51 protein-coding genes (2 of these 51 cut by a window edge) are annotated in these 57,671 nt (G+C 67.4%); 17 read left to right on the forward strand and 34 right to left on the reverse strand.

Going from position 1 to position 57,671, the window contains the following annotated elements; translation table 11 throughout:
* From ybeY to hrcA, 6 genes are all read right to left on the reverse strand, one after another.
* Positions 1-360, reverse strand: partial view of an rRNA maturation RNase YbeY gene (ybeY, locus tag A5724_RS32450; RefSeq protein WP_067812357.1) — the 5' portion only. Its footprint begins 177 nt before the window's first position; only the first 360 of its 537 coding nucleotides appear in the window; its start codon is at positions 358-360; its stop codon lies off the left edge, out of view.
* A 4-nt stretch (positions 361-364) separates the two neighbouring features.
* Positions 365-1,402, reverse strand: a complete 1,038-nt coding sequence (locus A5724_RS32455) for a PhoH family protein (RefSeq protein ID WP_067812231.1) — start codon at positions 1,400-1,402, stop codon at positions 365-367.
* A 91-nt stretch (positions 1,403-1,493) separates the two neighbouring features.
* On the reverse strand, positions 1,494-2,066 hold the full coding sequence (locus A5724_RS32460; RefSeq protein ID WP_067812359.1) for a YdcF family protein: 573 nt from the start codon (positions 2,064-2,066) through the stop codon (positions 1,494-1,496).
* Positions 2,063-2,803: a 16S rRNA (uracil(1498)-N(3))-methyltransferase gene (locus A5724_RS32465; protein WP_067812234.1), complete on the reverse strand. Its 741-nt coding sequence runs from the start codon at positions 2,801-2,803 to the stop codon at positions 2,063-2,065. Before A5724_RS32465 ends, A5724_RS32460 begins: the two co-directional genes overlap by 4 nt.
* Before the next feature lie 6 nt (positions 2,804-2,809).
* Complete coding sequence (gene dnaJ / locus A5724_RS32470) at positions 2,810-3,952, reverse strand: molecular chaperone DnaJ (protein ID WP_067812237.1); 1,143 nt, start codon at positions 3,950-3,952, stop codon at positions 2,810-2,812.
* A 22-nt stretch (positions 3,953-3,974) separates the two neighbouring features.
* Positions 3,975-5,006 carry a heat-inducible transcriptional repressor HrcA gene (gene hrcA / locus A5724_RS32475; RefSeq protein WP_067812239.1) on the reverse strand — a complete coding sequence of 344 codons (1,032 nt, stop codon included), beginning with the start codon at positions 5,004-5,006 and terminating at the stop codon, positions 3,975-3,977.
* A gap of 160 nt (positions 5,007-5,166) precedes the next feature.
* On the opposite strand from hrcA, the gene A5724_RS32480 reads away from it, so the two are divergent.
* Complete coding sequence (locus A5724_RS32480) at positions 5,167-5,481, forward strand: type II toxin-antitoxin system VapB family antitoxin (RefSeq protein WP_067812361.1); 315 nt, start codon at positions 5,167-5,169, stop codon at positions 5,479-5,481.
* Here A5724_RS32480 and A5724_RS32485 read toward each other — a convergent pair.
* From A5724_RS32485 to A5724_RS32525, 9 genes are all read right to left on the reverse strand, one after another.
* On the reverse strand, positions 5,431-6,096 hold the full coding sequence (locus A5724_RS32485; RefSeq protein ID WP_067812364.1) for a DUF998 domain-containing protein: 666 nt from the start codon (positions 6,094-6,096) through the stop codon (positions 5,431-5,433). The two genes, A5724_RS32480 and A5724_RS32485, sit on opposite strands and share 51 nt — an antisense overlap.
* Before the next feature lie 88 nt (positions 6,097-6,184).
* The gene (locus tag A5724_RS32490; protein WP_067812242.1) at positions 6,185-6,397 is read right to left on the reverse strand and encodes an MbtH family protein; all 213 of its coding nucleotides are present in this window, start codon (positions 6,395-6,397) and stop codon (positions 6,185-6,187) included.
* Positions 6,375-7,661: an NADPH-dependent L-lysine N(6)-monooxygenase MbtG gene (mbtG, locus tag A5724_RS32495; RefSeq protein ID WP_067812245.1), complete on the reverse strand. Its 1,287-nt coding sequence runs from the start codon at positions 7,659-7,661 to the stop codon at positions 6,375-6,377. Before mbtG ends, A5724_RS32490 begins: the two co-directional genes overlap by 23 nt.
* Positions 7,658-11,929 carry a non-ribosomal peptide synthetase gene (locus A5724_RS32500; RefSeq protein ID WP_067812366.1) on the reverse strand — a complete coding sequence of 1,424 codons (4,272 nt, stop codon included), beginning with the start codon at positions 11,927-11,929 and terminating at the stop codon, positions 7,658-7,660. Before A5724_RS32500 ends, mbtG begins: the two co-directional genes overlap by 4 nt.
* A 20-nt stretch (positions 11,930-11,949) precedes the next feature.
* Positions 11,950-16,992 carry a non-ribosomal peptide synthetase gene (locus tag A5724_RS32505; RefSeq protein ID WP_067812247.1) on the reverse strand — a complete coding sequence of 1,681 codons (5,043 nt, stop codon included), beginning with the start codon at positions 16,990-16,992 and terminating at the stop codon, positions 11,950-11,952.
* Positions 16,985-19,864 carry a mycobactin polyketide synthase MbtD gene (gene mbtD, locus A5724_RS32510; protein ID WP_067812249.1) on the reverse strand — a complete coding sequence of 960 codons (2,880 nt, stop codon included), beginning with the start codon at positions 19,862-19,864 and terminating at the stop codon, positions 16,985-16,987. Before mbtD ends, A5724_RS32505 begins: the two co-directional genes overlap by 8 nt.
* Positions 19,864-21,174 (reverse strand): polyketide synthase, encoded by a 1,311-nt coding sequence (locus A5724_RS32515; RefSeq protein WP_067812251.1) that lies wholly within the window; start codon positions 21,172-21,174, stop codon positions 19,864-19,866. Before A5724_RS32515 ends, mbtD begins: the two co-directional genes overlap by 1 nt.
* On the reverse strand, positions 21,167-21,913 hold the full coding sequence (locus A5724_RS32520) for a thioesterase II family protein (RefSeq protein WP_067812254.1): 747 nt from the start codon (positions 21,911-21,913) through the stop codon (positions 21,167-21,169). Before A5724_RS32520 ends, A5724_RS32515 begins: the two co-directional genes overlap by 8 nt.
* The gene (locus A5724_RS32525) at positions 21,910-25,386 is read right to left on the reverse strand and encodes a non-ribosomal peptide synthetase (protein WP_067812256.1); all 3,477 of its coding nucleotides are present in this window, start codon (positions 25,384-25,386) and stop codon (positions 21,910-21,912) included. Before A5724_RS32525 ends, A5724_RS32520 begins: the two co-directional genes overlap by 4 nt.
* A gap of 58 nt (positions 25,387-25,444) precedes the next feature.
* Here A5724_RS32525 and A5724_RS32530 point away from each other — a divergent pair, with 58 nt between their 5' ends.
* Positions 25,445-27,040, forward strand: a complete 1,596-nt coding sequence (locus tag A5724_RS32530) for a (2,3-dihydroxybenzoyl)adenylate synthase (protein WP_067812258.1) — start codon at positions 25,445-25,447, stop codon at positions 27,038-27,040.
* Between the two features lie 176 nt (positions 27,041-27,216).
* On the opposite strand, the gene A5724_RS32535 is transcribed toward A5724_RS32530, so the two are convergent.
* Positions 27,217-28,041 (reverse strand): family 16 glycosylhydrolase, encoded by an 825-nt coding sequence (locus A5724_RS32535; RefSeq protein ID WP_067812369.1) that lies wholly within the window; start codon positions 28,039-28,041, stop codon positions 27,217-27,219.
* Between the two features lie 64 nt (positions 28,042-28,105).
* Between A5724_RS32535 and A5724_RS32540 the strand changes: the two genes are divergently transcribed.
* The gene (locus tag A5724_RS32540; protein WP_067812260.1) at positions 28,106-29,482 is read left to right on the forward strand and encodes an MFS transporter; all 1,377 of its coding nucleotides are present in this window, start codon (positions 28,106-28,108) and stop codon (positions 29,480-29,482) included.
* Here the strand turns inward: A5724_RS32540 and A5724_RS32545 are convergent.
* From A5724_RS32545 to A5724_RS32555, 3 genes are read right to left on the reverse strand one after another with little or no spacing between them, the layout of a single operon-like run.
* On the reverse strand, positions 29,466-30,335 hold the full coding sequence (locus A5724_RS32545) for a PhzF family phenazine biosynthesis protein (protein WP_067812263.1): 870 nt from the start codon (positions 30,333-30,335) through the stop codon (positions 29,466-29,468). The two genes, A5724_RS32540 and A5724_RS32545, sit on opposite strands and share 17 nt — an antisense overlap.
* A gap of 13 nt (positions 30,336-30,348) precedes the next feature.
* The gene (locus A5724_RS32550; RefSeq protein WP_067812266.1) at positions 30,349-32,877 is read right to left on the reverse strand and encodes an RNA helicase; all 2,529 of its coding nucleotides are present in this window, start codon (positions 32,875-32,877) and stop codon (positions 30,349-30,351) included.
* A 6-nt stretch (positions 32,878-32,883) separates the two neighbouring features.
* Positions 32,884-33,267, reverse strand: coding sequence for a nuclear transport factor 2 family protein (locus tag A5724_RS32555; protein WP_067812268.1), 384 nt, complete (start codon positions 33,265-33,267; stop codon positions 32,884-32,886).
* 47 nt (positions 33,268-33,314) lie between these two features.
* Between A5724_RS32555 and A5724_RS32560 the strand changes: the two genes are divergently transcribed.
* Complete coding sequence (locus tag A5724_RS32560) at positions 33,315-34,175, forward strand: LLM class F420-dependent oxidoreductase (RefSeq protein ID WP_067812371.1); 861 nt, start codon at positions 33,315-33,317, stop codon at positions 34,173-34,175.
* Between the two features lie 165 nt (positions 34,176-34,340).
* Complete coding sequence (locus A5724_RS32565) at positions 34,341-34,553, forward strand: hypothetical protein (protein WP_067812270.1); 213 nt, start codon at positions 34,341-34,343, stop codon at positions 34,551-34,553.
* 66 nt (positions 34,554-34,619) lie between these two features.
* On the opposite strand, the gene A5724_RS32570 is transcribed toward A5724_RS32565, so the two are convergent.
* The gene (locus A5724_RS32570; RefSeq protein ID WP_067812272.1) at positions 34,620-35,963 is read right to left on the reverse strand and encodes a salicylate synthase; all 1,344 of its coding nucleotides are present in this window, start codon (positions 35,961-35,963) and stop codon (positions 34,620-34,622) included.
* A complete protein-coding gene (locus tag A5724_RS32575) occupies positions 35,960-36,193 on the reverse strand; it encodes a hypothetical protein (protein WP_067812275.1) in 234 nt (77 codons plus the stop codon). Before A5724_RS32575 ends, A5724_RS32570 begins: the two co-directional genes overlap by 4 nt.
* A gap of 174 nt (positions 36,194-36,367) precedes the next feature.
* Between A5724_RS32575 and A5724_RS32580 the strand changes: the two genes are divergently transcribed.
* On the forward strand, positions 36,368-36,613 hold the full coding sequence (locus A5724_RS32580) for a hypothetical protein (RefSeq protein ID WP_067812276.1): 246 nt from the start codon (positions 36,368-36,370) through the stop codon (positions 36,611-36,613).
* Positions 36,614-36,618: 5 nt separating this feature from the next.
* Here A5724_RS32580 and A5724_RS32585 read toward each other — a convergent pair whose 3' ends face one another.
* The 3 genes from A5724_RS32585 to hemW form a co-directional block, all read right to left on the reverse strand.
* A complete protein-coding gene (locus A5724_RS32585; RefSeq protein ID WP_067812278.1) occupies positions 36,619-37,323 on the reverse strand; it encodes a hypothetical protein in 705 nt (234 codons plus the stop codon).
* Positions 37,320-37,835, reverse strand: a complete 516-nt coding sequence (locus A5724_RS32590) for a sigma-70 family RNA polymerase sigma factor (RefSeq protein ID WP_067812281.1) — start codon at positions 37,833-37,835, stop codon at positions 37,320-37,322. The genes A5724_RS32585 and A5724_RS32590 overlap by 4 nt, the downstream gene beginning before the upstream one ends.
* A 317-nt stretch (positions 37,836-38,152) precedes the next feature.
* The gene (gene hemW, locus A5724_RS32595; protein WP_067812283.1) at positions 38,153-39,325 is read right to left on the reverse strand and encodes a radical SAM family heme chaperone HemW; all 1,173 of its coding nucleotides are present in this window, start codon (positions 39,323-39,325) and stop codon (positions 38,153-38,155) included.
* A gap of 212 nt (positions 39,326-39,537) precedes the next feature.
* Between hemW and A5724_RS35275 the strand changes: the two genes are divergently transcribed.
* The 5 genes from A5724_RS35275 to A5724_RS32615 all read left to right on the forward strand — a co-directional run bounded on the left by A5724_RS35275 (position 39,538) and on the right by A5724_RS32615 (position 43,809).
* Positions 39,538-39,630 (forward strand): Ms4527A family Cys-rich leader peptide, encoded by a 93-nt coding sequence (locus tag A5724_RS35275; protein WP_369830694.1) that lies wholly within the window; start codon positions 39,538-39,540, stop codon positions 39,628-39,630.
* 106 nt (positions 39,631-39,736) lie between these two features.
* Entirely contained in the window at positions 39,737-41,407 is a 1,671-nt protein-coding gene (locus A5724_RS32600; protein WP_067812290.1) for a nitrite/sulfite reductase, read from the forward strand.
* Complete coding sequence (locus A5724_RS32605) at positions 41,404-42,108, forward strand: phosphoadenylyl-sulfate reductase (RefSeq protein WP_067812292.1); 705 nt, start codon at positions 41,404-41,406, stop codon at positions 42,106-42,108. Before A5724_RS32600 ends, A5724_RS32605 begins: the two co-directional genes overlap by 4 nt.
* Entirely contained in the window at positions 42,105-42,809 is a 705-nt protein-coding gene (locus tag A5724_RS32610; RefSeq protein ID WP_156752554.1) for a sirohydrochlorin chelatase, read from the forward strand. Before A5724_RS32605 ends, A5724_RS32610 begins: the two co-directional genes overlap by 4 nt.
* Before the next feature lie 4 nt (positions 42,810-42,813).
* Positions 42,814-43,809 carry a YncE family protein gene (locus A5724_RS32615; RefSeq protein WP_067812302.1) on the forward strand — a complete coding sequence of 332 codons (996 nt, stop codon included), beginning with the start codon at positions 42,814-42,816 and terminating at the stop codon, positions 43,807-43,809.
* Between the two features lie 50 nt (positions 43,810-43,859).
* Here A5724_RS32615 and A5724_RS32620 read toward each other — a convergent pair whose 3' ends face one another.
* From A5724_RS32620 to A5724_RS32640, 6 genes are all read right to left on the reverse strand, one after another.
* Positions 43,860-44,918: a sulfate/molybdate ABC transporter ATP-binding protein gene (locus tag A5724_RS32620; RefSeq protein WP_067812304.1), complete on the reverse strand. Its 1,059-nt coding sequence runs from the start codon at positions 44,916-44,918 to the stop codon at positions 43,860-43,862.
* A gap of 13 nt (positions 44,919-44,931) precedes the next feature.
* On the reverse strand, positions 44,932-45,750 hold the full coding sequence (gene cysW, locus A5724_RS32625; RefSeq protein ID WP_067812306.1) for a sulfate ABC transporter permease subunit CysW: 819 nt from the start codon (positions 45,748-45,750) through the stop codon (positions 44,932-44,934).
* Positions 45,747-46,631 carry a sulfate ABC transporter permease subunit CysT gene (gene cysT / locus A5724_RS32630; protein WP_067812308.1) on the reverse strand — a complete coding sequence of 295 codons (885 nt, stop codon included), beginning with the start codon at positions 46,629-46,631 and terminating at the stop codon, positions 45,747-45,749. The genes cysW and cysT overlap by 4 nt, the downstream gene beginning before the upstream one ends.
* Positions 46,628-47,656 carry a sulfate ABC transporter substrate-binding protein gene (locus A5724_RS32635; protein ID WP_067812311.1) on the reverse strand — a complete coding sequence of 343 codons (1,029 nt, stop codon included), beginning with the start codon at positions 47,654-47,656 and terminating at the stop codon, positions 46,628-46,630. Before A5724_RS32635 ends, cysT begins: the two co-directional genes overlap by 4 nt.
* 117 nt (positions 47,657-47,773) lie before the next feature.
* Complete coding sequence (locus A5724_RS35280) at positions 47,774-47,866, reverse strand: Ms4533A family Cys-rich leader peptide (RefSeq protein WP_369830695.1); 93 nt, start codon at positions 47,864-47,866, stop codon at positions 47,774-47,776.
* A 133-nt stretch (positions 47,867-47,999) separates the two neighbouring features.
* On the reverse strand, positions 48,000-48,194 hold the full coding sequence (locus A5724_RS32640; protein WP_067812313.1) for a hypothetical protein: 195 nt from the start codon (positions 48,192-48,194) through the stop codon (positions 48,000-48,002).
* 32 nt (positions 48,195-48,226) lie between these two features.
* Here A5724_RS32640 and A5724_RS32645 point away from each other — a divergent pair, with 32 nt between their 5' ends.
* From A5724_RS32645 to A5724_RS34995, 6 genes are all read left to right on the forward strand, one after another.
* Positions 48,227-49,444: an FAD-dependent oxidoreductase gene (locus A5724_RS32645; RefSeq protein WP_067812315.1), complete on the forward strand. Its 1,218-nt coding sequence runs from the start codon at positions 48,227-48,229 to the stop codon at positions 49,442-49,444.
* Between the two features lie 68 nt (positions 49,445-49,512).
* The gene (locus A5724_RS32650) at positions 49,513-51,537 is read left to right on the forward strand and encodes a glycoside hydrolase family 15 protein (RefSeq protein WP_067812318.1); all 2,025 of its coding nucleotides are present in this window, start codon (positions 49,513-49,515) and stop codon (positions 51,535-51,537) included.
* Between the two features lie 95 nt (positions 51,538-51,632).
* Positions 51,633-51,896 (forward strand): ANTAR domain-containing protein, encoded by a 264-nt coding sequence (locus tag A5724_RS32655; RefSeq protein ID WP_067812374.1) that lies wholly within the window; start codon positions 51,633-51,635, stop codon positions 51,894-51,896.
* Positions 51,896-52,657: a DUF1684 domain-containing protein gene (locus A5724_RS32660; protein WP_067812320.1), complete on the forward strand. Its 762-nt coding sequence runs from the start codon at positions 51,896-51,898 to the stop codon at positions 52,655-52,657. The genes A5724_RS32655 and A5724_RS32660 overlap by 1 nt, the downstream gene beginning before the upstream one ends.
* Before the next feature lie 5 nt (positions 52,658-52,662).
* Positions 52,663-53,409, forward strand: a complete 747-nt coding sequence (locus tag A5724_RS34990; protein ID WP_255397328.1) for an NAD(P)-dependent oxidoreductase — start codon at positions 52,663-52,665, stop codon at positions 53,407-53,409.
* Complete coding sequence (locus A5724_RS34995) at positions 53,406-53,630, forward strand: NAD(P)-dependent oxidoreductase (RefSeq protein WP_255397329.1); 225 nt, start codon at positions 53,406-53,408, stop codon at positions 53,628-53,630. The genes A5724_RS34990 and A5724_RS34995 overlap by 4 nt, the downstream gene beginning before the upstream one ends.
* A gap of 7 nt (positions 53,631-53,637) precedes the next feature.
* Here A5724_RS34995 and A5724_RS32670 read toward each other — a convergent pair whose 3' ends face one another.
* The 4 genes in view from A5724_RS32670 to A5724_RS32685 are tightly spaced (at most 28 nt apart) and all read right to left on the reverse strand, a layout consistent with a single transcriptional unit that may run on beyond the window.
* Positions 53,638-54,234 (reverse strand): HD domain-containing protein, encoded by a 597-nt coding sequence (locus tag A5724_RS32670; protein WP_067812323.1) that lies wholly within the window; start codon positions 54,232-54,234, stop codon positions 53,638-53,640.
* Positions 54,235-54,262: 28 nt separating this feature from the next.
* Positions 54,263-56,122, reverse strand: coding sequence for an adenylyl-sulfate kinase (cysC, locus tag A5724_RS32675; protein WP_067812326.1), 1,860 nt, complete (start codon positions 56,120-56,122; stop codon positions 54,263-54,265).
* The gene (cysD, locus tag A5724_RS32680) at positions 56,122-57,048 is read right to left on the reverse strand and encodes a sulfate adenylyltransferase subunit CysD (protein ID WP_067812328.1); all 927 of its coding nucleotides are present in this window, start codon (positions 57,046-57,048) and stop codon (positions 56,122-56,124) included. Before cysD ends, cysC begins: the two co-directional genes overlap by 1 nt.
* Positions 57,048-57,671, reverse strand: the 3' portion of a protein-coding gene (locus tag A5724_RS32685) for an acyl-CoA dehydrogenase family protein (protein WP_067812330.1). 591 nt of this gene lie beyond the right edge of the window; the window shows 624 of its 1,215 coding nt (coding positions 592-1,215); its start codon lies beyond the right edge, outside the window; it ends in the stop codon at positions 57,048-57,050. Before A5724_RS32685 ends, cysD begins: the two co-directional genes overlap by 1 nt.

The raw sequence follows: 57,671 nt of genomic DNA on the forward strand, positions 1-57,671 counted from the left end.
GACGCCGTGCACGGTCAGCAGCGCAAGCTCCTGGCCGAGTGTGTGACCGGCCGTGGCGGCCTGCTGCGCCGCGAACTCCGGGCACAGCACGATGTCACCGAGCATCGACGGACCTGGCTCAGGGGCGTCGGGCCTGCCGCCCGGTTCGAGCTCGTCCATCGGGAAGCTCATCACGTCGGTGGGGCCTGGCAGGTCCATCCAGCGCATGTGCAGATCGGCCATCGCGGCGGTGTCGAGCAGCACCATCGACAACTCTGCGGCGGGGTTGACCTTCATCTTGCGGATGACGAACCGTGCGACGCTGATCAGTTCCTCTTCGGAGACGTCGATGCCCGACTCGTTGGACACCTCGATGGTCACACGCTCACCTTCGCGGTCTTGCGGCACCGGAAGCGCGCCGCTGGGCCCGGTTCATCAGTGCGGGCTCTTCGGATTTGGCGTAGGCGTCGACGATGTCGGACACCAGTCGGTGTCGTACCACGTCGGCACTGGTGAGCTCAGAGAAGTGGATGTCGTCGATATTGTCGAGAATCCGCATCGCCGCATGCAGACCCGAGGCGGCACCGCCGGGCAGGTCGACCTGCGTGATGTCGCCCGTCACAACAATTTTCGAGTTGAAGCCAAGCCGGGTCAGGAACATCTTCATCTGCTCGCCGGTGGTGTTCTGCGCCTCGTCGAGGATGATGAACGCATCGGAGAGCGTCCGGCCACGCATGTACGCCAGCGGTGCGACCTCGATGATCCCGGCGTTCATCAACTTCGGGATCGATTCTGGATCCATCATGTCGTACAGCGCGTCGTACAGCGGGCGCAGATACGGATCGATCTTCTCGCTCAACGTGCCCGGCAGGAAGCCGAGTCGCTCGCCTGCCTCCACCGCGGGGCGGGTGAGGATGATCCGGTTCACCTGTTTGGTCTGTAAAGCGTTGACCGCCTTGGCCATTGCCAGATACGTCTTACCGGTGCCCGCGGGGCCGATGCCGAACACGATGGTGTGGTTGTCGATCGCGTCGACGTATCGCTTCTGGTTCAACGTCTTCGGCCGGATCGTCTTGCCGCGCCGCGAGAGGATGTCGAGTGTCAGGACCTCGGCAGGTGACTCGTCACCGGTGCCGGTCAGCATCGCGACACTGTGTCGGACCGCGTCGGGTGTCAGTCGTTGACCGCTGGCGACAATCGCGACCAGTTCGGAGATCACCCGCTCAGCGAGCGCCACATCGGCCGGTTCACCGGACAGGGTCAGGGCGTTGCCGCGCGCGTGGATGTCGGCGGAGAGGATGTTTTCGAGTGCGCGCAGATTCTCGTCGGCGGAACCCAGCAGGCCCACAACGAGGTCGGGCGGAACATTGATGCTGCTGCGAACGGGCGAGTCCGAGTCAGCGTTCGTCTCGCGGGGCGTCACGTGGGGTTTTCTGCCTGCTTTCTTGGTCGTGGCCGTTCAGGTTCGCTCTCGGATACCCAGTTTACCGTCCGCTCCCAACCCGCCCCAACCGTTAACCAGCGCAGACCGCACGGACGTAGCGGTAGCCGTCGTAGGCCAGCAACACCGCGTGCAGTGGCCCCCACTCGAACGGCAGGTAGTCGCGGGCTCGGACCAGCCTTTTCGCCGCGTCCGGCGACTGGTCGGCCAGGATCGCCCTGGCGCGCAGCGCGTGAAAGGTGTTCGACGCGATCTTGATCGCCGGGCTGTCGGCAAAGAACGGCATCGCGTTCGCGATGTTCTCCTCCGTCGTCGTCGACCGGTTTTCGATCACGATGTTTCCGGGTGGCAGATGCAGGACCCGCACCGCGTAGTCGGCCATCATCTGCGCCTCGGGAACCTGCGTGCGCACGGCGCCGCCGCAGAACACGAACCGAGCGACGCTCGGATCGGTGGAACGCACCGCGATCCGGACCCGCCAGCGGTGCAGTGGCACCAGCGGGCACCCCAGCACCAGGACCGTTTCGCCGACCTCGACGTGACCGGCATCGGTGCCGACCGTGGGCAGCAACGCCCGCGAGGCGGCCCAGGTCGCGAACTCGACCGCACCCAGCACGGCGGCCACCACCGCGACGGCCCACTTCACGTCCGCCACCGCGCGGTCAGGACGCCGAGCGCCCCCAATGCCACCGCCGCTGCGGTCGAGGTCCGCAACACCGTCGGGCCCAACCGGACCGCTGTCGCGCCGGCGCCGGAGAGCACCGCGATCTCGTCGTCGCTGACGCCGCCCTCCGGACCGACCACAAGCCACAACGAATCCGCTTGCGCCAGCGGCACTTCGGTGAGCTTGACGGTCGCACTCTCGTGTAACACCAGCACGGTGGCGGTGCTGTCGGCCGCCTGTGCGGCCAGTTGCACCGTCGACACCACACCATTGACCGGCGGAATGTACGGGCGCCGCGATTGCCGCGCCGCCGACCGCGCGACGGCGTCCCACCGGCGCAGGCCTTTGTCGATCTTCGCCGTGGATTCCCACCGCGCCACGCAACGCTGCGCCTGCCACGCGACGAACGCGTCGGCACCGGCCTCGGTGGCCAACTCGATCGCGAGTTCGGAACGGTCCGACTTGGGCAGCGCCTGCACCACGGTGACGGCAGGCGATGCGGGCTCCACCGTCGTCCGGTCGAGCACTTTCGCGGTCAGGCGGCCCTTGGCGACCTCCTCGACGACGCAGTGCGCCATGGTGCCTACGCCGTCGCCGAGGTCGAGTTCCTCCCCGGTCCGGATGCGCCGGACGTTGGCCGCATGAAAGCCCTCTTCACCGTCGACGACCGCGAGCTCACCGATCGAGGGCAGCGCATCGACGTAAAACAGCGTGCGCACCAAAGATCAACGGCCGGTAAAGGTTTCGCGCAACCTGCTGAAGAAGCCGCTGCCCGTCGCGGCGCTCTGGGTCGACCGTACTTCGGTGACGTCGCGGGTGCGCTTCTCCTTGAGCTTCTGCAGCAGTTCGATGTCCTCGTGGTCGAGTCGCGTCGGCACGACCACCTCGATGTGGGCGTGCAAGTCGCCGCGCACTCCTGAGCGCAGATGCGGCATGCCGTGGCCCCGCAACGTCGTCACCGAACCGGACTGCGTACCCGCCGGGATGGTCAGTTCGGTCGGACCGTCGATGATCGCGTCGATGGTGACCGTGGTGCCCAGTGCCGCGTCGACCATCGGCACCGAGACGGTGCAGTGCAGGTCGTCGCCGTCGCGGACGAACACCTCATGCGGCTTCTCGTGTACCTCGACGTAGAGGTCACCCGCGGGGCCACCGCCGGGACCGACCTCACCCTGGGCCGCGAGACGAACCCGCATCCCATCGCCGACGCCTGCCGGGATCTTGACGCTGATCTCGCGACGCGCCCGCACCCGGCCGTCGCCGCCACAGCGGTGACACGGATCGGGGATGACCTCGCCGACGCCGCCGCACACCGGGCACGGCCGCGACGTCATCACCTGACCAAGCAGCGAGCGCTGCACCGTCTGGATTTCGCCACGCCCGCCGCAGGTGTCGCAGGCGACCGGCTTGGAATCGCCGTTGGTGCCCTTGCCCTGGCACAGATCGCACAGCACCGCGGTGTCCACCGTCACCTGTTTGGTCACGCCGGTGGCGCATTCCTCCAGGTCCAGTCGTATCCGCAGCAGCGAGTCCGAACCGGGCCGCACCCGGCCGATCGGGCCGCGCGACGTGGTTCCGCCGCCGAAGAAGGCCTCGAACACGTCCCCGAGCCCGCCGAAGCCGGCGAAGCCGTTGCCCGCGGCGGCCGCGTTCTCCAGCGGGTCGCCGCCCAGATCGACGATGCGCCGCTTCTCCGGGTCGCTCAGCACCTCGTAGGCGACGCTGATCTCCTTGAACCGGGCCTGGGCCTCTTCGTCGGGGTTGACGTCGGGATGCAGTTCACGGGCGAGCTTCCGATAGGCGCGTTTGACCTCCGAATCGCTCGCCCCCCTGCTCACTCCGAGCAGCCCGTAGTAATCGCGTGCCACGCCAACCCTTTCCAATGCCGAATTACCGGCTACCCAAGACTTCGCCTATATAGAGAGCAACCGCAGCGACATTAGCGATAGTTCCCGGGTAGTCCATCCGCGTGGGTCCCAGTACGCCCATGCCGCCGTATACCTTGCCCGAACTGCCGTACGCGGTGGAAACCACCGAGGTGCCCGCCATCTGTTCGGCCTCGGTCTCGTGCCCGATCCGCACGGTGACCTTGCCGGCTTCCTGCTGGGCCGCCAGCAGTCGCAGCACCACGACCTGCTCCTCCAGCGCCTCCATCACCGAACGCAGCGAGCCGCCGAAGTCCGCGGTGTTCTGCGCCAGGTTGGCGGTGCCGCCGAGCACCAGACGTTCCTCGCTGTGCTCGACCAGCGTCTCCACCAGCACGGTCGCCGCCCTGCCCACCGCATCGGCCAGGCCGCCGCCCCCATTCAGATGCGAGGCTAGATCAGAAACCGCGATCGATGCGGCCGCCAGCGGTTTACCCTCCATGGCCTGGCCGAGCCGGTCGCGCAGCTGGGACAGCTCGTGCTCATCGATGGCGTCGCCGAGTTCGACGATGCGCTGGTCGATGCGGCCCGAGTCGGTGATCACCACCAGCAGCAGCCGGGCCGGGGTCAACGCGACCACCTCGAGGCGTCGCACACTCGACGTGGTCAGCGTCGGGTATTGCACGATGGCCACCTGGCGGGTCAGCTGCGCCAGCAGCCGCACCGCGCGGCGCAGCACGTCGTCGAGGTCGACGCCGGATTCCAGGAATGTCAGGATCGCGCGCCGCTCGGAGGACGACAGCGGTTTGACGTCGTCGAGCCGGTCGACGAACTCGCGATACCCCTTCTCGGTGGGCACCCGGCCCGAACTAGTGTGCGGTTGGGTGATGTAGCCCTCGGCTTCCAGCACCGCCATGTCGTTGCGGACAGTGGCGCTGGACACCCCGAGGTTGTGCCGTTCCACGAGCGTCTTCGACCCGATCGGCTCCTTGGTGGCGACAAAGTCGGCGACGATGGCGCGCAACACCTCGAAGCGGCGGTCGTCGGCGCTACCCAATTGGTCACCTCCCCGTCAACGAACACAAGCATGCAGTCAGTACCCATTTTACGGGCATCAACTGGGCGGATACCGCGCGAGCAGGTGTTCGCGTGGCGGATAGGTGGTTTACGACTACCCTTTGCCCTGTGACCCCGACGACGCCCGAGAGATCATGTCGATGATCTTCAAGGGAGTGCGCGAGGGCAAACCGTATCCGGACCATGGCCTGTCCCAACGGCAATGGGCGCAGATACCGCCGCGGCAGCTTCGCCTCGACGAGTTGGTCACCACCACAACTGTGCTGGCGCTGGATAGGCTCCTGTCCGAGGATTCGACGTTCTACGGCGACCTGTTTCCGCACGCGGTGCGGTGGAAGGGCATCGTCTACCTGGAGGACGGCCTGCACCGCGCGGTGCGGGCGGCGCTGCGGAACAGGACCGTGCTACACGCTCGCGTGTTCGACATGGACGTCCCGCTTGCGCAGCAGACCTAGCGCCACCGCGCCGCTGAACACCTGCCACGCCAGGATCGAATAGACCGGTATGCGCTCGACGATGCCGACGGGTGCGTACCGGTAGGTCCACACGTTGTAATTGGCCAGCATCAGAAACGCGAATACGCCCGTTGCGGCGATCAGCAGCGACACCAGGCGGTACCACCAGCGGGCGTCCACAGCGCGGGCGACGATTCCCGATCCCGCGACGATCGCGAAGTTGCCCGCGACGAACACCAGCAGGGCGCCGGTCATGTGCAACTGCATGCCGTCGCCCTTGGCCAGCGGCGAACCGCCGTGCACGGTGGCGACCAGGAAGTAACCGATGGTGGCGGCGGTGGTGAACAATCCGAAGAACACGCCGCGCCGTCCCGACGCGCGCGTCAGCAGGACCGCGCCGACCAGCAGCAGCGCGCCCTGCAGATAGAAGGCGCCGTTCATCAACCACGCGAACCGGCCCCAGGCCGGGACGCCGAGCACGCTGATGTAGTGGTGCACGTAGCTGTAGTGGCCTTTGACGTTGGCCGCGGCGAGTTTCTCGACCGCCAGGTACACGACGGCGGCGACAATCCAGACGACGGCGCCGACCTTCACGAGCCGCGCGCGGTTGGTCACGGCACCACGGTAGGCCACCGTCACGCCGAAACGGCATTCCAGCACGCCTCCACTCGAACTTTGCGTGCACAGATGCAGTCTCGGCGAGTCAGGCGCCCATGGCCTCGCGCAGACTTCGCGGCCGGATGTCGGTCCAGTGGTCTTCGACGTAGGCCAGACACTCCGCGCGGGTGGCATCACCGAACACGACGCGCCAGCCGTCTGGGACGGCGACGAACGTGGGCCACAGGCTGTGCTGGTCCTCGTCGTTGACCAACACGAAGAAGGTGCCGTTGTCGTCATCGAATGGGTTGGTGCTCATCGCTTCTCCTGATCGACGGTGCCGGCGAGCTGTGATCCGCGCCGAGGATGCGGTCGGACAGCAGCCCGAGGCAGCTGAGATTCGGGAATCCGGGGCCCTGAGTCAGCCCGGACAGCCCGGGTAGGAACAGTTTCGGTGTGACGCCGTCGACGGCCAGGTCACCGCCGATGGCCTCCTGCAATGCGTCACCGGTCAGCGGGCCGCCGAGCCCGAGCTCCAGCAGATCCAGCGCGTCCTGGCCGAGCAGCGGCACGAACCACAGCCCGTCGGCCCCGGAACCGTCGATCACCAGATCGAATCCGTGCACGGTCTCCAGTGCTTCGGCCCCGCGATTCGTGCTCAGCGTCAACCGAATTCGCTCGTCGCGCGGCACCGCGTGGGCGACACGACCGCGCAGGTGCCGAATCCGGTCGTCGGCGAGCAGCGCGTCCTGCACCCGTGCCGAAAACACGCCGCGGTCGGTGCGCGCCAAGGCATCCCGCCGCTCCGCCAGCGTCAGGCTCGCCCAATGTGTGGGGTCCGAGTACAGCGTGTTCTCGAAGAACCCTTCCCCGCGGGTGAACAGCGTCACCTGCGGCGAGATGACGGTGATGGTCGAAACCCGGTGCCGGAAAAGCTCGTTCAGCATCGATGCGGCGGTCTCGCCGCCGCCGATCACCGCGACCCGCTCCGCGGTCAGCACTTCGTGCTGCGCGGCCCGCTTCCAGAACTGCGCGATCGACAGCACCCGCGGATGCCCCGGCAGGATCGACCGTTCGGCCTGACCTGGTCCGGTGATCATGACGGCGTCGGCGGACACGGTCCGCTCGGGGGTGTGCAGCGCCCACCGGCGGCCGTCGAGCGTGATCCGGCGTACGTCACCGGCGACGATGGTCATGTCGACGTTGTCGGCGACCCAGCGTAGGTATTGGCTCCACTTGCGGTGTGCCGGCGCGGGTCTGCCGCGGTCCACCCATTCGGCGAACTGCCCGGTGCTGATCAGATACGACTGCCAACTGTGCCGGACCATCCGCTCGTCGAGTTCGGCGTTGCGGCCCGCCACCAACGAGGAGCGGTACGGGAACCCGACGTCCTTCTCGGGGCTGGTGCCCAGTCGGTGCTGTCCGTCGGTCCACCCGCCGTCCGATTGCCAGTTGGCCGCGACGCCAGTGCGTTCGACGGCGACGACGTCGGGCACCTCGACGCCCATCGCCCGCAGTTCGGCGGCCTTCGCGGCGACCGCGACGGCTTTCGCGCCTGCGCCGACGATGGCGAGTGTACTCATGGCGCAACCTCTTTCAACGCGTCCAGCCACATCGCCTGCAGCGTGGCGATGTCATCGGCGGACAGGATGTCGGGCAGCGTGCGCCACTGCGTCGCCAACACCGGCGTGTCGGCGTCGCCGACGATCGCGGCGATGATGGTCAACTCGTAGCGCACGGCGACTTCGGGTTCCGGCAGCGTCGACACCCCGGCGAGCAGTTCCCGGTCCAGCCGCATTCCGTCGCGGCCGCCGCCGAAGTGCAAGCGGCCCAGGAAATTCAGCAGCAGCTGCGGTTCTGCGTGGGCCCGCAGCCGCTGGGCGGTGTCGGGTCGCAGATAGCGCAGCAGACCGTAGTCGATTCCGTCGCCGGGGATGTCGTCGAACACTGTCGGCGCGGGTAGGCGCAGCGGGTAGACCGCGCTCAGCAGTCCGACGGTGTCCGACGTATCGGCGTCGGCGGTGACAGCGTCCGCCCTGCCGTGCGTCTCGATGGCCAACAGCGGAACGGGGTTGGGCTGACCGCGGTGTCGCCGCCAGTTTTGCACCATGCGGGCCGCGGCCGATGCCAGCAGGTGGGTGATCGGTTTCGCTGCGTTGAGCAGGCGGGCGCTCACCTCCTTATCGGTGACGCACATCGTGACCGTGACGTCGCCGACGCGGTCAGTGTCCGGGCGGACCCGTCGTGCACCGAGGTCGGGGTCCTCGCCTGCGAGTTGGGCCAGCCAGTAGTCGCAGCTGTCAAGGGCCGCCGCCCGTTCGGTGAGCAGTTGTGACCAGCGCCGGTGGCTGGTGTGTTCGCGCACCGGCGTGGGGGCTCGACCGTCGGCCAGCGCGCGCCACCCGGCGTCGAGTTCACCGAGGACGATCCGCCACGATGCGGAGTCCATGGCCAACACGTGCACCGTCAGCACCAGCACGCCCGCCTCGCGCAGCCAGACGGCGCCGAACATGACGCCGTTTTCGGGATCGATGCGCTCGACCGTCTTCCTCGCCTGCTCAGCGACCGCCGCGGTCGGATCGCCTACGCCTGTCACCTCGACGATGTCGACGGTGACGGGGTGGTCGACCAGCGTCATCGCATCGCGGTCCAGTCGGCTCCGCAACACGGTGTGGCCGTCAACGATGTTCTGTAGCACCTTTTTCAGCTGTTCGCCGGTGATGCCGTCCGGCAGCCGGATCGCTTCGGTCTGCGCGAGCCGCCGCGGGTCGCCGTACTCGTAGAGCCAGCGCGCATTGGACAGCAGCGTGATCGGACCGCCGCCGTCATCGGCAGCACCGATGCTCACCGATTCACTGTCCACCGCCGAGGCGAGTTCGCGAATCGTGCCGCACTCGAGCAGCAGCCGCGCCCGCAGCGGGATGCCGCGTTGGCGCGCCGCCTGCACCACCGAGAGCGCGACGATGCTGTCCATGCCCTGGCGGACCAGGTCGGCGGTCACGTCGAGGTGATCGGTTTCCAGTACTTCGGCCATCAATTCGGCCAGCGCGGCCTCCGTCGGGGTTTCCGGTCGGGCTGCGGGCTCGTCGACGGCGGCAGGCAACGCCGCGAGCGCGGCCTCGTCCACCTTGCCGTGTGTGGTCAGCGGCATCTCGTCGAGGACGACGATGTGGTGCGGAACCATGTAGTGCGGCAACCGTTTCGACAGCATGGCGCGAAGGCCGGCCAGATCGGGTGCCGGGTCGGCGACGACGTATGCGGTGAGCCTTGGCGCGCGGCCGTGCATGGTCACGGCAACGTGGGCGTGACGCACCGCGGGGTCGGTGTGCAGCACCGCCGAGATCTCGGCGGGTTCGACGCGGAAACCGCGGATCTTGACCTGCGCGTCGGAGCGACCGAGGAATTGCAGCGCCCGATCGTGGCCGCGGCGCACCACATCCCCGGTCCGGTACATCCGCTCCCCCGGCACGAACGGGTCCGCGACGAACCGGCCCGCCGTCTCAGCGGAGCGGCCGAGGTAGCCGCGGGTCAACTGGCCGCCCGCCAGGTACAGTTCGCCTGCCGCGCCGACGGGCACCGGCCGCAACCAGGAGTCGAGCACGTACGCCCGGCTCGGTGCGGTGGGCCTGCCGATGGTGGGCGCCTCGTGATCGGCGATCGCAGCGACCACCGCCTCCACGGTGGATTCGGTTGGGCCGTAACAGTTGTAGGCCGCCATGCCGGTGCGGGCGCATTCGTCGCGGATCGAGGTCCACGCCGGGATTCCTACGGCCTCACCGCCGAGGGCGAGCACGGCGAGCGGAACGGTGGTCAGCAACCCCACCGCGTGCAACTGGGCGAACATCGACGGCGTGGTGTCGATCATGTCGATGCCATAGCGGGCGATCGTCTCGACCAGCGTCTCGGCGTCGCGTTGCGTGTCGTCGTCGACCAGGTGGACGGTGTGCCCGTCGAGCAGGGCGGCCAGCGGCTGCCACGCGGCGTCGAACGTGAAGGACCACGCGTGCGCCACCCGAAGCGGCCGACGCAGCCGGGTTGCTGCTGGCTGCAACACGTTTCGGGCGTGGTCGGCCGCGTACGCCAGCAGCGCCTGATGGGTACCGACTACGCCCTTCGGCGTCCCGGTGGTGCCCGAGGTGAAGACGACGTAGGCGGCCTGCCCCGGATCGACGGTGGCGGCCGCGAAGTCGGTCGAGTGCGCCGTGTCGAAATCGTCGTCGATGACGACCGACGCGCCGGTCTGGGAGATGATGCCGTCGATGCGCTCGGCGGGCATCCCCGGGTCCAACGGAACGATCACGCCGCCGGCCTTCAGCACACCCAGCATCGCGACCACATATTCCGGGCTTCGGGTCAGGGTGATCGCCACCGGTGTCTCTGCCCGTACGCCCTTGGCGACCAGCGCGGCGGCGACCCGGTTTGCGGCCTCGTCGAGTTGGCGGTAGCTGTACTGGCCGCCCGACCACCTCAACGCGACGGATCCGGGTCTTGCTGCGGCGATTTCGGTGAACCGGGTGTGCACGCCACCGTTGGCGGGCGCTGCCGTCGCAGGTGCCGACTCGTCGCGTTCACCGTCGAGCAGGACGCTGATGTCGCGAAGCGGGGCGTCCCAGCCGCGGAGTAGTCGCTGCGCGGTCGCGAGCAGTCGCGTGCCCAGCGACTGCGGTGTCATCAGGCCGAGCGCGCCGTCGATCACCTCGATCAGCAGGGTCAACTCACCCGCTGTGAGGTGAGCGGCGACCGTCACCGGGAAGTGCGACAGGCTTTCCAGCGCTGCGGGACGGAAGGTTGCGCCGTTGGCGGTGAACTCGCCGCCGCCGACAAGCCCGCCGGGAGGGAAGTTTTCGTACACCAGAAGGGTGTCGAACAGCTCTCCGACGCCTGCCACTGACCGCAATTCGGCGTGGCCGAGGTAGCTGTGGTGGCGCAGCAGCGCACCGTCGCGCTGCAACGCCGCGCATTGGACGCCGACCCGCTCGGCGGGGTCGAGTCGGACCCGAAGCGGCACGGTGTTGATGAATAGCCCGACCATCGTCTCGACGCCGGTCAGCTCGCCTGGCCGGCCCGACACGGTGACCCCGAAGACGACGTCGTCGCGGTCAGTAACCGCAGACAGCATTGTCGCCCAAGCGAATTGAACGACCGTATTCACCGTGACGCCGAGGGACCGCGCAGCCTCCACGAGCCGTTGCGTGTCTGCGGCGTCGAGTTTCACTTCGGTGCGGTGTGGATTGCCGACCGGTGGCTCGCCCGCGGTGAGCGCGGGTGTCATAAATGTCGGCCCGTCGAGTCCGGCGAGGTGATCGCGCCACAGCGCGCGACTGGTCTGCTGATCGCGCCGGGCCAGCCAGCCGATGTAGTCGCGGTATGGTCGCGGTGGTGGCGGCAGCGCCGCGGGGTCACCGCCGGCGCGGTACAGCGTGATCAGTTCGCCGACGAACAGCGGTAGCGACCAGCCGTCGATGATGATGTGATGCGCGACGACCACCAGACGCCAATGCGATTGCGGCACTTCGACCAGCAGGAAGCGGATCGCCGGGCCGTGTCCGAGGTCGAACGGTCGCCGCCGCTCGTCGGCGTCGAGCGCCTCCACCTCATCGGCTGTCGCGGTGATGTGCCGCCACGGCACGTCGACGCGGACGGGAACGACCTGCACCGGTCGGCTCTGGTCGGCGCGCAGGAAGCTGGCCCGCAGATTCGGGTGCCGCACCAACATGGTTGCGGCGCAGTTGCGCAACAGGTCGGCGTCAAGAGCGCCAGTGATGTCGGCGGCCATCGCGATCACGTACGGGTCGTGGTCGGACAGCGCCGCCATGGAGTAGAGCCCCTGCTGCAGCGGGCTCAGCGCCATCACGTCCTCGATGGTCGAGGTCACGGGGCACCCTCGTGCGACGACGTCCACAGGGCGGTGACGGCCGCGAGTTCGTCGGGTGAAAGACCCGACGCGGTCATCGGTTCGTGGTGGGTATCCGGTTCGGCGGGCACATCGCCCGCCTCGTCGACTGCGACAGCGAGGTCGTGCACGGCCGGATGCTCGAACACCATCCGCGCCGTCAGCGCCAGGCCCGCGCCACGCGCCCTGGCGGCCAACTGGACAGCCAGGATGCTGTCACCACCGAGTTCGAAGAAGTCGTCGGTGCGGCCGACCTCGCCGACGCTAAGCACCTCGGCGAGCATCGCGGCCAACGTCTTCTCGGTGTCGGTCTGTGCTGTGGCGGCGGCAGGTTTCGACGGCGGTGCCGATTGTTCGGTGCGACCGAGGAATTCCAGCCTGCCGTCCGCTGTCCAGCGTGCCCGCTGGCCGCTTCGGTACATCGGCGGGTCGAACGCGGGACCGGCGTAGTGCACGTCGCCGACCACCCCCACAGGTACCGGTTGGCCGTGGTCGTCGAGGACGTGGACATGAGTGACCCCGCGGCTGAATTCGGCGATGCGGCTGTTCTCGTCGGCTTCCGCGATCCGGATCTCCCGCAGCCTCTGGTCCGGATCGGCGGCAATCGCATGGAGCACCCGGCCAAGCCACCGCGTGAGGCGTTCGATTGTGCTGCGCCGGTACAACTCCGGGCGATAGATGACATGGCCTCGGTAACCGTGCTCGGTGGCGAAGAAGTTCAGCGACAGGTCGGCGTGCGCGACGTCGAACGTCGGTTCCAGCGCGGTGAACGTGGTCTTCCCGTCGACGGTGCGCCCGGTGGGCAATCCTTCCCGGACGTGGACGACGACGGAGAACAGCGGGTTGCGTGACAGCGACCGCACCGGGCTCACCGCATCGACCATCCGGTCGAACGGCAGATCCTGATGCGCGTAGGCCTGCAGCGCCATGTCGCGGGCTCGGCCGAGCACTTCGCGCACCGTCGGGTTGCCGCGAAGATCGTTGCGCAGCACCAGAATGTTGACGAAGAACCCGATCAGTTGGTCCAACTCGGATTCGGTGCGCCCTGCGACGGGCGTACCCAGCGGAATGTCGTCGCCTTCACCGGCCTTGTGCAGCAGTATCGCGACCGCGGACTGCAACAGCATGAACTCGGTGATGCCGAGTTCGCGGGTGAGGCCGGCCAGTTCGGCGCGCGTCTGCGCGCCGACGGTGAATTGGACGGACTCGCCCGCTCCGCTGGGGACTGGTGGCCGTGCGAAGTCGGGCCGCAGGCCGACGTCATGCGGTATGTCCTTCAGCTGCTGTGTCCAGTAGTCGCGTTGAGCGGCAACGGGTCCGGTGTCATCGTTCAGCAGCGCGTTCTGCCACGCCGCGTAGTCGGCGTACTGCACGGCGAGGGGCGCCAGCGCAGGCGGTTGACCCGCGCACCTGGCGTGGTAGGCGGTCAACAGGTCGGTGAACAGCACGCCCGCCGACCAGTGGTCCGCGGCGATGTGGTGCACGACGAGTGAAAGCACATGGTGCGCCGGGGTGGACAGCACCGCCGCACGCACCGGCGATTCGTGCTCGAGATCGAAGATGTGCCTGCGCTCGTCGCCGAGTTCGGATTGCAGCCACGCCTCGTCGTCGCCCTGCGCCCGCCGGACCGGCACGCCGGTGCGCGGATTGACGACTTGATGTGGCACACCGTCGATTTCGCGATAGGTGGTGCGCAGGATCTCGTGCCGGTCGACGACGTCCGACACCGCGGCCGCCAATGCGTCGACGTCGCAAGGGCCGGTCAGCCGCGCCGCGAACGGAATGTTGTTGACAGCGCTCGGGCCGTCGATGCGGTACTGGAACCAGGTCCGCAACTGCGACGCGGACATGGGGCACGGACCGTCGTGTTTGATGCCGACCAGTCGCGGCCGCGTCGCATCGGCGGGGGTGGCGTCGTCGATGCGCGACGCCAGTTGCGCCACCGTGCCGAGTTCGAACACGTCCCGCACCCCGAGGTCGACACCGCATCGCGACCGGATGGCCGCGACCAGTTTGGTGGCCAGCAGCGAATGCCCGCCGAGGTCGAAGAACGAATCGTCGGCGCCCACCCGGTCGCGGCCGAGCAGTTCGGCGAACAACTCTGCGAGCGTGCGCTCGGTACCGGCTGCGGGTTCGCGGAACTCGGTGTCGGACATGATCTGCGGTATCGGCAGCGCGTCGCGGTCGATCTTGCCGTGTGCGGTGATCGGGATCTCGTCGAGCACCACATAGCCGGCCGGCGTCATGTAGTCGGGCAGCGCGGCGGCCACTCTGGCCCTGATGCGCTCCACATCCACCGCATCGGCCGCGGGCGTCAGATACCCGACCAGGCTCTTGCCGAGGTTCGGCAGGTCGCGGACCACCACCACCGCCTGGCCGACGCTGGGATCGACCGAGATCGCGGCGGCGACTTCGCCGAGTTCGATGCGGAACCCGCGGATCTTGACTTGTTCGTCTGCGCGGCCGACGAATTCGATGTCGCCGTCGGCGTTGCGGCGTGCCAGGTCGCCCGACCGGTACAGCCGCCCGCCGCGGGTGAACGGGTCGGCGATGAACCGTTCGGCCGTCAGGCCGGGTCTGCGGTGGTAGCCGCGCGCGACATGTGTTCCGCCGATGTAGATCTCGCCGATGACGCCGACGGGAACGGGCCGCAACGCGCCGTCCAGCAGGTGGATCTGGGTGTTGATCTTGGGCTTTCCGATCGGCACGATCCGGTTGCCCTGCTTGCCCTCGACCTTGTAGCGGGATGCGTTGATCACCGTCTCGGTGGGCCCGTAGAAGTTGTGCAGCAGCGCGTCGAACGTGGCGTGGAACTTGTCCGCGGTCTCGCCGGGCAGCGCCTCCCCGCCGATCGGCACCCGCTTGAGCGTGCGCCACTGGTTCACGCCAGGCAGCGAGAGGAACAGGCCGAGCAGTGACGGCACGAAGTGCATCGAGGTGATGCCCTCGTCGTGCAGGAGTCCGGTGAGGTAGCCGATGTCACGCAGCCCGTCGGGCCGCGGTATGACGAGTCGGGCGCCGCACGCCAGCATGCCGAAGATCTCGGCGATGGACACGTCGAAACTCGACGAGGCCACCTGCAGCAACCGCTCGGATTCGTCGATGCGGTACTCGTCGCGGAACCATTCGAAGAACTCGACGACGGGCCGATGCGTCACCGGAACACCTTTGGGCAGCCCGGTCGAACCTGACGTGTAGATCAGGTATGCCGCGTTGTCCGGCCGCAGCGGACGCACCCGGTCGCTGTCGGTCGGGTTGTCGTCGCGGGCGCATGTGTCGGTGACCGGTTCGCGCAGCACCAGTTTCGGGTCGGAATCGCCGAGGATGAACCCGAGCCGGTCGTCGGGATAGGTCGGGTCGATCGGCAGGTAGACGGCGCCTGCCTTGAGGATGCCCAGTGCGGTGACGACCAGTTCCGGGGATTTGTCCAGCAGGACCGCGACGCGGTCTTCGGTGCCGATGCCCTGCCCGATCAGCCAGTGCGCGAATCGGTTTGCCGCGGTGTTGATCTCGCGGTAGCTGTAGCGGAGGCCCTCGTAGACGATCGCGACGGCGCCGGGTGTCCTGGCGGCCTGCGCCTCGACGAGCGCGGGCAGTGTGGTTGCCTGCACGTCGAACTCGTCCCCGGCGGAGACGCGGTGCAGCCAGTCGGCGTCGTCGGCGTCCATCAACGGCAGGTCGCGCAGCGGTTGGTCCGGGTCCGTGACGGCGGCGTCCAGCAGCACCGCGAAGTGGTCGAGCAGTTGACGGACAAGCGGGGCGTCGAGGATCTCGGTGAGGTGTTCAGCCTCGACCTGCGCGCCGGAGTCGTCGAACTCCACCATGAAACCCAATGGCAATTGGGTGAACTGGCCGCGCAGTTCGGCGCGTCGGCATGTCACGCCGGGCGGGCAGAACCCGCCGCCGTCGGCTTCGCGGGCGCCGAAACCGATCCTGGCCAGGCGTTCCACGCCGTGCCTGCGGTCGGGATTGAGTTCGCGGACCACCCGGTCGAGGTTGACCCGTTGGTGCGCGAAGGCGCCGACGGTGGTGTCGCGGGTGGCGTCGACCAATTCGCGGAATGTCTGGGCAGGCCGCGGGCGCATCCGCAAGGCGACCGTGTTGCCGTAGTAACCGATGCAGTGCTCGACGCCGGCGCCGCGGTTGAGCACCGGTGTGGCGACGAGAAAATCGTCGGTCTGGGTGTAGCGGTGCATGAGCGCGCCGAATGCCGCCAGCAGCACCATGTACGGGGTGGCGCCCGCTTCGCGGGCCAGTGCGGCGGTGCGCTCGACGGTGCCGGTGGGCAGCCGCAGTGTGGTGCGTTGGGAACGCCAGTCGGTGGGGACATTGGACCCGTTCGGTCCCGGAAGTTCGAGCGGTTCAGGTGGATTCGCGAGCGCCGAGCGCCAGTAGGTGAGATCGTCGTCAGCGGTGTCCGGACCGATCGCTCTTGGCGGCGTGACAGGCGGTAGATCCTCGCCGTTGTACGCCCGGGTGAGGTCGGCGAAGAAGATCTGCCATGACCCGTCATCCCAGGCGATGTGGTGGGCCGCCAGAAGCATCACGTGTTCTGCGGCCGAGGTGCGGACGACGGTGATGCGCAGCGGCGGATCGACGGTCAGGTCGAAGGGCGTGCCGAACTCGCGTTGCGCCAGCACTTCCAGGCGCAGCGCCCGGGCGTGCTCGGACAGACCGGACAGGTCGTGCTCGGCCCAGCGCGGAGTTGCCTCGTCGTGGGTCGTCAGTTGCGGCTCACCGTTCGCATCGGCGCGGTAGGTGGTACGCAACACGCTGTGCCGGCTGGCGACCGCGTTCACCGCGTCATGCAGGCGTGCTACATCGAGATCCCCGGTGAGCCGGTATGACACGCACACATTGAGCAGCGCGCCGGTGGTGTCGGCCTGCTGGACGAACCACATGCGGCGCTGTCCGTCCGACAGTTCGGTGGCCGCCAGTCCCGGCCGCTCGTCCTGGCGCAGACCGCGTTCGTGCAGCCTCCGCCGCAGTAGCTCGAACCTGATGTCCATGGTGTCAGTCACGCGAGGTGTCCACCTTCTCGTCGGTGTCGTGTGCGTCGAGGCGGGCGATCAACTCGTCGCCGGTGATGCCGCCGAGCAGCACGGCCAGCGGCACCGAGTTGCCGGTGACGCGGCGCAACCGCTTGCGCAGATCGAGGGCGAGCAGCGAGTCCACGCCGAGGTCGAGTAGCGATGCGGAGAGGTCGATCACGGCGGCGTCCCCGAGATCCAACGCCGCGGCCAGTTCGGCACGCACTCGCGCCGCGGTGTCGACGCCCGATTCCGTTGTCGCTGAGGATGGTTGCTCGTTGTGCTGGCTGTCGAAGAAGGTCCGTAGTCGATTGCGGTCGGCCGCGATGATCACTGGGTCGATCGGGTGTTCGCGCAGGCTGGCCTCGATCGCGGCGTCCGGTGCCATCGGCAGCAGACCGGAGCGTTCGATGCGGGTCACCTCGTCAGTGTCGACGATGCCCGCACCCCACAGCCCGTACTTGGCCGACACGCAGTGCCGACCGTTGGCGCGCAGTTGGCCTGCCATCACGTCGAGCATCCGGTTGGCGGCCGAATACGCGGCGTGCCCGCGGCCACCCCAGACCCCGGACACCGAGGAGCACAACAGGATTCGGGCTTCGGGCCGCATCGGCCACAGCTCGGTGATCCGGGCCAGGCCCACCACCTTGGCCGCAATCGTGTCGGTGAACGCGTCGGCGGTGACCGCATCGCCGGTGGTGAACGTCGCGGCACCCGCCGCGTGGATCACCAAGGTCGCGCCGTCGCCGCCGTGCTCGCGGGCGGCGGTGCGCACCTGATCGGCAGAGGTGATGTCACAATGCACGGCGAGCACGTCGGCTCCGTCGAATTCCGCGCCGCGGCGGCTGAGCAGCACGATGCGCCGCGCCCCTCGGGCAGCCAGGTAGCGGGCGTAGTGCATGCCGACCGCTCCACTGCCTCCGGTGATCACCACGTTGTCGAGCAGGCCGTCCTCCAGCGGCCACGGGCCGGCGGCCACGTCCTGCTCCGGCAGCATCCTGACGTAAAGCATTGGCCCCGATTCTGTCTCGCGGATCGCCGCTTCGGTGTGTTGACCGAGCAGAGCGTCCACGACGGCCGCGGTGTCGTCCCATGACGACAGATCCAGATGGCGGAACGTCTGGTCCGGATGCTCGAATCCGATGCTGCGGTGCATGGCCGCCAGCGCGGCCTGCGCGGGCAACGCCACCGGCTCGTCGGGCCGCACGTGCTCACCACCGACGGTGACCAGCCATACGTCGCGGCACGCCGGTTCGATGGCGCGGGGGTAGTCGAGCAGGCCCGCGCCGAGCAGTCCGGCGAGATCGGCGGCGGCCTGCTCGGTGTCGGGGTGGTCGAGCAGCGGCGCGACCACGATCAGCATGTCGGCCGCCCGCGGGCCGACGAGGTGGACGTCGGCACGCGCTTGGATCGCGTCGCGCAACCGCTCGCCGAGGCCGGCGCGTGGACCCGGCAGTTCGATCACCGCCACCTGCCGCACCACCACCGGCGCATCGGATCCCGGTTTAGCGGACCACTTTTCGGCTGCGATGGTCAGTCCCGGCAGCGGTGGCAACGGTTCCGGGGTGGCCCACAGATGTACGGCGTGCATCGGCGCATTGGGGAACCCGGATAGCGGTGGTTGCTGCACGTCGACAAGGCCGGCCCAGCGGTAGCCCGGGTCACTGACGGCCACCGCGGCGATGTTGGCGGACAGCACATCGATCAACGACTCGTCGCGTCGACCGGAGCCGACCGCGATAGGTTCATCGTCGCCAAGGAGGTCGCCGAGAGCGAACAGCAGCGCCGGGTGCGCCGACAACTCGACGAACGTGGTCGCGCCCTGCTCACGGGCCGCGGCCACCGCCCGGTCGAACCGCACGGTGTTGCGGAGGTTTTGGTACCAGTAGTCGGCGAATTCGGTTCCGGCGGGGACTACCGAGGCCGTCGCCGAACCGATGAACTGCACCGGGGCGTCGGCGAACGTCGCGCTCGGCAGCAAGCCGACAAGGTCGGCTCGCAGCGGTTCCAGCGCGCTGGTGTGTGCAGGGAAGCCGACGGGGATCTCGCGGGCGAAGCCGCCGGTGTCCGCCACTTCGCCGGCCACCGTGGTGATCGCATCGCGCTCCCCCGACACCACCACCGACGCGCCGGCGTTGACGACCGACAGTTCCAGCCAGCCATCGGTTTTGGCGATCAACCGCTCGGCGTCTTCCACCGGGATGCCGAGCACGGCCATGCCGTAGCGGCCGGTCAACCCGTCGACCACCTGGGCGCGGGCCGTCACGACCGCTGCCGCATCGGCGAGCGTGATCGCACCGGCCACGTAGGCCGCGGCCAGCTCGCCCAGGCTGTGGCCGACCGTGATGTCGGGTGCGATGCCGCACGACGTCCACACCGCGGCCAGCCCAGCGGCGTGCGCGAACTGTGCTGCCTGGCTCTGAATCTGCCCGAAGTCGCCCTCGGAGGTCAGATACGGCAGCGGTGATTGAGCCCCGAATGCCTCGGCGCAGCGCTCGACTTCGGCGCGGTAGACCGGCAGATGCCGGTAGGCCTGCGCGCCCATCGACGGCCACTGGCTGCCTTGACCAGGAAACACGAACACCGTTCGGGGCGCGCCGTTCTCCGACGAGCGGGCCACCAACGGGTGATCGTCGCCCGCCGCCAGCGCGCGCAGACCGTCGGCGAGTTCGGCGACGTCGCACGCCCGCACCACCGCGCGGTGGCGTCGCAGTTGCCGGGTGCGCAGCAATGTGGCCGCGACCGACGGCAAGTCGGGTGCGCGGTCGAGGTACCGAAGGATGGCCGAGGCATCCGCCGCGATCAGGTCCTCGGCGTGGGCACTCAACAGCACGGGCGTGCGCCCGTCGGGAAACGCAGTCATCACGCAGCCTGATCCTCGGCGGGCATCGACACGATCACGTGGGCATTGGTGCCGCTCATCCCGAACGCAGAGACCGCGGCAACGCGGTGGCCGTCGCGGGCAGGCCATGGTGTCAACGCGGCGGCGGGCCGCAGACCCTGACTAGCCCAGTCGATTTCGCCGCTCAGCTCGTCCAAATGCAGGCTCGCGGGGACGGCTCCGTGTTCGGCGGAGACCAGCACCTTGGCCAGTCCGAGCGCCCCCGCGGCGGCCTGCGAGTGGCCGACGTTGGACTTGACCGATCCGAGCAGCGCCCCGGCACCCGGTTTCGTCGCGCCGTATGTGGCGGCCAGCGAGTGCAGTTCGGTGCGGTCTCCGAGCGTGGTACCGGTGCCGTGACCCTCGACCATGCCGACCTCATCCGGTCGCACACCCGCGACGTCGATGGCCCGTTGGAACAACCGTGTCTGCGCGGATCCGCTCGGCGCGGTCAGGCCGGTGGTGCGGCCGTCCTGATTGACGCATGTCGCACGCACCTCGGCCAGCACCCGGCGTCCGTTGCGTAACGCCGCCGACCGACGCTGGAGCACGAACATCGCTGCGCCCTCGGCCCACACCGTGCCGCTGGCCTGTGCGCTGTACGGCCTGCAGTGACCGTCGTCGGACAATGCGTGCTGTTTGGAGAACTCGACGAAGAAGCCCGGCGAGCCCATCACGCACACACCGCCGGCCAGCGCCATATCGCAGTCACCGGACCGCAGCGCCTGCACGGCGACGTGGAAGGCGGCCAGCGCCGATGCGCACGACGAGTCGATGGTCATCGCGGGGCCCGCCAACCCGAGCGTGTAGGCGATCCGTCCGGAGATCACGCCGGGCGCGGTGCCCGTGATCAAATGCCCCGAGTGGCTGGAGAACTCGGCGAGATCCGGACCGTAACCGGTGGTCGAGGCACCGACGTAGCAGCCCACGTCGTGGCCGGCGAGATCGTCGGGATTGATGCCGCTGTTCTCGAGCGCCCGCCAAGCCACCCGCATCGCCACTCGCTGCTGCGGATCCATGGCCACCGCCTCGCGCGGCGAGATGCCGAAGAACACCGGATCGAAAGTCCCTGCCCCGGTGAGGAACCCGCCGAGGTCGTGGATGCGTTTGAAGCCGTCTCGCCGTGACCCGTCGAGCAGTTCGCGCACGGACCAGCCGCGGTCGGTCGGGAACGGGCCAAGCGCCTCGTGCTGTTGGAACAGCAACGACCAGTACGCGTCGACGGTGTCCACACCGCCCGGCGCCTCCAAAGCCATGCCGACGATGACGATCGGATCGTCGCGCTCATCCATTGACCAACTCCGCGACGGCGCCGGTGTGTTCATCCAGATAGAAGTGGCCGCCGTCGAACATCAGCAGTGTGAACGCGTTCGCCGTGTGGGTCTCCCAGCGCTGCAACATATCTCGATCGACCCGGTGGTCGTGACTGCCGCCGAGCACGTGGATGTCGGCCCGGATCCGGGTGTCGGCGTTGCACGAGTATCGGTTGAAGGCCCGGTAGTCGGCCTTGACCGCGCGCAGCAGCAGTTGGACGAAGTCCTCGTCGGCGAGCAACCGCGGATCGGTGCCGCCGAGGTCGACCATGTCGGCCAGCACCTCCCGGTCGGTGATCGGCAGCGGCGTCGACGCCGCCACGGTTGCGGGGGCCTGACTGGCCGACACCCACAGTTCGCGCACGTCGACCCCGTGGCGTTCAGCCATCCTGGCGAACTCGAACGCCACGACGGCGCCCATGCAGTGGCCGAACAGGCGTAGCGCGCCGACGCGGCGCCAGTCGCCTGCGTCGAACAAGTCCGCCGCGAGCGCCTCCACCGTGTCCGGCGCCGGGTGGGTCAGGCGGTCGGCGCGCTGTGGGTACTGCACGACGTAGGCGTCAACACCTGTGGCCGCCATGGCCGTTGCCAGCGGCCGGTACGCCGCCGCGGCACCGCCGGCGTGCGGAAAGATCACCGTGGCGCCGCCGGGCCTGCCTGCGAACCGCTTGATCCATGGCGCGAAGTTCAGTTGTGTGCGTTCGTCGATCGATGTCATGAAGCACTCGTGGTTTCGAGCGCGGACAGCACATCGGCTTCGTGCATGCCTGCGACTTCCAGATACAGTTCGGCCACGTGGGCGAGGCGGTTGCTGTCCGGTTCACGCTCGGTGAGCCGGGCGGCCAGCGCCGCGACGGTGCGGGTCGCGAAGACGTCGGCGACCATCACCGTCGGCGTGTCCAGCCAGTTCCTGATTCGCACGACTACGGCGGTCGCGAGCACCGAATCGCCGCCCAGTTCGAAGAAGTCGTCGTCGGCGGCCACCTCGGCCGCGCCCACCAAGTCGGCGACGATGGCTGCCAGCGCCGACTCCAGCGGTGTCGACGGGGCGCGACGGCCGCCTGCACCGGCGGTGACACTGTCGGCCAAGATCCGTGCGACCGCTCGGCGGTCGGTCTTACCGCCCGCCGTGTACGGGATGCGCTTCACCATCTCGATGTGGCGCGGAATCATATGCGCGGGAAGCAGTTCGGCGGCGCCGTTGCGCAGTGCCTCGACGGTCAGCGCAGCGTCGTCGACACCGACCACCGCGGCCAACATGTCGCTGACACGTTCACCGGACGCAGGCACGACCGCCGCCACCGCCGCGCGGACACCGGGCAACCGTTGCAGCGCGGCCTCGACCTCGCCCAGTTCGATGCGGTATCCGCTGACCTTGACCCGGTGATCGGCGCGACCGACGAACTCGAGGTTGCCGTCCGGCCGGTATCTGGCCAGGTCCCCGGTGCGGTACCAGGTGCGGCCGAGATAAGGGACGAACCCGTCGGCGGTCAGATCGGGACGGCCACGGTAGCCGCTGGCGATGCCGCGCCCGGTGATCCACAGTTCACCGGGCACCCAGTCGGGACAATCCGCCCCATACGAATTCACCACGCGGCAGGCGTTATTGGGGAACGGTTTGCCGTACGGCACCGCTGTCCAGTCCTCGGGTAGCGCACCCGCCTCGAACAACGTGGCGTGCACCGCGGTCTCGGTGGCGCCGCCGAGACCCGCCACCCGGACACCGGGAGCTTGGGCCTGCAGTCGGCGCACCATCGACGAACGGACCAAGTCTCCACCGGTCGGCACGGCGCGCACCGAATGCAATCGCCCGTCGCCGACCTCCACGAGCATTTCCAGCCAGCCGGGAAGGAAGTTCAGCACGGTGGCGCGGTGAGTGGCGATCTGCTGGGCCCAGTGATCGGGGTCGCGGCGGTATGCCTCGTCGACGACGACGATCGTGCCGCCCGCGGTCAACGTGCCAAACACGTCGAGGACGGAAAGGTCACACTCCAGATGTGACACGGCCAACGTGCGGTCGGCGGGCCCGATGCCGAAATGACCGTTGAGGAACTCGATGGTGTTCATCGCCGCGTCGTGGGTGACCTCGACGCCCTTGGGCTCGCCGGTCGACCCCGAGGTGAACAGCACGTAGGCCGACTCGTTGGGATCGGTTGCAGGTGGCGCGAATTCGGGTTCTCGTCGGCCGACCCGCAGTGCTTCAGGGATGGTCAGCGCGGGCAGGTTGGTCGGCGGTTGCAGATCGCCGCACACCAGCGCCATCCTGACCCCGCCGGTCGAAACGATGCGCGCGGCGCGTTCGGCGGGATGGTCGACACCGATCGGCAGATAGACCGCGCCTGCGGTGAGGATGCCGCACAGCGCGACGACCTGTTCGGCGCACTTGGGACCCATCACCGCGACGGTGTCGCCCGGTTTTATGCCAGCGACACGCAGTGCCGCCGCCACGGCGTGTACCTGTTCACACAGTTCGGCGTAGGTGAGTTGACCTGATGAGCTGATCACCGCCAACGCGTCGGGACGTGCCGCCGCCGACGCGAACAAACCGCCGTGCAGCGAATTCCCGCTGGGCGCAGCGGATTTGCCGTTGTCGGCGTCCCTGATGGCGCGTTCGGCGTCGGTGAGCAGCGGTGGGCGCTGGACCTCCCAGGCGATGTCGTCGAACGCCAATCGGCGGAGTTCGTCGATGTGCCGCTCGAACATCGCGTCGATGACGCCGGGCCGGAAGGCGTCCTCGCGAACGTCCCAGTTGACCAGAATGCCGCCGTCGAATTCGGTGACCTGGGCGTCGAGCAACACCTGCGGGCCTTGCGAGTTGATCCACACCGGCGTACCGAAACTGTCGGTCACCGAAACGGCGAACAACTCGCCGAGACCGAGCGCACTGGTGAACACGACCGGGGCCAGCACCTGCGTGCCACGGTGGCGGCTGAGGTCACGCAGCACGGATAGACCCGGGTAGCTCGCATGCGCCGCGGCGGCGCGGAAGGCGTGCTGGAGGGCCTGCGATCGGGCGGTCGCGGTCGCCGCGGCGGCGAGGTCGACATCGAGCAGGACCGAGGAGGTGAAATCCCCGACCAGGCGGTCGACGTCGGGATGCCGTTGCTCACGACCGAACATCGGCACGTTGAGCAGAAACCGCGGTTCCGCCGACCAGCCCGCCAATGCGTCGGAGAAGGACGCGGCGAGAGCCATCGCAGGCGTCACCCCGCGTCGGCGGGCCGCGGCGAACAGTGCGTCGCGGATGTCGCGGTCGAACCAGTGCCAGCGCCGGGTGGTGTGGCACGGATCTGCTTGTTCGGCAACGGGAACCATCGGCAGATGCGGCGGATCCGGCAGTTCCGGTATCCGCTTTGACCACCACTGCTTGTCGGCCTCGACCACGGCCGGCAGGGATGTCACGGCTCGCCGGTAATCGCGGTAGGTGTAGCCCAGATGCGGTAACTGCTGGCCGCGGTAGAGCGCGGCGAGGTCGGACATCAGCGTGCGGTAACTCATCGCGTCGGCGGCTTGCATGTCGAGGTCGACATGCAGTCTGGTGCGCCCGCCGGGCAGCAGCGACAGTGTGAGCTCGAAAACCTGACCGTCGAGTTGTTGATGTGACTTGGCGCGCCGGGTGGCGGTGAGTCGGTCGGTGACCTCGTCGTCGGAAAGATCGCTGAGGTCGTCGACGCTGACGGGATAGCGCCCCGTCGCGCGACCGATGCGCTGGGTGCCGTCGGGCAGGAACTGCACCCGGAGCATCGGGTGACGCTCGGCCAGCGCGGTGGCCGCTTGCGTGAGCCGCTCGTGATCGACTGCGGCGCCATCGAATTCGACATACAGGTGTCCGGCGACCCCGCCGAGGCGCTGATCGTCTTCGCGGCCCACCCACATCGCGTGCTGCATCGGCGCCAGCGGAAACGGGTCGTCCGAATCATCATGCGCCACAGCTGCTTCCGTCGGTTGGTCAGCGACCGCGGCGGCGCCGACCAGCTCGGACCAGGCGCGCACGGAAGGCTCGGCGGCCAAGGTCGCGAAGTCGATGTCGACGCCCCGCCGACGCCACCGCCCGGCCAGCGACATCATCCGGATGGAATCCAGGCCCTGAGTGATGAGGTTGCCGTCTGGGTCCACGTCATCGGGGCTGATACCGAGAAGTTCGGCGACCTCTTCACGGATGGTCTGCGAATCCGCAGCCGCAACACGCACAAGCCCTCCATATGGTTAGCCTCGCCTTAGTTTGTGGAGGCTACCCTATATTCGAGCTATGAAAAGCCCTACGTCAGCCACTGCGCACCCCACGTCGCTCGCCGGTTTCGTGCCTTTTCCGCCCGACCGCGCGGCCTCCTACCGCGCCGCGGGCCTTTGGCAGGGGCGCCCGCTGGACTCAGTGCTGCGAGACGCCGCGACGAGGTGGCCAGACCGGGTGGCCGTGATCGACGGCGACGGCAGCCACACCTATGCCGAACTCGATGACCGCGCCGACCGCGCCGCCGCCGGCTTCGCCGGTATGGGCATGGCGCCAGGCCATCGCGTCCTGCTACAACTGCCCAACTCGTGCCGATTCGCGGTGACGCTGTTCGGGCTGTTGCGGTCGGGCGCCGTCCCTGTGATGTGCCTGCCCGGGCACCGACTGGCCGAGCTGTCCCACTTCGCGGAGTTGAGCCAGGCGAGTGCCATCGTGATCGACGACACCGCACCAGGTTTCGACTACTGCGCGCCGGCCGAGGAGTTGGTGCGGACACACCCGATGACGATGGTCACCGACCTGGCCACCGAATCTTGCGCGCCCCCAACGGTTGACGTCGACACCGAGGCCCCCGCACTCCTTTTGGTGTCGGGCGGGACCACCGGCGCACCGAAGCTCATCCCCCGCACACACGACGACTACGTCTACAACTTCTCAGCGAGCGCACGACTGTGCGGGCTGACCGGCGATGACGTCTACTTGGTCGCACTTCCTGCGGCGCACAATTTCCCGCTGGCCTGTCCCGGCCTGCTCGGCGCGATGTCCGTCGGCGCCACAACGGTTTTTCTCAGCGATCCGAGCCCTGAGTCGGCGTACGCGGCGATCGCGCGGCACGGCGTGACCGCCACCGCGCTGGTGCCTGCGTTGGCCAAGTTGTGGACGCAGGCATGTGAGTGGGAACCGCAGCGGCCGACGACACTGCGGTTGCTGCAGGTCGGCGGCGCCAAACTCGGTGCCGACGACGCGGCGGCGGTTCGCGCGGCGCTGACACCGGGCCTGCAGCAGGTGTTCGGGATGGCCGAAGGCCTGCTGAACTACACCCGCCTCGACGATCCGGCCGAAATCGTGGACCGCACGCAAGGCCGACCGTTGTCCGAGCACGACGAACTGAAGGTGGTCGACGATGCAGGCGTCGAGGTGGCCGCAGGCGACGAGGGTGAACTGTTGGTGCGCGGGCCGTACACGTTGAACGGATACTTCAACGCGCCGAATGCCAACGAGCGGTCGTTCACCCCCGACGGCTTCTACCGCACCGGCGACCGCGTGCGCCGGTTCGCCGACGGCTACCTCGAAGTCACCGGCCGGATCAAGGACGTGATCGTCCGCGCCGGCGAGAACGTGTCAGCACTCGATCTGGAAGAGCACCTGCTGACCCATCCGTCGATCTGGGCCGCCGCCGCGGTGGGGATTCCCGACGAATTCCTCGGCGAAAAGATCTGCGTCGCAGTCATTTTCAATGGACCGCCGGTGACGCTGGCCCAGCTGAACACTCATCTCGAGCAGCGCGGCGTTGCGGTACATGCCCGCCCGGACGTGCTGGCGCCGATGTCGACCTTGCCCACCACCGCGGTCGGCAAGGTCGACAAGAAGGCGATCGTCCGCGAGCTTTCCTAGGACGTGATCCAATCCTCGGGCTCGCCCAACTGGCGCCGGCGTGGAAGAAGCCGTGCTCATCATTCGACGTGCTGAGGCGGATCCTCGGCCTACCCTCGCAAGGCGCGGCCTCCGATGGACCGCGTCATGGATAGGAGCGACAACCTCCGCCGACTCCGACGTTTTCCAGTGGCGGCCTACCAGACACGCACGTAGTCGACCAGCATGTCGGCCGGGTAGGTGCCCTGACCGGGATCGCCGCCGCCCGATCCGGCGACCGCGAGGTTCACGATCGGAAACAGGGTGTAGCCGGGTTCGTTGAAATGCCAGTCCGGCAGCGAATTCGCCGCCACGCTGAAATACGGCTGGGCACCATCGGTGTAGTCCTTCCAGAACCGCATTCCGGCGTCGTCCCACTGCACGCGCCAGGTGTGCCAACCGCTGTCGACGGTGATCCCCTGCGAGACGTGTTCACCGCCGTTCAACAGTGCGTGCACGGTGGTGCCCGCGGCCCAGTGGCCGTTGCCGTACCACTCCATCAGGTCGACTTCGCCGCCGTTTTGCGGATTGTTGTTGGCCAGATACCAGGCGGGCCAGCAGCCGGGGGTCAGACAATTGAGCTTGATCCGAGCCTCCCACGTGGTGCCGATGGGACCCCGGTACTTACCGAACAGTTTGCCGCTGTAGTAGGTGTTGCCGTCCTTGGCAGCGCGGAACACCAGGTTGGACTTGCCGTCGAGGAACACGTTTCGGCGGTCGTCGCGGTACTGGCCGACGTTCTCCGGCAACTCCCAGTACGTCGGGTCTTCCATGCTTTCGCGCTCCGTCGCGGTTTCCCACTTCGACGCGTCGGGTGCCGAGCCGGCGGGCCCGTCGAACTCGTCCTGGAAAAGGTAGCCACGAGGTGGCGGCGCGGAGGGTGGTGGCACCGATCTGGACGGGGCGGCACCGGCAGTTTGGGCGGGCATCGCGGCAGCCAGCGCGGCGATACCGGCCAGCGAGATCGCGTTGCGGCGATTCATGTTGGACACCCCAACAGGAAAGCCGGTCTGCCCGTCGGGCGCAAATGTCGGTTACCGTCCCCGAATGAGCGATGAGTTGACGGCACACAGCCAAACCGGTCCGACACGCGCTCCGACCAGCACCAGGCGGGCTGTGCTCAACACGGTCAGAGGCTCCGCAGGGAACCTGGTCGAGTGGTACGACGTCTACGTCTACACCGTGTTCGCCTCCTATTTCGAGGCGCAGTTCTTCGACGAGAACGACACCAACTCGACGGTGTACATCTATGCGATCTTCGCGGTCACCTTCGTGATGCGACCGATCGGATCGTGGTTCTTCGGCCGCTACGCCGACCGTCGGGGCCGCAAGGCCGCGCTGATGCTCAGCATCACGATCATGTCGGCCTGTTCGTTCTTGGTGGCTGTGATGCCGACGCGCGAGGTGCTCGGCTACTGGGCGGCGGTGATCCTGGTCATCGCCCGGCTTGTGCAGGGCTTCGCCACCGGCGGCGAGTACGGGACGTCGGCGACGTACATGTCCGAAGCGGCGACGGCGAATCGGCGTGGTTTTCTGTCGTCGTTCCAATACGTCACGCTCATCGGCGGCCACGTGCTGGCGCAGTTCACCCTTCTGATCGCACTCCACTTCCTCGATGACGACGCCCTGCACGCGTGGGGGTGGCGGATCGGCTTCTTCATCGGTGGGGTCGCCGCGCTGGTGGTGCTGTGGATTCGCCGTTCGATGGACGAATCGCTCAGCGAGTCGCATCTGGAGTCCATCCGCGAGGGCAAGGACCGGGCGGCGGGTTCGGTCAAGACGCTGTTCACCGTGCACTGGCGGCCGCTGCTGTTGGTGTTCCTCATCACCGCGGGTGGCACCATCGCGTTCTACACCTACAGCATCAACGCACCCGCAATCGTCAAGTCCACCTTCGGTTCTGACCGTTCGTTGACGGCCACCTGGGTGAACCTGATCAGCCTGATCTTCCTGATGCTGCTGCAACCCGTTGGTGGGCTCATCAGCGACCGGATCGGCCGCAAGCCGCTGCTGGTCTTCTTCGGGGCCGCAGGCGTCCTCTACACATACGTCCTGCTGACGTTTCTCCCCAAGACCGAATCGGCGATCACCGCCTTCGCGCTGGTGTGCGTCGGCTACATCATTCTCACCGGCTACACCTCGGTCAACGCGATCGTGAAGGCGGAGTTGTTCCCCGCTGAAATCCGGGCGCTGGGCGTCGGATTGGGTTATGCGGTGGCCAATTCGGTGTTCGGGGGCACCGCGCCGATGCTCTATCAGGCGGCCAAGCCCGACCACATTCCGTTGTTCATCGGCTACGTCACCGTGGTGATCGGCGTCAGCCTGTTGGTCTACATCTTCGCGTTGAAGAACAAGGGGGAAACGGTGCTGGACCGCGAGCAGGGCAGCGCGTGGGCGGTGCCCACGGTCAGGGCAGCACGTTGAGTCGGCCCGAGCCAACCATCACCACATCGCCGCCGACTCTGACCAGGACACCGCCGCCGGCGCTGCGCGCCGAAATGCTGATCCACGACGGGCGACCCATGAACCGGCCCTGATGTAACTCGGCGTCCTGACCGTCGGCGAGTAGGCCGTGCCGATGAAGGTAGGCGGCCACACAACCCGCCGCGCTGCCCGTCGCGGCGTCCTCGACGACGCCGTCGTTGTTCCAGTGCCTGCCTTCTACCGCGTCGACGTCGAGTAGATAGGCGTATTGCGCCCCGATCTCGGCCAAGGCCGCCCCTAGTCCCCGATCGGCGATGTGGGCCCCAGCGAGCGCTCCGCGGCGCAGCGGCACGATCAAATAGCGCAGACCAGTGGACACCACTTCCAGGGGTAGCCGACTGGCGAGGTCGCCGGTGGTCACTGAGAACCACGACGCCACCTGTGTGCGGGATACGTCAGCCGGTTCGCCGAGGAAGTGGGCCCGCATATCTGGTAACGCCGCATGAAAGGCGTTCGGGCCGCGGCGCTCGGTCTCGACCGTCAGCGGACCGGACGTCAGCTCCAGCGTCCAGCGTCCGCGAACGTCGTCATCGGCGTGCCGGTGATGAAGGACTGCCGCTGCGCCGATCACGGGATGGCCCGCGAAGTCGAGTTCCTCGAACAGGTCGAAGATCCGCGCCCGCCAATGACCCTGCGCCTCAGGGTGATCGAGGAAGATCGACTCGAATTGCCGAAGTTCTGCTGTGATCTGCGCCATCTGACCGGTGTCGAGGCCGCGCGTATCGGGGAAGACGCTAAGGCTGTTACCGCCATACGGCGTCGACGTGAACACATCGACGAGCTCGAACTGCATCTCGCGCCCCGATCTAGTCCAGTCGCCCGGCGTCGAGCACCCGAATGACGGCCGCGCCTTCCTCGTCTGAGGCGTCGAGGTCGACCTCGACGTCGAAACCCCAGTCGTGGTCGCCTGCCGGGTCGTCGAGGATCTGCCGCAGCCGCCACAGCCCGGGCTGCCGGTCGATGATCAGCAACGCCGGTCCTCTGGCGTCGGCCCCGGTGCCAACGTCATCGTGGTCGGCGAAGTACGCGTCGATGACGTCGTCCCACCGTTCCGACGTCCACCCGGAGTCGGCGTCCAACCGCCCGAGTTCGTCGGCGCGGCGCCGCGCGAACAACTGCACGCGTTTGAACAACGCGTTACGGACCATCGCGGTGAACGCGCGTTCGTTGCCGGTCAGTGGACGGGTCGGTACCGCGACGGGCTTTTGCAACGGCTCCTCAGGACTGGTCAGCTGCTCCCATTCGTCGAGCAGGCTCGAATCCACTTGGCGGACAAGCTCACCGAGCCACTCGACGATGTCTGCCACCTCGTCGGTGCGGGCCGCCGTCGGCACTCCGGAGCGCAACGCCTTGAACGCGTCGGAGAGATAGCGCAGCACCGCGCCCTCGGACCGGGCCAGGCCGTACACGCTGACGAACTCTCGGAACGTCAAGGCGCGCTCCCACATCTCGCGCACCACCGACTTCGGCGACAGTCGCCCGTCGGCCGCCCACGGGTTGCTCTGCAGGTAGACGTCGAAGGCGTGGCCGAGGACCTCTTCCAGCGGCTTGGGGTAGGTGACGTCGTCCAGCAGTTCGATGCGCTCGTCATACTCGATGCCGTCCGCCTTCATCTGCGCGATGGCCTCTCCCCTGGCCTTCTTCAGCTGGGCCGCCAGAATCGGGCGAGGGTCCTCCAGCGTTGCTTCGATGACCGAAACGACGTCCAGCGCAAAGGTTTCCGATACCGGATCGAGCATGTCGACGGCGGCCAACGCGAATGTCGACAGCGGTTGGTACAGCGCGAAGTCGGGCGGCAGGTCGACGGTCAGCCGGTAACGCCGCCCGTCGGGCTCGGGTTCGGCGAGCCGTTCCACGACGCCGGCCTGCAGCAGCGAGCGCGCGATGCCGACCGCCTCCCGGATGTGGGCAAGTTGGCGCTTGCGCGGTTCGTGGTTGTCGGTCAGCAGTCTGCGCATCGCGGTGAAGGGATCACCTGGTCGGTCGACGACGTCGAGGATCATCGCGGTGGACACCCGCATGTTGCTGGTCAGCGGTTCCGGGGCGGCGTCGACCAGCCGCGTCATGGTCGACTCGCTCCACGGCACCATGCCTTCGGGGGCCTTGCGGCGCACCAGCTTTCGTCGCTTCTTCGGATCGTCGGCAACCTTGGCGAACTGTTTGAGGTTCTCCACTTCGTGGTCGGGGGCCTGGACGACGACGGTACCCGCGGTGTCGTAGCCGGCCCGGCCGGCGCGGCCAGCGATCTGGTGGAACTCGCGGGCGTTCAGCAGCCGGGTGCGGGTGCCGTCGTACTTCGACAGCGCCGAAAACACGACGGTGCGGATCGGCACGTTGATGCCGACGCCGAGAGTGTCTGTGCCACAAATGACCTTGAGCAGCCCGGCCTGCGCCAGCTGTTCGACCAGTCGCCGGTACTTGGGCAACATCCCTGCGTGGTGCACGCCGATCCCGTGCCGGACCAGACGCGACAGCGTCGCCCCGAACGTGGAGGAGAACCGGAAGCCGCCGATCAACTCGGCGATCGCCTTCTTCTCTTCCTTGGTGCACACGTTGACACTCATCAGGGCCTGCGCACGCTCGAGCGCTGAGGCCTGGGTGAAATGCACGACGTAGATCGGCGCCTGTTTGGTGTCGAGCAGGTCGCTGATCGTCTCGTGCATGGGGGTGGTCGCGTAGGAGTAGAACAGCGGGACCGGTCGCTCGGCGTTGGCGACCAGCGCTGTGGGCCTGCCGGTGCGGCGGGTGAGGTCGTTGCGCAGGAACGTGACGTCGCCTAGCGTCGCCGACATCAGCAGGAATTGCGCCTTCGGCAGTTCCAGCAGCGGCACCTGCCAGGCCCAGCCGCGGTCGGGGTCACCGTAGAAGTGGAATTCGTCCATGACCACGAGGCCGATGGGGGCGTCCGCGCCTTCACGCAACGCAATGTTGGCCAGCACCTCGGCGGTGCAGGCGATGATCGGCGCTCCAGCGTTGACCGCGGCGTCGCCGGTGAGCATGCCGACGTTGGCGGCGCCGAACACGTCGCAGAGCGCGAAGAACTTCTCGCTGACCAACGCCTTGATCGGCGCGGTGTAGTAGCTGCGCCGTCCGGCCGCCAGCGCTGCGTACAGCGCGCCGGTGGCTACCAGCGACTTACCCGATCCGGTCGGCGTGGCCAGCACGACGTTCGCGCCGCTGACCAATTCGATCAGCGCTTCCTCCTGCGCCGGGTACAGCGCGGTGCCCTGCGCCTCGGCCCACGCCGCGAAGGAGGTGAACAGTTCGTCGGCGTCGCCACTGATTGCGCGCAACGCGGACAGGTCGGCGGGATCGTCGAGAAGCGGTGACGCCATGACGCGTCAGCCGCGCGGCGGCGGCTGGGAGCCGGCGTTCTCGGGGTCGACCTCGACGGCGTACGACGTGATGGCCGTGATCTCGTCTCCGTCGAATTCGTAGATGTCGCAACTGGCGACCGCGGTCATGCCGTCGGGGCGGGTGTAGCGGGCGAAGGTGTCGACGGCGACGGTGTCGGCGCCCGCCGCGACCACGTAGCGGTCGTAGCTGGTGGTGGTGCCTTCCAGGCTTGCCAGCGTCTCGCGGCAGGTGTGCCGCACCGCGTCGGCGCCCTCGAGCACCATGTACCCGACGATCGTCCAGCGCACATCCCTGGCGAGGTGCGGCAGGGCTTCGTCGAACCGATGCTCGGAGAACGCGCGGCCGACGGCGCCGGGATCGAATGCCATGTGCCGACGGTAGCGTGAGTGTCTCGGCGAACGAAAAGGATGTGCGGGTGCAGCTAGCGGGTGTCGGCGTGTGGAGTGGCCAGTTGGAATACGGTGACCCCGGGGAGGTCGCCGACGCCGCAGCCGAGTTGGAGGAGTTGGGTTACACCGCGCTGTGGGTGCCCGACATCGGCGGTCCGGTCCGCGAAGCCGTCGAGCACCTGCTCGCATCGACCACACAGGCGGTGATCGCCACCGGCATCCTGAACCTGTGGCTGCACGAGGCATCCGATGTCGCCGCCTGGTACTCATCGGTGACCGAGTCGCACGGAGAACGCATGCTGCTCGGCATCGGCTGCAGTCATGCGCCGCTGATCGACTCCACCGAGCCCGGCCGCTACCGCAAACCGCTGGCGGCGACGCGCGCGTTCCTCGACGCCATCGATGCCAGCGCGACGCCGGTGCCGATAAGCAACCGGGTGTTGGCCGCGCTGGGGCCCAAGATGCTGAAACTCTCGGCGCAACGTGCGGGCGGCGCGCATCCGTATCTGGTCACTCCCGACCACACCCGCGCAGCTCGCGAGGTCCTCGGTGACGGGCCGCTGCTGCTGCCTGAGCAGACGGTGTTGTTGACCGAAAGCCGCGACGACGCACGCGCCGTCGGAACCGATTGGCTGCGTGCGTATCTCGCGCTCCCCAACTACGCCAATAACTTGCTGCGCTCCGGCTTCACGCAGGACGACATCGACTCGGTCAGTGACCGGTTGTTCGACGCGATCATCGCCTGGGGCGATGAAGAGGCGATTGCGAAGAGGGTCGACGAGCACCGGCAGGCCGGCGCTGACCACGTCTGCATCCAGGCGCTCACCGCCGATCGGCGCGAATTCCCGCGCGAGCAGTGGCGCCGCCTGGCGCCTGCGCTGACGTAGCCGCTGCACGCCGCAGCAAAATAGGGAATCTCTCCCCATGTAGGTATTCGGGCGTTGCCCGACCGTGAATGCCCGACCGTGAATGCCATGAACACGAACCATTCACGTCGGCAAGCGGCCGAGACTGCATCGCGGCACGGCTCTACTCGAACTTCGCGTGCTGGAATGCCGTTTCGGCGGGGTGCTGGAGCCCTCACCGCCGCGGCGGCAGTCGGTGCGCTGGTCAGCGGGTGCGGTAGCTCGGACACCGAGACGGCCGAGACCGCGTTGGCGGGCAAGCAAATGCCCAACGTGGTGGCAGCGACGGCCACACCCGTGGTCCACCAGGAGGCGACGCCGCCCAGGTTGTTGACCGCGACCGCGCCCGAACGGTCATGACGGAACCGCAGGCAGTACCGGCGCCGTGTGAGCAAACGTCAAGAACGGCGCGGGCGCACCCGAGGCCTAACCGATACGTGGCACCAAGTGTGGCGCGAGCGTCGTCAGCTTCTCGCAGGTCTCCTCGAACTCGCGATCAGGTGTCGACGCCGCGATGATGCCCGCCCCGGCACGCAACCAAGTCCTGCCTTCCGCCTCGTAGGCAGAACGCAGCGCCAGCGCGGCGTCCATCCCACCGTCAGCCGAAAACATCACCACCGCGCCGGAATACAGACCGCGTGGACCCTCGTCGAGGCGCAGTATCGCGTCGACACTCTGCGCCTTGGGAATACCGGAGGCGGTGACCGCGGGGAACAGCGCCTCCAGCGCATCCATCCGGTCTTTCGACGGATGCAGCCGCGCACCGACCGTCGACCCGAGATGCTGCACGCTGCCCCGCTCCCGCACCGTCATGAAGTCCTTCACCACGGCGGTACCGGGCTCGGCGACCTCGGCGATCTCCTGCAGCGAGCTGCGCACCGAGATCGCATGCTCCACAATCTCTTTGGAGTTGGACTCGAGGTCGTCACGGGCCGCCTTGTCCTTGTCCTCACCGCGACCGAATGCCCGGGTGCCCGCCAACGGCTCGGTCACCACCACCCCGTCATGATGTACGGCGGCGACAAGCTCGGGGCTGTAGCCGAGCGCCCGCAGACCGCCGAGCCGCAACAGAAACGAGCGGGCCGGCGTGTTGTGCTTTCGGCCCACCCGGTAGCTCGCGGGGAAGTCCAGTGCGAATGGCACATCGACCCGGCGCGACAGGATCACCTTCTGATAGCGGCCGCCGACGATCTCGTCGACCGCGGTGCGCACGCGGCCCCGGTAGCCGCCCGCGTCGGTGTGCACATTGATCGGATTCGCCTGTGGCGCTGCCGGGATCCCGTCGGCCAGCAGTCGCTGCAGCACGTCGAGGTGACGCCCGTCGGGATGGTGCACCACCACCTCGGAATGCGTCACGATCACCTGCGTGCGCGGTGCGAAGATCCGCGCGAGCGGAGTACCCGCGGGCAGCTCGCGCTGCAACCCGAACTTGTAGGCGCCGAACTCGAATGCGACCCAACCGAATACCTGCTCGGCCTCCAACAGCAGCCGGTCGATCGCTTCGCCCAGTACTTCCGCCGGCCGACCGGACCAGGCTTGGCGCCGCAAGCCGTCGGCCGTCACCCTCAGTTCGTCGCTGTCCAGTTCGACGAGCACCCGCACGCCGCTGGCCAGGATCCAGCGGCCGTCGTGCTCGTAGACCAGGTAGTCCTCGTCGGCGCGCTCGGGCAGCGCGGAGGCGAGTTCGGCCACCAGATCAGCGGGTGCGATGCCCGGCGGCACGACGAACGACAGACTCTCCGAGCTTGTCTCGACGCTTACGTCAGTCACATCAGTGTCCTTCTGTACGTGGCGCTGCCAGCCATCGACGAACCCGTCGCCGAAGCGTGTTGGGCCCAGAACTCAGCGTGTTGACCGCCGCGTGTGATCGCTTCCGCGCGAGTACCGCTGTCTTCGACGGTGCCGTCGGCCGAGAGCACGGCGATGTTGTCGGCGGCGCTCTCGCTCGATTCCGCCCACGTGTCGCGCTCGGCCTCCAGCGACTGTTGCGCGGCCGTCATCACCCCTCCACTGCCGACATAGGTAAGGTTTGCCTAACCCTAGTGGGCGGACGCCGGAATGTGGGACCTACCGCCCCTGGCCGTCTACCAAAGTCGGGTAGTCCACTACCCGTGTCCCATGCGACCTGCGGCCGTACCGTTCGATCAACGGAACGGCGCAGGTGGGAGGAACCGATGATGGTCCATTCGGCCGACGACGAGGCCATTGTCGACATCGTCAAAGAGGCGATCAACAGCGGCAAGAGCACAACGCTGTATCTGACCTCGGCACAGTCCATCGCCGTGCGGTCATGGCTGTTGACCCCGGAGGCCGATTCGGCGGTCAAAAGACTCCGGCGCCACAGCGGTTTGGCCATGCTCGCCGGGCGCAACGTCAGCAGGCTTCGATCCTCTGCCCTCTGGTGCGCCGAGTCGGCGTAGCCGGCCTACCGCAGCGTCTTGATCGCCAATGGCTCGTCGGTGCCCGACACCCGAATGTCGACGGTCTTGATGTGCGACGTCGGGATGCTCGTCGCGGCCGACAAGCCGGTCGCTTCGTCGCCTGCAGGCTTCCATGAACCCACCGAGTGCTGCGCGCCGTCGTTCGTCGTCACGACGATGTCGTAGCTGCTGACGTTGCGTGACCAGTCCTTCGTGTACTGGCACGCCCAGTTCAGTTCGGTGCCCCACTTCTTCTCGGTGACAGCGAGTTCGGCGGTGAGTCCACCCCGCGGCGTCGGCTGCATCGCCTGCATCGCCACCGTCTGTGGCGGCGCGGAGTCCGGGAAGACCGTCGCGCCGACGATTCCGCCCGCGATCAACAGCGCTGCCGCTGAGGCGACTGCCGCCGCGAGCCAGGTTCGCCGGGTGCGTTGCTGCCGCTTGGCGGCCGCCTGGGCGAGCGAGGCGATGTTGTCGGGACGCTGCTCGGCAGGTGGTGCCCCGGCAAGGTCGGTCAGCGCGACCGCTTCGTCTCGGCTGAGCGCGTTGAGAATGCCCGGCATACCGGCGAACTCGGTCAGTTCGGCGGCCCGCGCCGGGTTGGCGGCCAAATAACCTTCGTAGGTCCGCCGGTCCTCCAGGCTCAGAGCGCCAAGCACATACGCGGCGTCCCATTCGGCAAGGTCGTCGTCGGATGCGAAATTAGTCACCGCACAACCCCCCTTTCCTGCAACGCGATTCGCAACGCGCGAAGCGCGTAATGAAGCCTGGACTTGACTGTTCCTTCCGGAATACCCTCTTGGCGCGCAATATCTGCCACTGTCTGGCCGAGATAGTAGGCGCGCACGATCGCGCTGCGATGCTCCGGAGACAACGACAGCAGCGCGTCGGAGAGGATCCACTTGTCGAAAGCCGGACCGATCACGTCCGGCGTTGGCTGCTCGGGCAGGAACTCGCTTTGCAGTTCGCGGGTGTAGCGCGCGCTGCGCCGGTCGTCGATGACCAGATTGCGCGCCACGGTGTACAGCCACTTGCGCACGTTCTCGGGCGGCTGCTGCAGGACTTCCGGCTTGCGCCAGAGTCGCAGCAGCGACTCCTGCACCACGTCCTCGGCGAACGGCATGTCGCCTCTGGTCAATCTCAATACGTAGCGCAGCAGCGGTTGGCCGTGCTCGTCGTGCACGGCCCGCAGCAGCGCGGCCTGCTCGGAATCCTCAGTCATGCTTCATGCCCCGCGCATCCCTTGCTCTCGGTCAGCCTTTCGTTGAGCACAACGATGCAACGCGTGTGAATCGTTCAAAGCGATTTGGAAGATTCCACAACTTCTCAAAATAGTGTCAGAGCGCGGTGGGTTCGCGGCACATACACACATGAGTTCGGTGATGCCAAGGTGACGGACCGCTCGGGTGTCCTGCCAGGAGATCGCAGACACCGTGTCCGCATGGTTGGCGGAGTTGGGCGCGCCGTGGGGGCGGGCGATTGGCCCGCTGCCCACTCCATCGGTGACTTCCTGTCCGTCGAGGTGACCGCGGTCGCCTGTTAGCTCAGCAGGGTGCGCACCACGGCGTCGGCCAGCAACCGGCCCCGGTCGGTGAGCACCAGCCGATCCCCCCGCAACCCGACCAGACCGTCGGATACCGCGGTGTCGGCGCGCGCCCGTTCGTCGTCGTCCAACACCGCCGTCGGCAGCCCGTCGCGCAGCCGCAGCCGCAGCATCACGTCCTCGATGTGCTGTGTGCCCGCGTCCAGCTGTTCGAAATCGGCCACCGGCAGCAGGCCGTCGGTCAAGGCTTGGGCATATGCGTTCGGGTGCTTGACATTCCACCAACGGGTGGCGTCGACATAGCCGTGTGCGCCAGGGCCCGCGCCCCACCACTCGCCGCCGTTCCAGTAGCCGATGTTGTGCCTGCACTCCCCGCCGGGTCTGCTCCAGTTGGATACCTCGTACCAGTCGAAGCCCGCGGCGGACAGCCGCGCGTCGAGCTGTTCGTAGCGCTGCGCCAGCACGTCGTTGTCGGGGGCCGCGATTTCGCCGCGACGCACACGACGGGCCAGCGCGGTGCCGTCCTCGACCACCAGCGCGTAGCCGGACACATGGTCGACGCCCGCGTCGATCGCCGCGTCGACCGAGCGGTGCAGATCGTCGTCGGTCTCCCCCGGTGTGCCGTAGATGAGGTCGAGGTTGACGTGGTCGAAGCCTGCGGCGCGGGCTTCACGGGCCGCGTCGAGCGCCCGACCCGGTGAGTGCACCCGGTCGAGTACCTCGAGCACGTGCGGACTCACCGACTGCATGCCGAGCGACAACCGGGTGAACCCGGCCGTCCGGAGTCGCGCGAAGAAGGCTGGCGAGGTGGACTCCGGGTTGGCCTCCGTCGTCACCTCCGCATCGGGGGCCAGCCCGAAGTGCGCGCGGATCGCGTCCAGCACCGCCGCCAGCCCGTCGCCGCCCAACATCGAAGGTGTGCCGCCGCCGACGAACACGGTGTCGACCTGCGGCGAGCCCAGCCGCGACGCCGCCAGGCCCAGCTCGACGCGCAGCGCGTCGAGCCATCGCTGCGGGTTGGCGCCGCCCACTTCGGTGGGCGTGTAGGTGTTGAAGTCGCAGTAGCCGCACCGCGTCGCGCAGAACGGTACATGGATATAGATGCCGAACGGCCGGCCCGGCGTCGACGCCAGGTCAGGTAGCGCGACAGGCGTCGTTCGGACCGTCATACAGCCAGTCTCCCAGAGCCGCTCCGCCACCCCTCAGGCGCCGAACGTTCCGTACCGCTCGAAAAATCACCGAAATTTCGAGCGGTAAGGAACGTTCGCGGGGACAAGGAGGACAAGGACGAGAGACGGGACGTGGGCCGACTTTTGCTCACCGTGAGCACAAAATTCCCCCGGTTAGGGCATATGTCGGTGTCCGTGGCAGAATTGGCAACGTGACTGTCGCCTGCTTCCCCCAGCGCGTATCGCTGGTTGCGCGGCGGCATGTCGACTTCAAGCGCGTTTGTACGTGTTGTTGTCTGCCTTGACGCGCTGACCTGCCCACCTGTTCTTTCAGCTGGCCGCCGGATCTGCGCCGCCGGACAGCCGCCGGTGAATCGCGCGATCCGGCTCCAATAAGGAGCCACACCAAATATGACCACCGCAAAGCCCGTCAAGCGCCCGCGTGGCGAGGGCCAATGGAAGCTCGGCTATCGGGAGCCGCTCAACCCGAACGAGCAGTTCAAGAAGGATGACGACGCGCTGAACGTGCGCAGCCGCATCGTCGACATCTACTCCAAGCAGGGCTTCGACAGCATCGACAAGCAGGACCTACGCGGCCGGATGCGCTGGATGGGCCTTTACACCCAGCGAGAGCAGGGCTACGACGGCACCTGGACCGGCGACGAGAACGCCGATCTGCTCGAGGCCAAGCACTTCATGATGCGGGTGCGCTGCGACGGCGGCGCGCTGTCAGCGGCCGCGCTGCGCACCATCGGCGAGATCTCCACTGAGTTCGGCCGCGACACCGCCGACATCAGCGATCGCGAGAACGTGCAGTATCACTGGATCCGGATCGAGGACGTGCCGCAGATCTGGGACCGGCTGGCCGCGGTGGGCCTGCAGACCACCGAGGCGTGCGGCGACTGCCCCCGCGTCGTGCTGGGCGGGCCGCTGTCAGGTGAATCGCTGGACGAGGTGCTCGACCCGTCGTGGGCGGTCGACGAGATCGTCCGTCGCTACGTCGGCAACCCGTCGTTCTCGAACCTGCCGCGGAAGTACAAGACGGCGATCTCCGGATTGCAGGATGTGGCGCACGAGGTCAACGACATCGCGTTCATCGGCGTCAACCATCCCGAGCACGGCCCCGGCCTGGACATCTGGGTCGGTGGCGGGCTGTCGACCAACCCGATGCTGGCCCAGCGCCTCGGCGCGTGGGTTCCGCTGGAAGAGGTGCCCGACGTCTGGGAGGCGGTCACCTCGGTGTTCCGCGACTACGGCTACCGGCGGCTGCGCAGCAAGGCCCGGTTGAAGTTCCTGATCAAGGACTGGGGGGTGGAAAAATTCCGCCAGGTCGTCGAGGACGAATACCTGGGCCGCAAGCTGATCGACGGGCCCGCGCCGGAGCCGGTCAAGCACCCGATCGACCACGTCGGTGTGCAGAAGCTGAAGAACGGTAAGAACGCAGTCGGCGTCGCGCCGATCGCGGGTCGGGTGTCGGGCACGATCCTGCAGAAGGTCGCCGACCTGGTCGAGGCGGCAGGATCGGATCGGGTGCGGCTGACGCCGTACCAGAAGCTGGTCATCCTGGATGTGCCCGACGACAAACTCGACGCGCTGGTGGCCGGCCTTGACGCGCTGGGTCTGCCGTCGAATCCGTCGGGGTGGCGCAAGAACCTGATGGCCTGCACCGGCATCGAGTACTGCAAGCTGTCGTTCGCCGAGACCCGCGGTCGGGCGCAGGTGCTGGTGCCGGAGTTGGAGAAGCGGCTCGAGGACATCAACGCCCAACTCGACGTGCCGATCACGGTCAACATCAACGGCTGCCCCAACTCGTGCGCCCGCATCCAGGTCGCCGACATCGGGTTCAAGGGACAGATGGTCGACGACGGCAACGGCAACTCGGTCGAGGGCTTCCAGGTGCACCTGGGCGGCAGCCTGGGCCTGGACAGCGGGTTCGGCCGCAAGCTGCGCCAGCACAAGGTGCTGTCCAGCGAGCTGGGCGACTACATCGACAGGGTGGTCCGCAATTTCGTGAAACAACGCGAGCAGGGCGAGCGTTTCGCGACGTGGGCGGTACGAGCAGACGAGGCGGATTTAAGGTGACCGATTTGCATACCGAGACAGACCTGCAAGCACTGGCCGAGCGCGGCGCCGCGGAGTTGGACGGCGCCAACGCGCTGGATCTGCTGCGCTGGACCGACGAGAACTTCGGCGGTGACTACGTGGTGGCCTCCAACATGCAGGACGCGGTGCTGGTCGACCTGGCCGCCAAGGTGCGCCCCGGCGTGGACGTGTTGTTCCTGGACACCGGATACCACTTCGTCGAGACCATCGGCACGCGCGACGCTGTCGAGGCGGTGTACGACATCAACATCGTCAACGTCACGCCGGAGAACAGTGTCGAGAAGCAGGACGAACTGTTCGGCAAGAACTTGTTCGCCCGCGAACCCAACGAATGCTGCCGGATGCGCAAGGTCGAGCCGCTGTCGGCGGCGCTGCGCGGATACTCCGCATGGGTGACCGGCATTCGCCGTGTCGAGGCGCCGACGCGCGCCAACGCGCCTTTGATCAGTTGGGACAAGGCTTTTGGGCTGGTGAAGATCAACCCGATCGCGGCGTGGACCGACGAGGAGATGCAGGCCTACATCGACGCCAACGACGTGTTGGTCAATCCGCTTGTCTTCGAGGGTTATCCGTCGATCGGCTGCGCTCCGTGCACCGCGAAGCCCGCCGAGGGCGCCGATCCGCGCAGCGGCCGGTGGGCGGGTACGTCGAAAACGGAATGCGGTCTGCACGCATCATGAGCACTCTGGTCCTCACCGCGCACGGCTCCGCTGACCCCCGATCGGCGGACTCGGCGCACGAGGTCGCCAACACGATCCGCAGGATGCGACGCGATATCGACGTGCGAGTGGCGTTCTGCGAGCAGAACTTTCCCAATCTGCGGGACGTGCTGGCAGCGACCGGGGGCAACGCGGTCGTCGTACCGTTGCTGTTGGCCGACGCGTATCACGCGCGGGTGGACATCCCTGCGCTCATCGCGGAGTCGGGCACGAATGCGGTACAGGCGGACGTGCTCGGCGAGGATGACCGCCTGGTCGCGGTGCTTCGGCAGCGCCTGACGCATGCGGGGGTGTCGCAACTCGATTCCAACGTCGGCGTCCTGGTCACCGCGGTGGGTTCGTCACGCCCGCAAGCCAATGCGCGCACCGCGCTGGTTGCCGAGTATCTGGCGCAGCACACCTGCTGGATCACGACGACCGCCTTCGCGACGGGTCCGCAGCCCACTCTCGCGGAGGCCGCCGACACGCTGCGCAGCCGCGGTGCCACCCGACTGGTCATCGCGCCGTGGTTCCTCGCCCACGGGCGGATCACCGACCGGGTAGCCGAATACGCACGCGCGCACGGCATCCCGGTGGCCGCTCCCCTCGGCCCGCACCGCCTGGTGGCCGACACGGTGCTGGACCGGTTCGATCAGGCTCTCGAGGACCGCGCAGCGGCCTGAGCCGGTGATCGCCAGGCTGCTGCGCGCGGTGGTCATCGTCGCGGTGATCGCCACGGGATGCGCGACCCATTCCTCTTCGCCGCTCCCTTTGCGCGCCGCAGGCGACATCGCGCTCCCGGGAGACAACTCACGGTTTGATTACGCGAGCCTCGATACTGAGCGTGGTCTTCTGTTCGTTGCTCATCTGGGCGCCAGCGAGGTCATCGAGATCGACGTGCGCGCGAACCGGGTGGTCCGAACGGTGCCGAACATCTCGCACGTGCACGGCGTGTTGGTCGTCAACGCCTTGGGTCGGGTCTTTGCAACGGCGACGGGCATGAATCAGGTGGTTGCCGTCGACGAGAACACAGGCGCGGAGTTCCGGCGCGCGCCGACGGGTGAGTATCCCGACGGGTTGGCATACGACCTGCGCCGCAACGCGATCTGGACCACCAACGAGACGGCTGGTACGGAAACTGTCGTCGACGCAGCGACACTGCAACCACGCGGCACGGTTGACCTCGGCGCCGAGGTGGGCAACGTGGGCTACGACCCGGCGATCGATCGGATGCTGATCGCCGTGCAGGGTCGCAACGAGTTGGCCGTCGTCGACCCCGGCGCAAAGGCCGTCGAAAGACGAGTCGCGCTACCGGGCTGCGACCATCCGCACGGTGTGAGCGTCGACTCATCTGACAGGTTGGCATTCGTGGCATGCGATCACAACGCCACGCTGGTCACCGTCGACGAAAACGACTGGCATGTGATGGGCGCCAACCCCGTCGGCGAGGACCCCGATGTTCTCGCCTACGACGCTGCCGCCCATCGGTTGTACGTTGCAGCAGAGAGCGGCACCGTCACCGTGCTCGAACTTCGTGATCGTGCGCTCACCCTGCTGGGTTCTGGTCATCTGGCAGACGGGGCGCACGTGGTGGCGGTCGATCCGACCACGCACCGCAGTTTCTACCCGGTTCCGAACGGACCGGACGGGCATCCGGTGCTGCTGGTCCGGACAGCCACATAACTGCGCGAGCAGCCCCAGCTTGCGCCTGGGCCCAGCTCACGCAGAGAAATCTAGGCCTTCGTCAGCGCCTCGTCCTCGTCGGCGTTGTCCGACCGTGGAATCTCCGTGCCGCCGGGCAACGGAGGGATCCGGGTGGCGCGCACGTACACCGTGTCGCCTTCCTTCAAGCCGAGCGCCTCGGCGTCGCCGCGGGTGATCTGCGCGGTGAACGGCGTGTGATCGGCCGCGCTGGTCAACTCGACGCGAACCTCGAAGCCCAGCATGACAATTCGGTCGATGGTGGCCCGCAACACCCCGGTGGCCTGTACCGAGTCGTCTCCGCCCGCGATCGCCATCTCCGGGTTGCGCCCGACGCGGATGTCGTGCGGCCGGACCAGCGAGCCGTTCAGCGACGACACCGCGCCGAGGAACGACATCACGAACGCGTTGGCGGGCGCGTCGTACACCTCCGTCGGCGAACCGACCTGCTCGATGCGCCCCTTGTTGAGCACCGCGATCCGGTCGGCGACATCGAGCGCCTCCGACTGATCATGGGTGACCAACACGGTGGTGACGTGGACTTCGTCGTGCAGTCGTCGCAACCACGCGCGCAGGTCTTCTCGGACCTTGGCATCCAGCGCACCGAACGGCTCGTCGAGGAGCAACACTTCAGGATCGACCGCGAGCGCCCGCGCCAACGCCATGCGCTGGCGCTGCCCACCCGAGAGCTGATTGGGATAGCGGGTCTGAAAACCGGCCAGCCCCACCACTTCCAGCAGGTTGTCGACCTTCTCCTTGATCTCGGCCTTCGGCCGCTTGCGGATCTTCAACCCGAATGCGACGTTATCGCGGACAGTCAGATGCTTGAACGCGGCATAGTGCTGGAACACGAAGCCGATACCGCGCCGCTGCGGCGGGATACGCGTGACGTCGCGGCCGTTGATGGTGATGGTGCCGGTGTCGGGTAGGTCGAGCCCCGCGATGGCGCGCAGCAGGGTGGACTTGCCGGAGCCGCTGGGTCCCAACAGCGCGGTAAGCGACCCGGACGGCACCTTGAAGTCGACGTTGTCCAGCGCCGCGAAGTCGCCGTAGTGCTTGTTGGCACCCCGCACGACGATAGCGTCTGTCATTTGTCCGTTCTCCTTATGCCTGCTTGCTCGCGCGCGAACGCCTGGCGTCAAGAATGATCTGAACGATCAGGACGATCACCGCGACCGTCATCAGCAGTGTGGACACGGCGTATGCGCCGTACTCGTTGCCGCGGTTGTACCGGTCCGCCACCAACAGAGTGAGGGTCTGCGAAGTCCCCGGCAGGTTGGACGACACCATGATCACGCCACCGAACTCACCAAGGGTGCGGGCGATCGTCAGCACCACGCCGTACGTGAGCCCCCACCGGATCGAAGGAAGGGTGACCTTCCAAAACGTCTGCCACCACTGCGATCCCAGCGTTGCGGCGGCTTCTTCCTGATCCGTGCCGATCTCGTGCAGCACCGGTTCGACCTCCCGGATCACGAATGGCACCGTGACGAAGATGCTCGCCAGCACGATGCCCGGGAAACCGAAGATGATCTTGAGGCCGAGGTTGTTCTCGACGAACCCGAACAAGCCCGCCGAACCCCACAGCAGGATCAGTGCGACACCGACCACGACGGGTGACACCGCAAACGGCAGGTCGATCACCGCCTGCAGTGCGCTCTTGCCGCGAAATCTGTTGCGCGCCAACACTAACGCTGTCGGTACCCCGAACAAGACGTTGAGCGGTACCACGATGGCCACCACGAGCAGTGAGAGCTGCAACGCCGACAGTGCCGCCGGGGTGGTGATCGAGGCGAAGAAGGTTCCGATACCGGGCTGGAACGTGCGCCACAGGATCAGGCCGACGGGCACGATCACCAGAATCCCGATGTAGGCCAAAGCAACATAGCGGAGCAGATGCCGGACGGCGGGCGACAGAGTCATTGCGCAAGTTCCTCACGCTTGGCCGCCCGCGATCCCACGGCGCGCAAGATGAACAGCACCACGAACGAAACCACAAGCAGCACAATGGAGATCGCGGCCGCGCCGGTGGGGTCGTCATTCTCGATCAGGGTGCGGATCCACTGCGACGACACCTCGGTCTCACCGGGCACTGCCCCGCCGATCAGCACCACCGAGCCGAACTCACCGATGGCGCGCGAGAAGGCCAGGCCCGCACCGGACAGCAGGGACGGCAGCAGGGCGGGCAGGATCACCTGGGTGAAGATGGTCGCGTTGTTGGCGCCCAGCGAGGCAGCCGCTTCCTCGGTTTCGCGGTCGAGTTCCAGCAGCACCGGCTGCACCGAGCGCACCACGAACGGCAGCGTGACGAACAGCAGCGCCACCCCGACTCCCCATTTGGTGTGCTGCAGATGAAGGTCCACCGGGCTGTTCGGTCCGTACAGCGCGAGCATCACAAGGCTGGCGACGATCGTCGGCAGCGCGAACGGCAGGTCGATGACGGAGTCCACCAGACGCTTGCCGGGAAAGTCGTCACGAGTCAGCACCCAGGCCACCACCAGGCCGAACATCAGGTTGACCACCGTGACGCCCACCGAGATCGACAGAGTCACCCGGAACGACTCCAGCGCCGCGTTCGAGGTGACGGCTTTCCAGAAAGCACTCCACCCGCCGCCGGCTGACTGCCACACGATCGCTGCCAGCGGCAGCAACACGATGATGCTCAGCCAGATTGATGCCGCGCCCACCCGCAGCGTCGTCGTCCCGTACCGCCCTCTGAAGAGGCCGGGCGCCCGGCCGCCCTCACCGTTTCCGGTGAGTTCTGGCCGGGTCGCCTCCGGATTGGGTTCGACAGTAGCTGTCATCCAGTCGCCTGCTTGTAGATCTTGGTGATGCTGCCGTTGTCCTTGTCGAACAACGCGGGATCAACCGCGCTCCATCCTCCCAGGTCCGCGATGGTCCACAACTTCTGCGGCGCCGGGAAGTCCGCGGCGAAGTCCTGGGCCACCGACGGGTCAACGGGACGGAAGCCGGCCTGCGCCCAGATCTTCTGTCCTTCCTTGGTGAACAGGTAGTTCTTCAACGCGGTGGCCTTGTCCAGGTGTGCGCTCGAAGTCACCACAGCGACCGGGTTCTCGATCTTGAACGTCTGCGGCGGGTTGATGTGCTCGACGGGCTTGCCCTGCCGCTCGGTGTTGATCGCCTCGTTCTCGTAGCTGATCAGCACGTCGCCGGTGCCCTGCAGGAAGACGTCGGTGGCCTCGCGGCCGGAGCCCGGCCTGGTCTTGACGTGCTCGGTGACCAGCTTGTTGACGAAGTCGAGCCCGGCCTGGGGGTTCTTGCCACCGTCGCTCTTGGCTGCGTACGGCGCCAGCAGGTTCCACTTGGCGGATCCGGAGCTCAGCGGGCTCGGGGTGACCACCTCGAGCCCGGGCTGCAGCAGGTCATCCCAGTCCTTGATGTTCTTCGGGTTGCCCTTGCGCACGACGAGCGAAACGACGGACCCGAACGGGATGCCCTTGGTGGCGTCGGCGTTCCAGTCCTTGGCCACCTTGTCGGCCTTGACCAGGCGGGTGACGTCGGGCTCCACCGAGAAGTTCACGATGTCGGCGGGCTTGCCGTCGACGACGGACCGCGACTGGTCGCCCGACGCGCCGTAGGACGTGGTCACCGCGACGCCTTTGCCTTCGGGGGTCGCCGCGAACGCCGGAATGATCTTGCTCCAGCCCGGCTCCGGCACCGCGTAGGCGACCAGCGTCAGCGTGGTGTCCGCAGCCGCCGTCGAACTGCCTCCTGCCACGTCGCTGGAGCCGCCGCCGCAGCCCGCGAGCAGGGTCGCCGTCGCAGCGAAGATGGCGCCGTAGCGCCAGGATTTGCGGATGTTGACCATTGAGGACCTTCCTTACCGGGGACGAACGGACGAGCCCGTCGCGACGGCAAGGCGAGTAATCAGTACCTGGGCATCCAGACAGCCGCTACCGACACCAGACCGCGGACGGATATGGAGTCAGCGACAACAACAGACATCTGCGACAGCCGAGAAACCCACGGCAATGAGGGCCAGTATGTGGCCGCTCTTGTTGCCGGTCGCTGTGCGCATGGCGCGAAGAATAACAGAGTTCGAGCACACGCTCAGCGGCGGCTTAGCCCGCGTAACGAGTTAGCAGCCACGTCACGATCACCAGGACCACGAGAATGACGAGCACCAAGGTGACCCGAGATCGCGGCATGGCTTACTCCTCGTCCTCGTCTTGATGGCGCACCCGCCGCATCAGCCGGATGCCGTTGCCCAGCGCACCGTCGAGCAGGATGGCGATGCCATAGGCGAGGGCCAGCACGACCGGCATCACCACGGCGGTCTGCGCAACGAACGGCAGCCCGGACAGCCACAGTTCGACGCCATCCCACCAGTTGAGGAAGCCGCCCACCCGGCCAGCGTAGGCGATGCGAAAATGACCTGATGCCTGCGGACAAGACCACTTGTGTGATCGCCGGCGGCGGGCCCGCGGGCATGATGCTGGGCCTGCTGCTGGCGCGCGGCGGCGTCGAGGTCACAGTGATGGAGAAACACGCAGACTTCCTGCGCGACTTCCGCGGCGACACCGTGCACGCCAGCACGCTGCGAATGCTCGACGAGCTCGGTCTTGCCGACGAGTTCGCCCATGTGCCGCACCGCGTGATCGAGACGCTGACGATGACTGTCCAGGGCACCGAGGTGGGTGTGGACCTGAGCCGAATTCCCGGTCCGCACAAGCACATTGCGTTGGTGCCGCAATGGGACTTCCTCGAATTGCTTGCCGCTACAGCCGAAAAGGAGCCGACGTTCACGCTGCTGAGAAGCACCGAGGTGCTCGGCCCGATTCGAAACGGCAACAAGGTCGTCGGTGTCCGCTACCGCGACAGCGACGGCCAGGACCGGGAATTGCACGCCGCGTTGACGGTGGCCTGCGACGGCCGCTCGTCGACGCTGCGCACGGCAATGGGGTTGACACCCAAGAACTTCGGCGCGCCGATGGACGTGTGGTGGTTCCGGTTGCCACGCAACCCCGACGACCCGCACGGTCTGGCAGGCGTGCTCGGCACCGGGCACGCGCTGGTGGTCATCGACCGCGGGGATTACTACCAGTGCGCGTTCGTCATTCCCAAGGGCCGCGACGCCCAGTTGCGTGCGCAAGGCATCGAGACGCTGCACCGCGAGGTGGTGGCGCTGGTGCCTTGGCTTGCCGACCACGTCACCTCGCTGAGGTCGTTCGACGATGTCAAACTGCTCGACGTGCAACTCAACCGGTTGCACCGCTGGTACGCCGACGGCCTGTTGCTGATCGGGGATGCGGCGCACGCCATGTCGCCGGTCGGCGGCGTCGGGATCAACCTGGCCGTCGCCGACGCGGTGGCGGCGGGCGCCGCGCTGGCGCGCCCGCTGCGGCGCGGCACAGTCACCCCCAAGCTGTTGGCCCGGGTGCAGGCACGGCGCTGGCTGCCCGCCGCGTTGGTTCAGGCGGCGCAGCGGGCCGTCCACGCCCGCGTCATTGCGGTCGCGGTTTCGCCAGGTCGGACCGCCGAGCCGCCGCTTCTGGTGCGGTTGGCCGCCCGGGTGCCTGCCCTGCGCGTGGTGGCCGGCTACGCGATCGCGATCGGTCCGCTGCCCGAGCACGTGCCGGAGTTTGCCCGCCGCTGAGTCGACCGCAGGCGGACACGCAGCCCGACGAGTGGACGACGGGGCGTTCGGCAGTCGATGATGTCGGAATGACGCTGCAAGACACCGAGCCTGCCGACGGCGCAGCCGAGGCCAACGGGTCCAAACCCGGCCAGGCCGAAGCCCAGTTCGCCGTGACGGCGCCGGTGCCTTTTACCAGTAGCGGGTCGCTGCGCAACCCATTCCCGCCCATCGCGGACTACGCCTTTTTGTCCGACTGCGAGAACACCTGCCTGATCTCGTCGGCAGGTTCGGTGGAGTGGCTGTGCGTGCCGCGGCCGGACTCCCCCAGCGTGTTCGGCGCCATCCTGGACCGGGGCGCAGGGCATTTCCGGCTCAGCCCGTACGGGGTGTCGGTGCCCGCGGCGCGACGGTATCTGCCCGGCAGCCTGATCCTGGAGACCACCTGGCAGACCCACACCGGCTGGATGATCGTGCGCGACGCCCTGGTGATGGGGCCGTGGCACGACATCGAGACACGCTCGCGCACCCACCGACGCACACCGATGGACTGGGACGCCGAGCACATCCTGCTGCGCACCGTGCGCTGCGTCAGCGGCACCGTGGAACTGGTGATGAGCTGTGAGCCGTCGTTCGACTACCACCGGATCAACGCCACCTGGGAGTACTCGGCGCAGGCCTACGGCGAGGCGATCGCGCGCGCCGGCAGGGACGCCGACGCGCACCCTACGCTGCGGCTGACCACCAATCTGCGCATCGGCCTGGAGGGCCGTGAAGCGCGCGCCCGCACCCGGATGAAAGAGGGCGACAACATCTTCGTCGCCCTGAGTTGGTCCAGACATCCGGTGCCGCAGACCTACGACGAAGCCGTCGACCGGATGTGGCAGACCAGCGAATGCTGGCGCCAGTGGATCAACGTCGGCGATTTCCCCGACCATCCGTGGCGGTCGTACCTGCAGCGCAGCGCGCTGACCTTGAAGGGCCTGACCTACTCGCCCACCGGCGCACTACTGGCCGCGCCCACCACGTCGCTGCCGGAAACGCCTCAGGGCGAACGAAATTGGGACTACCGCTACGCGTGGGTGCGCGATTCGACGTTCGCGTTGTGGGGTCTGTACACGTTGGGCCTCGACCGTGAGGCCGACGACTTCTTCGCGTTCATCGCCGACGTGTCGGGCGCCAACAACGGTGAGCGCCATCCGCTTCAGGTGATGTACGCCGTCGGCGGCGAACGCAGCCTCGTCGAAGAAGAGCTGCACCACCTGTCCGGCTACGACAACGCGCGGCCGGTGCGCATCGGCAACGGCGCCTACAACCAGATGCAGCATGACATCTGGGGCACCATGCTGGATTCGGTTTACCTGCATGCCAAATCGCGCGAGCAGATCTCCGACAGCCTGTGGCCGGTGCTCAAGCAGCAGGTCGAAGAGGCGATCAAGCACTGGCGTGAACCCGACCGCGGCATCTGGGAGGTGCGCGGCGAGCCGCAGCACTTCACCTCGAGCAAGATCATGTGCTGGGTGGCGCTGGATCGCGGTTCGAAGCTGGCGGAACTGGAGGGCGAGAAGTCCTACGCGCAGCAGTGGCGCGCCATCGCCGAGGAGATCAAGGCCGACATCCTGGCCAACGGTGTGGACTCGCGCGGCGTGTTGACGCAGCGCTACGGCGACGACGCGCTCGATGCGTCGCTGCTGTTGGCCGTGCTGACCCGGTTCCTGCCCGCCGACGACCCGCGGGTGCGCGCCACGGTGCTGGCCATCGCCGACGAGTTGACCGAGGACGGCCTGGTGCTGCGCTACCGCGTCGAGGAAACCGACGATGGTTTGTCGGGCGAGGAGGGCACGTTCACGATCTGCTCGTTCTGGTTGGTGTCGGCGCTGGTCGAGATCGGCGAGATCCACCGGGCCAAGCACCTGTGCGAGCGGCTGCTGTCGTTCGCAAGCCCGCTGCATCTCTACGCAGAGGAGATCGAGCCGCGCACCGGTAGGCATCTGGGCAACTTCCCGCAGGCGTTCACCCATCTGGCGTTGATCAACGCGGTGGTGCACGTCATCCGCGCCGAGGAAGAGGCCGACAGCTCCGGGGTGTTCCAGCCGGCCAACGCACCGATGTAGCGCGGGTAGCGGCGGGATGACAGGTAGGTAGCGCTTCAGGATCACTGTGGGTCGATGCCTTGTCGGCGGCGGCTTCGTCGCGCACGATGGCTGCCATGGGTTCTCGCATTGGTGACGACACTTCGCGTCGGGTGATCGACGTGGCAACGGGCATCCTCGTCGGGTTGCGCGGTTGTTCCGATCATGAAGCCTTCGACGAACTGGTGCGCGTGGTGCACGAAACCGGCGTCGGCATCGGACGACTGGCCTCGGGTCTGGTGGCGCTGGCCGGCGGCACGGCGACCGCCGAGCACGCCGAGGCGTTCGCCGTGTGGGGCGAGTTGGTGCGCCGCGGCGGACTGGCTCCGGCGACGCTCTAGTGAGCACCGACGTCGCAGACACGGCGTTCGGGGCCGCGTGGGATGACTGGCACCGCGAGCGCGAACGCTATTACGGGGATCCGCTGGGCTGGGTCAGTCTGACCGGGTTGTACTGGCTGACCGACGAATTCGAGACGGTCAGCGACCTTCCCGGCCGGTGGCGCGCGGACTCCGATGCGGTATACGTGGAGGGCGTCGAGGGCACGGAGCGGCTGGAACCCGTTGAGGGCGCGCCCGGCCTGCTCGTCGACGACGGCGATCGCCGTATCGAGGTTATCCGCCGGACCGGGTCGGTGGCGTTGCGAGTGCACGATCCGAAGTCGCCGCACCTGCAGGCGTACCGCGGCATTCCCGCATATCCGCCGAGTGAGCGCTGGCGCGCAACCGGCACCTTCACGCCGTTCGAGCAGCCGCAGAACGTCACGACCGGTGCGGTGGTCGAGGGGTTGGAGCACCACCACAACGCCGTCGGTGTCATCGACTTCGAATTGGCCGGTGCCCCCGCTCAATTGGTCGCGTTCGGTAGGCCGGACGGTGCGTTGCACGTGCTGTTCACCGATGCCACCAGCGGCGTCACGACCTACCCCGCGTGCCGATCACTGGCGGTCGAAGGACCTGACGCCGACGGGACGGTGGCGCTGGACTTCAACCGCGCGTCGAACCTGCCGTGCTCTTTCACGGACTTCGCGACGTGCCCGGTGGCGCCACCGGATAACAGGCTCGCAATCGCGGTCGAGGCCGGCGAAAAAAATCCGCGATGAGTCGTGTGCCGTTGATTGACCTGGACTCTGATGAGAGCAAGACCAAAGCGAAACGGCTGAAAGTTCTGGTGCCACTGGGCCTCGGGCTCGAGGCAATGGAGACCCCCGCTGCTGTGGAGGCGGTTTACTACCAGCCTGGTGACCCGTGGCCACCGGAACTCCATAACGCCACTGTGGTCGTGGTTGGCTATGAGAACGCTGCGGCCATCGGCGCCAGATTTGTCGAGTTGCCGGACTTGCGTCTCATCCAGACGCTCAACGCGGGCTACGAGCAGTGGCTGCCGCTCCTGCCCGACGGTGTGATGTTGTCCAACGGGCGCGGTGCACACGGCGGCTCGTCTGCGGAGTGGGTGGTCGCCGCGCTACTCGCCATCTATCGAGACCTCCGGCTGTTCAACGAACAGCAGTCAGAAGGCATCTGGCGCGATAAGGACACCGAGACCTTGATCGGCAAGCGGGTCGTGGTACTCGGCGCAGGTGACCTGGCAGTCAATCTCGCCGCCCGGCTGGCACCGTTCGAGACCGAGGTGACATTGGTCGGGCGGCGACCAAGGCAGGGCATCCACGCGCTGTCAGACATCGACACACTGCTGCCGGACGCCGATGTGGTGGTTGCGATGCTGCCGGGAGACGAGTCGACACGTCACATCATCAACGCCGAGTTCCTCGCCAAGCTGCGCGACGGCACTGTAGTTGTCAACGTGTGGGCAGAGGGGGCTCGGTCGATACCGACGCACTGGTCGCGGAGTTGACGTCCGGCCGTCTCCGGGCTGCACTCGACGTCACCGATCCAGAGCCGTTGCCGGTCGGCCATCCGCTGTGGTCCGCGCCCGGCCTCCTGCTGACCCCGCACGTAGCCGGAAGCACCGCCGGAGCGTGGGAACGGGCGTGGCGCGTGGCGATGAGTCAGATCGAAGTCTTCGCCGGCGGCGGCACACCACCGAATCTGGTGGCCGGACCAGAGGCGGGCTGAACGTTCTTCAACGATCGGCGCCTCGGTGGCCCGATCGAACCAGCGCGTTGCCGGGACGCAGGAAGCCGGGTTGCTGCAGTTTTCGGATCGCCCGCACCGTGCCCGAGGGGATCACACGCTTGAAGAAAACGCTGGCGTCGAAGGCGGCTCGGACTTCCTTGACGTAGGAGCCCGGTACACCGAAGCGGACCAAACCCTGGCTGACATCAATGAGATCGGCTCGGCGAACAGCCTCCACCAGTGGCGCGTGCGGGCGGCTCGAACCGTACTTGAACAGCCGATGATGCTCGGCGACGGTGAGCGCCAATTCCGCGGACCAAGCCTCACGGCCGGTCTGCTGCAACCATGCGTCCTGCGCCTCGATCGACGGCACGAGGTAGTCAAGCGTGTCGAACACGGCCAGGTCGTGAAACGCCGCGGCGATCGCGAGCTTGTCGTCGCGATCGGGTCGATCCGGGGTGAGTGCGCGGGCGAAGTTCACCACGCGGTACACATGTGCCTTGTACGCGTCATATCCCTCGTCGTCGCCGCGGGCCCGGTGGCGGTGGGACTCGAGGATCTCCTCCGCCAACGGCACATCTCGAAGGATCTCGGGCCTTGTCACGGCACGATCGTACGGCTGTCAGCCGTGGTCAGAGTCGCTTTACTAGATCGATCACTTGCGCCACCAACGCGTCGATGTCGGCACCGGTGGTGTCCAGTGTCAGGTCCGGGTTCTCCGGTGGTTCATAGGGGGCGTCGACGCCGGTGAGTCCCTTGAGCTGACCGGCACGGGCCTTCGCGTACAACCCCTTTGGGTCGCGCCGTTCGCATTCTTCTCGCGGTGTGGCCACGAACACTTCGATGAACGGGAGTTTGGCCGCCTCGCTCAGCGCGCGGGCGATCTCGCGGTCGGACTTCAGTGGTGACACCAACGAGGCCAGCGCAATGACGCCGGCGTCGGCGAACAACCGGGTGAGATGACCCACGCGACGGATGTTCTCGGCACGGTCACCCGCCGAGAAGCCCAGATCGTCGGACAAGCCGTGGCGGATGTTGTCGCCGTCGAGAAGGTAGGCTACCCGGCCCGATTCAACAAGCGCACGCTCCACGGCCACCGCGATGGTCGACTTACCGGAGGCGGGCAGACCCGTGAACCAGACCGTTGCGCCGCGTTGTCCGGTCGTCGACCACCTGTGTCCGCGATCCAGTGAGGAGGGGTGCCAACGGATGTCGTTGCGCGTCTGGGCGCCGGGCTTGACCTCCCGCGCTTCGCTGATGGTGCCGGCACCGACCGTATCGTTGGTCGTCTCGTCGGTCAGGATCAGTGCGCCGCTGTCACGGTTCTCGACGTAGGGATCGGCGATGACGATCGAGCTGGTTCGCAGCGTCACCGCACCGATGTCGTTGAGCACCAGCTCGACCGGATTGTCGATCTCCTCGAGTGACTCCGGGTCCAATCGCGTGTGTAGTTCCTGCACCGTGGCACGGACAGTGCGGGTGCCCTGCTTGAGCGCCAAGCGGTCGCCGGCCCGCAACGGGGTATCGGCGAACCAGCACACGGTGGCGACGAGTTCGCGTGCCAGGACCGGCAATTCGACGTCGGGACCGCCGCTGACGAAGACGTCGCCGCGACCGACGTCGATGTCGTCGGCCAGCTCGATGGCCACCGAGAGCGGCGCCACGGCGGTCGTGCGGTCGGCATCGAGGGTATCGACGGCCGTGACAGTCGAACGTGTTCCGGCGGGCAAGCTCACCACCGGGTCACCAACGCTGAGCGTGCCCGCCGAAAGTCGTCCGGTGTACCGGCGGCGCTGGTCAGCAGTGGGACGTGAGACCCATTGCACCGGCAACCGCAACTTGTCCGGCTGCGGGTGCGGCGCCGAAAGCTCCACGCCCTCCAGGTATTCCAGAAGGGTGGGACCGCGGTACCACGGCGTGCGGGCGGAGTGGTGCACCACGTTGTCGCCGAGCTTGGCCGCGATCGGGATGACGACCAGTTCCACAGCGCCGAGACGGGCCGCCACATGGCTGAGCTGGTCTGAGACTTCGTCGAATCGGTCCTGAGCAAAATCGACGAGGTCGATTTTGTTGACGGCCGCCACGAAGTGCTCGATGCCGAGCAGCTTCGCGATCCTGGCGTGCCGGTTGGTTTGCCGCAGCACGCCGGCGCGCGCATCGACGAGGAGCACGGCGACGTGGGCGTTGGATGCACCGGTGAACATGTTGCGGGTGTAGCGCTCATGCCCGGGGGTGTCGGCCAGGATGTAGCTGCGGGTGTCGGTGGAGAAAAAGCGGTAGGCGACGTCGATGGTGATGCCCTGTTCGCGCTCGGCACGCAACCCATCGGACAGTGCAGCCAGATCGGGTTCGCCCGCGGCGTCCGTGACCGCCTCGAGGTGATCGAGCGGCAGGCTGTCGGTGTCGTGCAGCAGGCGGCCGATCAACGTGCTCTTGCCGTCGTCGACCGACCCCGCGGTGGTAATGCGCAACAGCTGACGAGTCGAGGACATCAGAAATACCCCTCACGCTTGCGGTCTTCCATCGCTGCCGCCGACGTGCGGTCGTCGGCGCGGGTCTCACCACGCTCGGAAACGGTCGCCGCCGAAATCTCGGCGATCACTCCTTCGATGTCAGTGGCCCGCGAGCGGACAGCTCCGGTGATTGTCAGATCGCCGACGGTGCGATAGCGCACCCATTCGCGCTGCGCCGTTTCGCCATCGGCGGCGCGGGTGTATTTCGACACCGCGAGCAGGATGCCGTCACGCTCGAAAACCTCACGCTCGTGCGCGAAGTAGATCGACGGCAATTCCAGACCTTCGAGCTGGATGTAGCGCCACACGTCGAGTTCGGTCCAGTTCGACAGCGGGAACACCCGCACCTGCTCGCCCTTGCGGATCCGGCCGTTGTACAGCGACCACGGCTCGGGGCGCTGTGCACGCGGATCCCATTGCCCGAACTCGTCGCGGAAGCTCAGGATGCGCTCCTTGGCCCTGGCCCGCTCCTCGTCGCGACGCGCACCGCCGAACGCGGCGTCGAACCCGCCCGCTTCCAACGCGTCGAGCAGGGTGCGCGTCTGCTGGCGGTTGCGCGACGCACCAGGGCCAGGATCCGCCACCCGGCCCGAGTCGATCGACTCCTGCACCGACGCCACGATCAGCCGGTGCCCCTGTCCGGTGACCCTGCGGTCGCGGAACTCGATCACCTCCTCGAAGTTGTGGCCTGTGTCAACATGCATGACGGGAAACGGCAGCGGAAACGGCCGAAACGCCTTCTCCGCCAACCGCAAGAGCACGATCGAGTCCTTGCCTGCCGAGAACAGCAACACCGGGCGTTCCAGTTCTGCAACGACCTCCCGGATGATGTGCACTGCTTCAGCCTCCAGCAGGCGTAACTCATCGACCCGAAGCGCGTCGGCCTGTGTCTGCGACGCCGTCATCAGAAGTACCCGCTTCCCGGAAGCCGCGTGCCGCGGACGTAGAACGCGCCGATGGCCTGCGCCTTATAGGAGGTCGGGTTGTGCGAGGCCAGCGTCCGGATGTTGCGCCAATGGCGATCCAGGAGATGCGACTGCCGCACCACCGACGCGCCGCCGACGTCGAACACCTGCGATGCCGCCTTCTGTCCGAGTGCGTCGACCACGACCTTGGCCTCGGCCGCCCGCAGCGACGCCTCGTGCGCCAGATTCAGGTCCGGATCGGTGTCGGCCACAGCGGCGTCGAAGGCGACCGCGAGCGCGTCAGCCGCAGCCAGCACCGTCGCCTCGGCCGCGAACGCGGCGCCGGCGATCTCGCCGATCTCGCGCTGCAACAGCGGATCATCGGGCGCAGACAGCGTCGGGGCCCATGCGAAGCTGCGTGCCCGCTGATGGACATGCGCGACAGCGTCCTCGCGCAACGCATGCAGCACACCGACTATCAGCGCGGTGACGTACAGCTGGAAGAAGGCGCCCGACAGGTACAGCGGCGGCGGCTCGCTGCCGACCTCCGGCGGCGCGAAGGGCAGTAATTCGTCGGACGTCACCGTGACGTTCTCGAAGATCGCGGTGCCGGTACCGGTCGC

The sequence above is a fragment of the Mycobacterium sp. ACS1612 genome, from assembly GCF_001667505.1.
Lineage (GTDB): Bacteria > Actinomycetota > Actinomycetes > Mycobacteriales > Mycobacteriaceae > Mycobacterium.

What these genes read in the sequence shown, in the direction of transcription:
- A5724_RS32480 (WP_067812361.1), top strand. Translation starts at nt 5,167, where the DNA reads ATGATCTTCAAGGGAGTGCGCGAGGGCAAACCGTATCCGGACCATGGC.
- A5724_RS32490 (WP_067812242.1), bottom strand. Translation starts at nt 6,397, where the DNA reads ATGAGCACCAACCCATTCGATGACGACAACGGCACCTTCTTCGTGTTG.
- mbtG (WP_067812245.1), bottom strand. Translation starts at nt 7,661, where the DNA reads ATGAGTACACTCGCCATCGTCGGCGCAGGCGCGAAAGCCGTCGCGGTC.
- A5724_RS32500 (WP_067812366.1), bottom strand. Translation starts at nt 11,929, where the DNA reads ATGGCGCTGAGCCCGCTGCAGCAGGGGCTCTACTCCATGGCGGCGCTG.
- mbtD (WP_067812249.1), bottom strand. Translation starts at nt 19,864, where the DNA reads ATGACTGCGTTTCCCGACGGGCGCACGCCCGTGCTGTTGAGTGCCCAC.
- A5724_RS32515 (WP_067812251.1), bottom strand. Translation starts at nt 21,174, where the DNA reads ATGGATGAGCGCGACGATCCGATCGTCATCGTCGGCATGGCTTTGGAG.
- A5724_RS32520 (WP_067812254.1), bottom strand. Translation starts at nt 21,913, where the DNA reads ATGACATCGATCGACGAACGCACACAACTGAACTTCGCGCCATGGATC.
- A5724_RS32530 (WP_067812258.1), top strand. Translation starts at nt 25,445, where the DNA reads ATGAAAAGCCCTACGTCAGCCACTGCGCACCCCACGTCGCTCGCCGGT.
- A5724_RS32535 (WP_067812369.1), bottom strand. Translation starts at nt 28,041, where the DNA reads ATGAATCGCCGCAACGCGATCTCGCTGGCCGGTATCGCCGCGCTGGCT.
- A5724_RS32540 (WP_067812260.1), top strand. Translation starts at nt 28,106, where the DNA reads ATGAGCGATGAGTTGACGGCACACAGCCAAACCGGTCCGACACGCGCT.
- A5724_RS32545 (WP_067812263.1), bottom strand. Translation starts at nt 30,335, where the DNA reads ATGCAGTTCGAGCTCGTCGATGTGTTCACGTCGACGCCGTATGGCGGT.
- A5724_RS32550 (WP_067812266.1), bottom strand. Translation starts at nt 32,877, where the DNA reads ATGGCGTCACCGCTTCTCGACGATCCCGCCGACCTGTCCGCGTTGCGC.
- A5724_RS32555 (WP_067812268.1), bottom strand. Translation starts at nt 33,267, where the DNA reads ATGGCATTCGATCCCGGCGCCGTCGGCCGCGCGTTCTCCGAGCATCGG.
- A5724_RS32565 (WP_067812270.1), top strand. Translation starts at nt 34,341, where the DNA reads ATGCCGTTTCGGCGGGGTGCTGGAGCCCTCACCGCCGCGGCGGCAGTC.
- A5724_RS32575 (WP_067812275.1), bottom strand. Translation starts at nt 36,193, where the DNA reads ATGACGGCCGCGCAACAGTCGCTGGAGGCCGAGCGCGACACGTGGGCG.
- A5724_RS32580 (WP_067812276.1), top strand. Translation starts at nt 36,368, where the DNA reads ATGATGGTCCATTCGGCCGACGACGAGGCCATTGTCGACATCGTCAAA.
- A5724_RS32590 (WP_067812281.1), bottom strand. Translation starts at nt 37,835, where the DNA reads ATGACTGAGGATTCCGAGCAGGCCGCGCTGCTGCGGGCCGTGCACGAC.
- hemW (WP_067812283.1), bottom strand. Translation starts at nt 39,325, where the DNA reads ATGACGGTCCGAACGACGCCTGTCGCGCTACCTGACCTGGCGTCGACG.
- A5724_RS32600 (WP_067812290.1), top strand. Translation starts at nt 39,737, where the DNA reads ATGACCACCGCAAAGCCCGTCAAGCGCCCGCGTGGCGAGGGCCAATGG.
- A5724_RS32610 (WP_156752554.1), top strand. Translation starts at nt 42,105, where the DNA reads ATGAGCACTCTGGTCCTCACCGCGCACGGCTCCGCTGACCCCCGATCG.
- A5724_RS32620 (WP_067812304.1), bottom strand. Translation starts at nt 44,918, where the DNA reads ATGACAGACGCTATCGTCGTGCGGGGTGCCAACAAGCACTACGGCGAC.
- cysW (WP_067812306.1), bottom strand. Translation starts at nt 45,750, where the DNA reads ATGACTCTGTCGCCCGCCGTCCGGCATCTGCTCCGCTATGTTGCTTTG.
- cysT (WP_067812308.1), bottom strand. Translation starts at nt 46,631, where the DNA reads ATGACAGCTACTGTCGAACCCAATCCGGAGGCGACCCGGCCAGAACTC.
- A5724_RS32635 (WP_067812311.1), bottom strand. Translation starts at nt 47,656, where the DNA reads ATGGTCAACATCCGCAAATCCTGGCGCTACGGCGCCATCTTCGCTGCG.
- A5724_RS35280 (WP_369830695.1), bottom strand. Translation starts at nt 47,866, where the DNA reads ATGCGCACAGCGACCGGCAACAAGAGCGGCCACATACTGGCCCTCATT.
- A5724_RS32645 (WP_067812315.1), top strand. Translation starts at nt 48,227, where the DNA reads ATGCCTGCGGACAAGACCACTTGTGTGATCGCCGGCGGCGGGCCCGCG.
- A5724_RS32650 (WP_067812318.1), top strand. Translation starts at nt 49,513, where the DNA reads ATGACGCTGCAAGACACCGAGCCTGCCGACGGCGCAGCCGAGGCCAAC.
- A5724_RS32655 (WP_067812374.1), top strand. Translation starts at nt 51,633, where the DNA reads ATGGGTTCTCGCATTGGTGACGACACTTCGCGTCGGGTGATCGACGTG.
- cysC (WP_067812326.1), bottom strand. Translation starts at nt 56,122, where the DNA reads ATGTCCTCGACTCGTCAGCTGTTGCGCATTACCACCGCGGGGTCGGTC.
- cysD (WP_067812328.1), bottom strand. Translation starts at nt 57,048, where the DNA reads ATGACGGCGTCGCAGACACAGGCCGACGCGCTTCGGGTCGATGAGTTA.